The sequence below is a fragment of the Paenibacillus cymbidii genome, assembly GCF_004764705.1.
In the GTDB taxonomy this organism is placed as follows: Bacteria; Bacillota; Bacilli; order Paenibacillales; family NBRC-103111; genus Paenibacillus_AN; species Paenibacillus_AN cymbidii.
Genome location: NZ_SHLX01000010.1, coordinates 1 through 57,671 on the forward strand (window position 1 = coordinate 1; position 57,671 = coordinate 57,671).

Annotated in this window: 41 protein-coding genes (1 of these 41 running past the window's edge); 36 read left to right on the forward strand and 5 right to left on the reverse strand. The window is 60.8% G+C overall.

The features are described 5' to 3' along the window. Positions 1 to 1,074 precede the first annotated feature (1,074 nt). The 9 genes from EXY20_RS15050 (at position 1,075) to EXY20_RS15090 (ending at position 10,724) form a co-directional block, all read left to right on the forward strand. Entirely contained in the window at positions 1,075 to 2,154 is a 1,080-nt protein-coding gene (locus EXY20_RS15050; protein WP_167859246.1) for an ABC transporter substrate-binding protein, read from the forward strand. A gap of 62 nt (positions 2,155 to 2,216) precedes the next feature. Next, positions 2,217 to 3,224 carry a FecCD family ABC transporter permease gene (locus tag EXY20_RS15055; RefSeq protein ID WP_135552479.1) on the forward strand — a complete coding sequence of 336 codons (1,008 nt, stop codon included), beginning with the start codon at positions 2,217 to 2,219 and terminating at the stop codon, positions 3,222 to 3,224. After that, on the forward strand, positions 3,221 to 4,264 hold the full coding sequence (locus EXY20_RS15060; protein WP_135552481.1) for a FecCD family ABC transporter permease: 1,044 nt from the start codon (positions 3,221 to 3,223) through the stop codon (positions 4,262 to 4,264). Before EXY20_RS15055 ends, EXY20_RS15060 begins: the two co-directional genes overlap by 4 nt. Positions 4,265 to 4,283: 19 nt before the next feature. Then, the gene (locus tag EXY20_RS15065; RefSeq protein WP_135552483.1) at positions 4,284 to 5,117 is read left to right on the forward strand and encodes an ABC transporter ATP-binding protein; all 834 of its coding nucleotides are present in this window, start codon (positions 4,284 to 4,286) and stop codon (positions 5,115 to 5,117) included. Further along, positions 5,114 to 5,689, forward strand: a complete 576-nt coding sequence (locus tag EXY20_RS15070; RefSeq protein WP_135552485.1) for a nitroreductase family protein — start codon at positions 5,114 to 5,116, stop codon at positions 5,687 to 5,689. Before EXY20_RS15065 ends, EXY20_RS15070 begins: the two co-directional genes overlap by 4 nt. A 101-nt stretch (positions 5,690 to 5,790) precedes the next feature. Then, a complete protein-coding gene (locus EXY20_RS15075) occupies positions 5,791 to 7,374 on the forward strand; it encodes an AraC family transcriptional regulator (RefSeq protein WP_135552488.1) in 1,584 nt (527 codons plus the stop codon). 123 nt (positions 7,375 to 7,497) lie between these two features. Then, entirely contained in the window at positions 7,498 to 7,803 is a 306-nt protein-coding gene (locus EXY20_RS15080) for a hypothetical protein (RefSeq protein ID WP_135552490.1), read from the forward strand. Further along, entirely contained in the window at positions 7,800 to 8,591 is a 792-nt protein-coding gene (locus EXY20_RS15085; RefSeq protein WP_135552492.1) for a phytanoyl-CoA dioxygenase family protein, read from the forward strand. Before EXY20_RS15080 ends, EXY20_RS15085 begins: the two co-directional genes overlap by 4 nt. A 96-nt stretch (positions 8,592 to 8,687) precedes the next feature. Beyond that, on the forward strand, positions 8,688 to 10,724 hold the full coding sequence (locus EXY20_RS15090; RefSeq protein ID WP_235885923.1) for a GTP-binding protein: 2,037 nt from the start codon (positions 8,688 to 8,690) through the stop codon (positions 10,722 to 10,724). Between the two features lie 11 nt (positions 10,725 to 10,735). Here the strand turns inward: EXY20_RS15090 and EXY20_RS39480 are convergent, their stop codons facing one another. After that, a complete protein-coding gene (locus EXY20_RS39480; RefSeq protein ID WP_207671281.1) occupies positions 10,736 to 11,536 on the reverse strand; it encodes a Sip1-related alpha-galactosidase in 801 nt (266 codons plus the stop codon). Positions 11,537 to 12,419: 883 nt separating this feature from the next. Here EXY20_RS39480 and EXY20_RS15100 point away from each other — a divergent pair. The 3 genes from EXY20_RS15100 to EXY20_RS15110 all read left to right on the forward strand — a co-directional run bounded on the left by EXY20_RS15100 (position 12,420) and on the right by EXY20_RS15110 (position 23,023). Next, complete coding sequence (locus EXY20_RS15100) at positions 12,420 to 12,899, forward strand: GyrI-like domain-containing protein (protein ID WP_135552925.1); 480 nt, start codon at positions 12,420 to 12,422, stop codon at positions 12,897 to 12,899. Between the two features lie 50 nt (positions 12,900 to 12,949). After that, on the forward strand, positions 12,950 to 13,678 hold the full coding sequence (locus EXY20_RS15105; RefSeq protein WP_135552496.1) for a GNAT family N-acetyltransferase: 729 nt from the start codon (positions 12,950 to 12,952) through the stop codon (positions 13,676 to 13,678). A gap of 474 nt (positions 13,679 to 14,152) precedes the next feature. Further along, entirely contained in the window at positions 14,153 to 23,023 is an 8,871-nt protein-coding gene (locus EXY20_RS15110; protein WP_135552498.1) for a cadherin-like beta sandwich domain-containing protein, read from the forward strand. A 55-nt stretch (positions 23,024 to 23,078) separates the two neighbouring features. On the opposite strand, the gene EXY20_RS15115 is transcribed toward EXY20_RS15110, so the two are convergent. After that, on the reverse strand, positions 23,079 to 23,528 hold the full coding sequence (locus EXY20_RS15115; RefSeq protein WP_235885925.1) for an SRPBCC family protein: 450 nt from the start codon (positions 23,526 to 23,528) through the stop codon (positions 23,079 to 23,081). 484 nt (positions 23,529 to 24,012) lie between these two features. Between EXY20_RS15115 and EXY20_RS15120 the strand changes: the two genes are divergently transcribed. From EXY20_RS15120 to EXY20_RS15170, 11 genes are all read left to right on the forward strand, one after another. Further along, positions 24,013 to 24,438, forward strand: coding sequence for a GNAT family N-acetyltransferase (locus tag EXY20_RS15120; protein WP_407944917.1), 426 nt, complete (start codon positions 24,013 to 24,015; stop codon positions 24,436 to 24,438). Between the two features lie 104 nt (positions 24,439 to 24,542). After that, positions 24,543 to 25,616, forward strand: a complete 1,074-nt coding sequence (locus EXY20_RS15125; protein ID WP_135552500.1) for a Gfo/Idh/MocA family protein — start codon at positions 24,543 to 24,545, stop codon at positions 25,614 to 25,616. A 116-nt stretch (positions 25,617 to 25,732) separates the two neighbouring features. After that, positions 25,733 to 26,491: a DeoR/GlpR family DNA-binding transcription regulator gene (locus EXY20_RS15130; protein ID WP_135552502.1), complete on the forward strand. Its 759-nt coding sequence runs from the start codon at positions 25,733 to 25,735 to the stop codon at positions 26,489 to 26,491. A gap of 153 nt (positions 26,492 to 26,644) precedes the next feature. Beyond that, complete coding sequence (locus tag EXY20_RS15135) at positions 26,645 to 27,442, forward strand: HAD-IIA family hydrolase (RefSeq protein ID WP_135552504.1); 798 nt, start codon at positions 26,645 to 26,647, stop codon at positions 27,440 to 27,442. 71 nt (positions 27,443 to 27,513) lie between these two features. Further along, the gene (locus EXY20_RS15140) at positions 27,514 to 28,701 is read left to right on the forward strand and encodes a sn-glycerol-1-phosphate dehydrogenase (protein ID WP_235885933.1); all 1,188 of its coding nucleotides are present in this window, start codon (positions 27,514 to 27,516) and stop codon (positions 28,699 to 28,701) included. 364 nt (positions 28,702 to 29,065) lie between these two features. Beyond that, positions 29,066 to 29,794 (forward strand): cyclase family protein, encoded by a 729-nt coding sequence (locus EXY20_RS15145; protein ID WP_135552506.1) that lies wholly within the window; start codon positions 29,066 to 29,068, stop codon positions 29,792 to 29,794. Positions 29,795 to 29,830: 36 nt separating this feature from the next. After that, positions 29,831 to 30,763, forward strand: a complete 933-nt coding sequence (locus EXY20_RS15150) for a U32 family peptidase (RefSeq protein WP_135552508.1) — start codon at positions 29,831 to 29,833, stop codon at positions 30,761 to 30,763. Between the two features lie 232 nt (positions 30,764 to 30,995). Then, positions 30,996 to 31,763, forward strand: a complete 768-nt coding sequence (locus EXY20_RS15155; RefSeq protein ID WP_135552510.1) for an IclR family transcriptional regulator — start codon at positions 30,996 to 30,998, stop codon at positions 31,761 to 31,763. 158 nt (positions 31,764 to 31,921) lie between these two features. Further along, a complete protein-coding gene (locus EXY20_RS15160) occupies positions 31,922 to 32,791 on the forward strand; it encodes a fumarylacetoacetate hydrolase family protein (protein ID WP_135552512.1) in 870 nt (289 codons plus the stop codon). Positions 32,792 to 33,307: 516 nt separating this feature from the next. Further along, positions 33,308 to 34,765, forward strand: a complete 1,458-nt coding sequence (gucD, locus tag EXY20_RS15165) for an alpha-ketoglutaric semialdehyde dehydrogenase GucD (protein ID WP_135552514.1) — start codon at positions 33,308 to 33,310, stop codon at positions 34,763 to 34,765. Positions 34,766 to 34,796: 31 nt separating this feature from the next. Continuing rightward, a complete protein-coding gene (locus tag EXY20_RS15170) occupies positions 34,797 to 37,013 on the forward strand; it encodes a dihydroxy-acid dehydratase domain-containing protein (protein WP_135552516.1) in 2,217 nt (738 codons plus the stop codon). Positions 37,014 to 37,087: 74 nt separating this feature from the next. On the opposite strand, the gene EXY20_RS15175 is transcribed toward EXY20_RS15170, so the two are convergent. Continuing rightward, positions 37,088 to 38,101 (reverse strand): ABC transporter substrate-binding protein, encoded by a 1,014-nt coding sequence (locus EXY20_RS15175; protein ID WP_328592540.1) that lies wholly within the window; start codon positions 38,099 to 38,101, stop codon positions 37,088 to 37,090. 582 nt (positions 38,102 to 38,683) lie between these two features. Between EXY20_RS15175 and EXY20_RS15180 the strand changes: the two genes are divergently transcribed. From EXY20_RS15180 to EXY20_RS15230, 11 genes are all read left to right on the forward strand, one after another. Next, positions 38,684 to 40,129, forward strand: a complete 1,446-nt coding sequence (locus tag EXY20_RS15180) for a hypothetical protein (protein WP_135552518.1) — start codon at positions 38,684 to 38,686, stop codon at positions 40,127 to 40,129. A gap of 206 nt (positions 40,130 to 40,335) precedes the next feature. Continuing rightward, positions 40,336 to 42,501 carry a helix-turn-helix domain-containing protein gene (locus EXY20_RS15185; RefSeq protein ID WP_135552520.1) on the forward strand — a complete coding sequence of 722 codons (2,166 nt, stop codon included), beginning with the start codon at positions 40,336 to 40,338 and terminating at the stop codon, positions 42,499 to 42,501. 48 nt (positions 42,502 to 42,549) lie between these two features. Then, positions 42,550 to 43,662: a sialidase family protein gene (locus EXY20_RS15190; protein WP_135552522.1), complete on the forward strand. Its 1,113-nt coding sequence runs from the start codon at positions 42,550 to 42,552 to the stop codon at positions 43,660 to 43,662. 211 nt (positions 43,663 to 43,873) lie between these two features. Beyond that, positions 43,874 to 45,457: a type 2 periplasmic-binding domain-containing protein gene (locus EXY20_RS15195; RefSeq protein ID WP_135552525.1), complete on the forward strand. Its 1,584-nt coding sequence runs from the start codon at positions 43,874 to 43,876 to the stop codon at positions 45,455 to 45,457. A 90-nt stretch (positions 45,458 to 45,547) separates the two neighbouring features. After that, positions 45,548 to 46,513: an ABC transporter permease gene (locus EXY20_RS15200; protein ID WP_235885943.1), complete on the forward strand. Its 966-nt coding sequence runs from the start codon at positions 45,548 to 45,550 to the stop codon at positions 46,511 to 46,513. A gap of 1 nt (position 46,514) precedes the next feature. Continuing rightward, complete coding sequence (locus tag EXY20_RS15205; RefSeq protein WP_135552528.1) at positions 46,515 to 47,387, forward strand: carbohydrate ABC transporter permease; 873 nt, start codon at positions 46,515 to 46,517, stop codon at positions 47,385 to 47,387. Between the two features lie 22 nt (positions 47,388 to 47,409). Then, positions 47,410 to 49,053 carry an SGNH/GDSL hydrolase family protein gene (locus tag EXY20_RS15210; RefSeq protein ID WP_135552531.1) on the forward strand — a complete coding sequence of 548 codons (1,644 nt, stop codon included), beginning with the start codon at positions 47,410 to 47,412 and terminating at the stop codon, positions 49,051 to 49,053. A gap of 52 nt (positions 49,054 to 49,105) precedes the next feature. Further along, a complete protein-coding gene (locus tag EXY20_RS15215; protein ID WP_167859247.1) occupies positions 49,106 to 50,185 on the forward strand; it encodes an alcohol dehydrogenase catalytic domain-containing protein in 1,080 nt (359 codons plus the stop codon). Positions 50,186 to 50,207: 22 nt separating this feature from the next. Further along, on the forward strand, positions 50,208 to 51,200 hold the full coding sequence (locus tag EXY20_RS15220) for a zinc-binding dehydrogenase (protein ID WP_135552535.1): 993 nt from the start codon (positions 50,208 to 50,210) through the stop codon (positions 51,198 to 51,200). A gap of 22 nt (positions 51,201 to 51,222) precedes the next feature. Then, the gene (locus EXY20_RS15225) at positions 51,223 to 52,692 is read left to right on the forward strand and encodes a hypothetical protein (RefSeq protein ID WP_135552537.1); all 1,470 of its coding nucleotides are present in this window, start codon (positions 51,223 to 51,225) and stop codon (positions 52,690 to 52,692) included. A 51-nt stretch (positions 52,693 to 52,743) separates the two neighbouring features. Further along, positions 52,744 to 53,712 (forward strand): hypothetical protein, encoded by a 969-nt coding sequence (locus EXY20_RS15230; RefSeq protein WP_135552539.1) that lies wholly within the window; start codon positions 52,744 to 52,746, stop codon positions 53,710 to 53,712. A 99-nt stretch (positions 53,713 to 53,811) separates the two neighbouring features. Here EXY20_RS15230 and EXY20_RS15235 read toward each other — a convergent pair whose 3' ends face one another. Both EXY20_RS15235 and EXY20_RS15240 read right to left on the reverse strand, forming a co-directional pair. After that, on the reverse strand, positions 53,812 to 54,471 hold the full coding sequence (locus tag EXY20_RS15235; protein WP_135552542.1) for a helix-turn-helix domain-containing protein: 660 nt from the start codon (positions 54,469 to 54,471) through the stop codon (positions 53,812 to 53,814). Between the two features lie 380 nt (positions 54,472 to 54,851). Beyond that, entirely contained in the window at positions 54,852 to 55,676 is an 825-nt protein-coding gene (locus tag EXY20_RS15240) for a helix-turn-helix transcriptional regulator (RefSeq protein WP_135552544.1), read from the reverse strand. A gap of 405 nt (positions 55,677 to 56,081) precedes the next feature. Between EXY20_RS15240 and EXY20_RS15245 the strand changes: the two genes are divergently transcribed. Then, positions 56,082 to 57,176, forward strand: coding sequence for an FG-GAP repeat domain-containing protein (locus EXY20_RS15245; RefSeq protein ID WP_135552546.1), 1,095 nt, complete (start codon positions 56,082 to 56,084; stop codon positions 57,174 to 57,176). A gap of 7 nt (positions 57,177 to 57,183) precedes the next feature. Next, positions 57,184 to 57,671 carry the 5' portion of a Gfo/Idh/MocA family protein gene (locus EXY20_RS15250; RefSeq protein WP_135552548.1) on the forward strand. 574 nt of this gene lie beyond the right edge of the window, so only the first 488 of its 1,062 coding nucleotides appear in the window; it begins with the start codon at positions 57,184 to 57,186; the stop codon falls past the right edge of the window.

Below are 57,671 nucleotides of genomic sequence, written 5' to 3' on the forward strand. Positions count from 1 at the left end.
TGGTTTGGCGTTTGAACTCCTCATCAAAATGTTGGCGGATATTTCCCATGACACACCTCGACCTTTCGTTTGTTTGTATTGTATCAGGTCGCTGTTACAGTGTGTCTACTTTCTAGTCTAAATTCACGGCGGCGGTTTAGGTCGGGTTTACCAGCTTATTTGCTTCGGTCGAGGCAACGGCGGCGAATTAGGGCGGGTTTACCAGCTTATTTGTTTCGGTCGAGGCAACGGCGAAGGTTTAAGTCGGGTTTACCAGCTTATTTGCTTCGGTCGAGGCAACGGCGACGGTTTACGTCGGGTTTACCAGCTTATTTGCTTCGGTCGAGGCAACGGCGGCGAATTAGGACGGGTTTACCAGCTTATTTGTTTCGGTCGAGGCAACGGCGAAGGTTTAAGTCGGGTTTACCAGCTTATTTGTTTCGGTCGAGGTAACGGCGGCGGTTTAGGTCGGGTTTACCAGCTTATTTGCTTCGGTCGAGGCAACGGCGGCGGTTTAGGTCGGGTTTACCAGCTTATTTGCTTCGGTCGAGGCAACGGCGAAGGTTTAAGTCGGGTTTACCAGCTTATTTGTTTCGGTCGAGGTAACGGCGACGACTTAAGCCGGATTTCCCGGCTTAAATGTACGGAGAAGTCAGCAGGTTAGGCGGAGAATTGAGCAATTCCGCACCAAATTGTGCCCGGACGAATGGCTTGGACGGCTAACGGTTTGTATAGTGCTTAATCGGCCGAAAATGGTCTGTTTGCCGCGCTTACGGTTTCAGGAGTGGCTATTTCGCGAAAAACGGCCCCATTTGAAGGGAAATCGGCCAATAAGCTCACCCGGAACCGTTAGCGATGAAAAAGCGGCCGAAATGCGCCAATAAGCTCACCTGAAACCGTTAGAGCGATCAACTGAAGCCCCGGATTCGTTTTCACAATGGGGAACGGAGCATTGGACGCCACCCTGACAAAATCGGTCCACGAAACGGATATAATCCGATATGTACAATGCGGAGGCGCGATTTTATAATTGATAACAATTATCAATATCATTTGCATGTGCCGCAGTTGCTGCACGGGGAGGAAAAGAGAAATATGAAAGCAGTCCAAGTTGTACTCGTCTTGACGTTGGTTTGGCTCGTCGCCGCTTGCGGCAACGGCAAGGAATCCGGAGGCGCCGCCACCGGATCCCCGGGAGCCGCCGCAACGGCTTCGCCGAAAGCAGACGCCTCCGCATCGCCCGCAACCGCCTCGGCTTCGCCGAAAGCCAGCGCCGCCGCCTCGGCCGCGCCGCAATCGGCATCGCCGGCCGCAGCGGCGACGGGAGAGCGTACGATCCAGCACGCGATGGGCACGGTTACGCTGAAGAAGCAGCCGGAGCGCGTCGTCATCCTGTACAACGGCATGGTCGACACCGCGGTAGCGCTCGGCGTCAAGCCGGTCGGGGCCGTGGAGTCGTGGGACCAGAAGCCGTGGTACAAGTTCCTGCGCGACAAGATGGACGGCGTCAAGGACCTCGGCGAAGAAACGCAGCCGAACCTCGAGGCGATCATCGCCCTCAAGCCGGACCTGATCATCGCCAACAAATCGCGCCATGAAAAAATTTACCCGCAGCTCAGCAACATCGCGCCAACGGTGATGACGGCGGAAGTGTTCGCGTGGAAGGACAATTTGAAGCTGAGCGCCCAGGCGCTGTACAAGGACAAGGAAGCGGAGCAAATTCTTGCAAACTGGGACAAAAAAGTGGCCGACTTCAAACAGAAGGTCGGCAGCAAGCTGAGCCAGACGGAAGTGTCGCTGATGCGGTTCGAGGAAGACGGCAGCTCGCGCATTTACATCACGGGTTTTGCTGGCACGATTTTCAAGGAGCTGGGCCTGACCCGGCCGAAGGCGCAGCAAGTCGAAGGCAAAACGGTAGTCAACCTCACGTCCAAGGAACAGATGGCGCAGCTTGACGGCGATTACATTTTCGACATCACGCAGCTGAGCGCGGACGCGCCGGACAAGGAAAAAACGATGAACGACTGGACGGCGCACCCGCTGTGGAAAAACCTGAAGGGTGTCAAGGCCGGCAACTACTACAAGGTGGACGTCATTACGTGGAACCTCAGCGCAGGCCCGCTGGCCGCCCAATCGCTGCTGGACGATCTGAGCAAATATTTCAAACTCAATTGACCCGCCAAATCGGACCGGATCGAACCGACCGACCATCGGCCCAGGAATAGGAAGCCAACGATATGAGATTGCAGACGAACGGATGGAAGGCGGCGGGGCTGCTGGCCGGCTGCGTTGCGCTCCTGCTCGGCATCGCGGCAAGCATGCTGTTCGGCGCGGTCAGCTACGGCATCCCGCTCGGCTGGAAAGCGGCGTTCCATTACGATGAAACGGTCACCGAACAAATCATTATCCGCACGACACGCATCCCGCGAGCGATGATTGCGGCGGCGATCGGTGCCAGCCTGGCGATCGCCGGCGCGCTGATGCAGACGCTCACCCGCAACCCGCTCGCCTCGCCGGGCGTGCTCGGCATCAACGCGGGCGCCAGCTTCGTTGTTGTGCTGGCGGCGGTGGCGCTGCGCGTCGGCTCGATGCCGGCGCTCATGTGGCTGGCGTTCGCCGGCGCCGCCCTCAGCGCGGCGGTCGTGTACGCGCTCGGCTCGCTCGGCCGCGACGGGCTGACGCCGATGAAGCTGGTGCTGAGCGGCACCGCCATGGCCGCCTTGTTCGCCTCGTGCACGCAAGGCATTCTCGTGCTCAACAAGCAAGGGCTCGGCACCGTGCTGTACTGGCTCACGGGCACGGTGGCCGGGCGTTCGCCCGACATGCTGCGGCTCGTTCTGCCGTACATGCTCATCAGCTGGCTGGTCGCCTGGCTGGCGGCCAAAGATTTGAACGTGCTGCTGCTCGGCGAGGACACGGCCAAAGGGCTCGGCCAGCGCACCGTGCTGCTCAAAGTCGTCGTCGGCGTGCTGGTCGTCGTGCTGGCCGGCGCTGCGGTGTCCGTGGCCGGACCGATCGGCTTCGTCGGCATCGTCATCCCGCATGCCGCGCGCTTCCTCGTCGGCACCGATCTGCGCTGGGGCATTCCGTATTGCGCGGTGCTTGGCGCGATTTTGCTGCTTGCGGCCGACCTGGCCGCCCGCTTCATCATGATTCCCGAGGAGGTGCCGGTCGGCGTCATGACCGCGGTAATCGGCGCTCCGTTCTTCATGTATATTGCGCGGAAGGGGCTGCTGAAATCGTGAAAGCGTATATCCCCCTCCGTTCCCGCTCGCGCCGCTGGTCGCTGCTGGTGCACAAGCGCACGGTCGCCGTTTCGGCGGCGCTGCTGCTCGTGTGCGCCTTGGTCGGCATCGTCAGCACGGGGCTCGGCGACATGTATATTTCGCCGCTTGAGGTGGTGCGCTCCCTGTTCGGAGCCGGCGCGGAGGAGCATCAAATGGTCGTGCGCGAGCTGCGCCTCCCGCGGCTGCTCGTCGCCCTGATGGCCGGAGCGTCTTTGGCGGCGTCAGGCGCGATTCTGCAAGGCATGATCCGCAATCCGCTGGCGTCGCCCGATATGATCGGCGTCACGGGCGGCGCGTCGACGGCGGCCGTGGCGTTCCTCGCCTTCTGGTCCGGCCAGGCGAGCATCCGCCTGCTGCCGCTTGTCGCCATGACGGGCGCGCTGCAGTTCTCCGCCGTACTCTACGTGCTGGCCTGGCGCAAAGGCGTCACCCCGCTCCGGCTCGTGCTGGTCGGCGTCGGCATGGCGTCGCTGACGTCGGCGGCGACGACGATGATGATCGTGTTCCATCCGAAAAACGACGCCGGGCAGGCGTACCAATGGCTGACGGGTTCGGTATACGCGGCCAACTGGGAGAATGTGCTGTCGATTCTGCCGTGGACGGCGGTGCTGCTTCCGCTGGCGTACGGGCTGGCGCGCCATGTGAATATCGGCCAGCTCGGCGACGACGTCGCCGCCAGCGCCGGCAGCGCAGTGGAAGCCAAACGCCTGCTGCTGCTGTTCGTCAGCGTCGCGCTTGCCGGGGCCGCCGTTGCGGTCGGCGGCGGCATCGGCTTCGTCGGGCTGATCGCGCCGCACATGGCGCGCAAGCTGGTCGGCGCGAGCTTCGACGCCGTGCTGCCCGTGGCGGCGCTGCTCGGCGCCGTCATTGTGATGGCGGCCGACCTGGCCGGCCGCACCTTGTTTCTGCCGCTCGATATTCCGGTCGGCGTGTTTACGTCGGCGGTGGGCGCGCCTTATTTTATTTATTTGCTGTACACGCATCGAAACTCGCGCTAGCGCGTCAGGAGGGGCTGGCATGAACGTCCTGGAAACGACGAACCTCACGCTGTCTTACGGCGGCGCGACGGTGATCGACAAGCTGCGGCTCGCCATACCCGAAGGGCGGATCACGGTGTTCATCGGGCCGAACGGCTGCGGCAAATCGACGCTGCTCCGCTCGATGGCGCGCCTGATGAAGCCGGCGGAAGGCGGCATCGTGCTCGAAGGCAAGCTGATCGCTGAGCTGCCGACGAAGGAAATCGCCAGAAGGCTGGCGATCCTGCCGCAAGGGCCGGTTGCGCCGGAAGGGCTGACCGTGTTCCAACTGGTCAAACAAGGGAGATACCCGTACCAGCATTGGCTGCGGCAATGGTCGGGCGAAGACGAGCGCATGGTGAACGGGGCGCTTGCGGCAACGAAGCTGACGGAGCTGGCCGATCGTCCCGTCGACGCCTTGTCCGGCGGCCAGCGGCAGCGGGCATGGATTGCGATGACGCTGGCGCAGGGCACGCGCACCGTGCTGCTCGACGAGCCGACGACCTATCTCGACATGGCGCACCAGATCGACATCCTCGACCTGATGTTCGAGCTCAACCGAACCGTTGGCACTACCGTCGTGATGGTGCTGCACGATCTGAATCTGGCGTGCCGATACGCGCACCATATCGTGGCGCTTCGCGACAAAACGGTTTACGCCCAGGGCAAACCCGAAGCGATCGTCAATGCCGGCCTGGTCAAAGAAGTATTCGGGCTCGATTGCGAGATCATCGCCGACCCGTTCTTCGGCACGCCGCTCTGCATCCCGAAAGGGAAAGGACGCAAGGCCGATCCGGCGGCCGCAACGCACATGAAGGAGGCGAGTTCGTTATGACCCCAGCGACACCGGCGGCAGCCGGCACGATCGCCGAGCTGATCCGCACCCGCAGAACGGTGCGCCTGTTCAAGCCCGATCCGGTGCCGACGCCGCTCATCCTCGAGCTGCTCGATATTGCGATCTGGGCGCCGAACCATATGAACCGGCAGCCGTGGCGCTTCATCCTGTTCCGCGAGGACGGGCGGAAGACGATTGCCGACGCGATGATCGGCACGTATGCGGTCGAAGACCGGGAAACGTTCGGCGGCAAAAAGAAAGCTTATTTCGAGAACGTGCCCGCCCATCTCGTCGTCTTACTGAAGGAAGATCCGCGGCAAAAAGTGTGGGACGAAGACTACGCCGCCGTCTGCAGCCTGATCCAGAACTTCCAGCTTGCCGCCTGGGAGCGCGGGCTTGGCGTGTTCTGGCGGACGAACGGCTACAATTACGATCCCGGCTTCCGCGACGCAATCGGCGTGCTGCCCGGCGAGAAGATCGTCGGCCTGCTGCACATCGGCTACCCCGACGCGATTCCGCGCGAGCAGCCGCGCACGTCCGCAGATGAGCTCATCACGATCGTCGAAAATTAAATCGCCCGTTTCCCTTCCCAGCCGACGCAGGAATGGTTATACTTATATTGATGATAATCATTCTCAATGAAATATGTTGCGCCGGGAAGGTGAACTGATCCATGCTGCGGGACGATTCCGCCCGTTTCCCCGTTATATTCCTGTCTTCCATTCGCAAACGCCGCTTCCTGCGAAGCGGCATGTCGCCGTTTCCGCCGTTGCCTTGCGAGCTGTTGTGCATCGTTCAGTCGGGCAAAGGCTATTTGCGCATCGACCACGAGGTGTTCCCGTTCTCGGCGGGGGATGCTTTTTTTCTGACGCCGTCCATGCTGCTGCAAGGCAGGATGGAGTCCGCCCACGCGGACTGTTATTTGCTGCGGCTGCAGCGCCTGACGGTCGGCAAGCGGAGCGGAAGCTGGGCGGCGGCCGATGCGGCAAACGGCGAAACGCCAACGCTGCTGCAGCCGGGCAAGCTGCCGGTCAAATCGCCGCGCGCCTTGCTGGAGCTGGCGAACCGGCTCCACCGCGACAACGCCTCCCGGGCGAAGCCGGCCGGCTGGCTGCAGCTCGATTTTCAAAGCATGCTTCGTTCGATTCTCGACGATCTTCCCGATCGGGCGGAAACGAAGGAAGAGGCCGGCCAAGGCATCGACCTCAGCATCCAGTACATGTACAAGCATTACCGCGAAAAGCTGAAGCTAGACACGCTCGCCCGCATCGCCGGCCTGACGCAAACGTCGTATTCGCGCAGCTTCAAGAAGGCGAGAGGCGTGTCCCCGGTGGAATACCTCAACCGCATCCGGATCGATTCCTCGCGCCGGCTGCTCGACCAGCAATGCCCGATCAAGGAGACGGCCGAGTCGGTCGGCTTCGGGAACGAGTTTTATTTTAGCCGGATGTTTAAGCGCGAAATGGGCATTTCCCCGACGATGTATGTGGCGCGCAAGCAGCTGAAGGTGGCCGTGGCGACGTGTTTCCTGTACCAGGACAACCTGCAGGCGCTTGGGGTCGACGTTGTGGCGGCCATGAACCATCACGACGGACCGGACCCCGGGGAGCCCGGCGCCCGGACGTATATCGCCGAGCAGCTGCAAGCGCTGCGGCAAGCCGAACCGGACCTCATTCTGGCCGACTTCCAGCATGTGCCTTTCCAGGAGCAGCTGCGGCAGATCGCCCCGACCGTCGCGCTCGAGTACACGATGGACTGGCGCCGCAATCACCGGCGCATCGCCGAGCTGGTCGGCCGGGAGAAGGAGGCGCAGCTCAATTTTGACCAGCTGGAGATGAAGGTGGCGTACGCGCGGCGGATGCTGGCGGACACGATCGGCGGCGAAACGGTGTCGGTGCTGCGCTTGTACGAAACCAGCATCCGCATCCAGGGCGTCGTCGGCCACCCGCTCAACGAGCTGCTGTACGCCGAGCTTGGCCTGAAGCCGGGCAACGGCGCGCCGCTGCGGGTGCAGAACATGACGTATCCGCTCGCCGCCATGCCGCCGTTCGAGTCGGACCGGATGTTCCTGATCCCTTGTTACCCGGACCGGCAGGAGGCGGATGTACTGGCGCAGCTCGAGGACAGCGGCCTGCCGGCCGGCGGCATGCGCAAGCTGCGCGGAGGCCGCATCCGGTTCACCGACAACTGGGTGCGGCTCAGTTGGACGCCCGTCGGCCGGCACCGCATCGTCGACGAATTGCTGGCGTTGGAGTAACAATACGGATTCGGACAAAAAGTGGTTAGTATTGTGCAACCTTGCGCTACTATTGTCCATCCCCCAATCGGCCGCCGCCTTCTACAATGGAGAATAGAAAGCAAACAGGAGGATGGAAGGGAAATGAGCGAGTCGATCGCAACAGGCGAGACGAGGCAGCAAATTTTGATCCTGCATCTGGCGGCGCCGGAGCTGGACGCCAAGACGATAGCGTGGGCGCTGTATGACGGCAGCAAGCCGAAGGGCGAAAAACAAATGCAAACGGGCGATTCCGACGTGCCGCCATACGGCTCGGTGCTCGACGCGATGCGCGACGGCTGGAACGTGATCCAATTGGCAACGATGCCGGTATTCCGCGGCGGGCACGAATTCGAGCAAGGCCATCTGCCTTACGAATATGTACTCGAAAGAAAGGTGGCCAAACGATGAGCGGCGTGGAGAGAAAGCATCTGTTGTCGGCGCGGCAAATGGCGGAGTTTGCGGTGAACGGGTTTTTGATTTTGCCGGAAATCGTGCCGCAGGAGTACAACGAGCGGGCGGAAGCGGAAATGCGCCGCTACGACAGCGGCACCGGCCAGTATTGGTTCGAGTCGTCGGTGATTCGGGACATTTTTGAGCTGCCGGAAGTGAAAGGCGCGCTGCAAAGCTTCGTCGGCACGTCGCCGGTATACGACCATTCGCATCTGCACATCGTAAAGGCGCAACACCATCTGGGCCAAGGCTATCACGCCGATTCGGTGATCGACACGCGGCCGTTCGGGTATGACGTGCAGGCGTTTTATTTTGCCCACGATGCGCCGGACGAAATGGGCCCTACGCTTGTGCTGCCGGGTTCGCATCTGCGCAAAGTGAGCAACGGCAGCATTTCCCGGCTGAAAAATATCGTCGGCCAGAAGCGGCTCGTTTCCAAGGCCGGCACGATTGCGTTCATGCACCACGGCATCTGGCATTGCGCCCAGCCGAACTATACCGACGCGACCCGCTACGTATTCAAGCTGCGGCTGCGTCCCGGCCAGGAGCAGCGCGGGCTGTTCAATACGGACGGCTACAAGGAGCCCGAGGTGGAGCAATACATCCGCCGCTCCGGCCATCATCTGTGGGCAGGCGACGAAAGCCGCGTCAATCAAATCCAGATCGCCAAATTTTGGCGTTATTTGACCGGCGACGACCGCGTCGACGTATCGTTCGAAGGCGCGCTTACGCGTATGGGTTTATAGAGCGGCGATATTCCACAAACGTCCCGACTCCCTTAGAGGGGAGCGGGATGTTTGTTTTTCCGACGCAAATAGGCAAACGGCCGCCAAGTCTGTACAATGGAACAAAGAACGCGCGATACCTGGCGGGACGGGGGCATCAAGAAGATTATGGAACGGATGCGGAACATCGGCATATTTGCGCATGTGGATGCGGGCAAAACGACGACAACCGAACATTTGCTGTATATCAGCGGTCATATTCGCACGCTGGGCAGCGTCGACAGCGGCACAGCGCAGACGGACTGGCTCGACGTCGAACGGGAGCGCGGCATTTCGGTGCGGGCGGCGTCGACGACGTTCGGCTGGCGCGGTTATACGATCAACCTGGTCGATACGCCGGGGCACGTCGATTTCCTGTCCGAAGTCGAGCGGTCGCTGCGGGTGATGGACGGCGCGATCGTGATCGTATCGGCCGTGGAAGGCGTGCAGGCGCAGACGGAAACGATCTGGCACGCGCTGCGCAAGCAGCGGATGCCGGCGCTGCTGTACATGAACAAGCTGGACCGCATCGGCGCGCGCCCGGCCCAAGTTGCAGCGGAAATCGCCAAGCTGCTGACGGACCGCGCCGTGCCGATCCAGGCTCCGCTCGGACAAGGCGAGTCGTTCCGCGGCGTGGCGGAGCTGTGGGGCGGCGAAGAGCCGGCGATGCCGGCGGGCGAACTGGAGCAGGCGCGCCAGGCGGCGCTCGAGAAGCTGGCGGAGTGCGACGACCGCGTGCTGGAGCGCTACCTCGCGGGCGAGTCGATCGCTTCGTCGGAAGCGCGGGCCATCGCCGGCGAACTGGCGCGGCGGTCGGAGCTGCACCCGCTGCTGTACGGCGCGTCGAGCAAAGGCATCGGCGTGGCCGAACTGCTGCAGGCGGCAGTCGATTTTCTGCCGTCGCCGGCGGGGCGGGCCGACAAGCCGCTGTCCGCGGTCGTGTTCAAGCTCGAGCGGGACAAAACGATGGGCCGGCTCGCATTCGTCCGCGTCTACGACGGCTCGATCCGCAATCGCGATACGGTGCGCAATTTCACCGGCGGCACGGAAGAGAAGGTGACGCAGATCCGGTTGATCGACGGCCGCAAGCACGAGGATGCCGGTATTGTCGAAGCGGGCGGCATCGCGGCATTGTGCGGCTTGCAGCACGCGCGCGTCGGCGACGTGCTCGGCGTGCCGGACGCGGTGCCGCCGGCGCAGCATCTTGCCTTGCCGCTGCTCACGGTGCAGGTGAAAGCGGCCAGCGATGCGTTGTACCCGGCGCTGACGGCGGCGCTGCAGGAGCTGTCCGAGGAGGACCCGCATCTGGACGCACAGTGGCTGGCGGAGGAGCGGGGGCTTCATCTGAAGGTGATGGGCAACATTCAGCTGGAAATTATCGCGAACCTGCTGCAGAGCCGGTTCGGTCTGACGGCGACGTTCGGGCAGCCGTCGATCATTTACAAGGAAACGCCGAGCCGCGCGGGCTACGGGTTCATCGCATACACGATGCCGAAGCCGTGCTGGGCGATTCTGCGTTTCGCGATCGAGCCGGGCGAGCGGGGCAGCGGTTTGCGCTACCGTTCGCTCGTGCGGACGGACGATCTGCTGGCGCAGTACCAGAACGAAGTGGAGCGGCGCGTGCCGGAGGCGCTGCTGCAAGGGCTGCGCGGCTGGGAGGTCACCGACCTGGCGGTGACGCTGGTAGAAGGTCAGCATCATGTGTGGCATACGCATCCGCTCGATTTTGCCGTGGCGACGCCGATGGGCATCATGCAGGGGCTGGCGGAGACGGGTACGACGCTGCTGGAGCCGCTGCTGCATTTCCGCATTGCGGTGCCGGAGGAGTATGGAGGCAAAGTGCTGGCCGAGCTGGCGCAGATGCGCGCGACGTTCGAGCCTCCGTCCGTCGCCGGCGGGCGGCTTACGGTCGAAGGCACGATGCCGGCGGCGACGTCGCTCGAGTATCCGGTGAAGCTGAGCTCGCAGACGGGCGGCCGCGGCACGATCGCGACGTCGTTCGCCGGCTATGCTCCTGCGCCGCCGGACGTGCAGGCAGAGCGGCAGCGTCGGGGCGTCAATCCGCTCGACCAGGCGAAGTACATCCTCAGCGCTCGCAAGGCGCTGTCGGTGTAGCCTTGCGCCGCTTAGAACGACAGCTCAACCGTCGTCGGCATGACGCCGGCCGGGCAGTCGAGGCGGTACAAGCCTTGTGCGGCGTCGGCCGTTTCAATCGGCGTCTCGCTGCCGTTGACGACCGCCCGCGCCGGTCGGCGCGCGGACACGAACGAAAATATGCCGCCGTCCTTGAGGAGCACCGTTGCGCGGTCCTCGGCGAAACGGGCTTCGAGCACGGCATCTGCGGCGACCAGCTTGTCCGTCAGCCCGATCGCGGTGAATGCGCCGGTTTCCGGCACGATGACGTACAGCTCCGCCTCGAGCGGCGCTACGCGGATCCGGAGCCGTTCCTCCGCGCCCATCCGGCGAACCGTATGGCGGAACGAATCGTACGCCAGGAAACGCTCGCCGGCCAGCCCGGGAATATCGGCCGGGCCGATTTCGCCCTCCAGCACGTCCTCGTCTTCATACGCGTGGAAGGCCGCCACAATGCCTGCCGCGCCCGCCGTATTCCACATCTTCAGCGGCGCTCTCGTGCGCTGCGGGTCCTTCGTCAGCCAGTCTTTTGTCGGCCGGCCGGGCTGACTGCAGCGGATAATGCGTCCGTCGCTGTAGACGAGCGGCCGAATCATGGCGGCGTTCGTCTTCCCGGGAGCGTCGCTGAAGTAAACCGGCCCGCCGCTGACGGCGCGCAGCGTCATATGCGGCAGCGCGTCGTGGTGCCCCGTCCAGAACATGTCGTAATCGCCCCAGTAAACCGCGCCGTGGTAAAACGAATTGTACGCGTTCTGCAGCGCGTGTTCCCCGAAGCCGCGGTAAATGTTCGGCAGAAAATCGTTGCTGCTGCGGGGGCGTCAGCGGGGGCCGGCAGCTTGTCGGCCGAAAGCAAGGCGAGGGCGACTTCGCCTTCGCCTGCGATGTGCGCAAAGGCGGTTATGCCCGCGAGGGCGATCGGCGGCGCGTCTGCGCCATCGAAGCGGATGGTTGCGGATTGCGAATCAAAGCGGAACATGGGCGTCCCAGGCTTACCGGGGGTAAGTCAAGCAAAACTGACGCCCTAGGTGCGATGGAGAGAGGGCCGGCGGCTGACCGCTGCGCGCGGGAATCCTCTCTGTCATCAAGGTAGCTCGCAGCCGCGTCCGCAGCAAGGTCGAATATTCAAGATCACGGGTAAAATGGATCGGAATCCGGCGGAAGCGGGCTGCGGGTACGTGTCACTGCCAGGGTACGAAAGTGAGTGGCTTCGGTGTGTTGTCAATTAGAATAAAATTTCCAAAATCGGAGAGGGAATCGGTAAAAAAGCTAGTCAGGGATCGTGTGCGAAAATAAGGCGGAAAACCCGGCTTAAATCGCTGGCGCTGCCCGGACCAGAGCCAATAAGGAGGAAAACCCGGCTTAAATTGCTGCCGCTGCCCGGATCAGAGCCAATAAGGAGGAAAACCCGGCTTAAATCGCTGCCGCTGCCCGGATCAGAGCCAATAAGGAGGAAAACCCGGCTTAAATTGCTGCCGCTACCCGGATCAGAGCCAATATGCCGTAAATCCGGGCTTTAATCGTTAGCTATGCTGCGGCCATGATCGTTACGCCTGAGAGCACTCCCATTTGCCAACATGAAGGGATGCCGTCCGCCCTGTCGAAAGTAGTAGACAACAACGAAGAGCCGGCTGAAGGGATTGGCGGAAAATAGTAATAGGAGGGCATAACGTGAAGCAAATGGAAACGATCGTGGTGGAAAAACCGTCTTTTACCGTAATCGGAAAACTGGGCCGGGGAGCGGCAAGGGACGCTGTTGACTGGATCCCGCCGTTATGGCAAGTAGCGAACAGTCGATTTGCGGAAGCAAGCGACCTGGCGAAGCGGGATGCGGAAGGGAATTTGGTCGGGATTTGGGGCGCGATGAGCGATGTGCTGGAGCGGTTTGAACGGTGGGGGGAGGAAGGCAAATATTTGGCCGGGGTGGAGGCTGTAGATGATGCCGTCGCACCGGAAGGCTGGACCCGCTGGGTGGTGCCCGCATTCCGGTATGTTGCAGCCCCCTGTACGCTGGACAGCTATAAGGAAACGATGCAGCGAATCTTGACCGACTATTTGCCGTCCCATGGCTATGCGATCGCTGGCGCGATACAGGAATATTATCGTCCCGGGGACCGGGAGGAGCACCTGTCGTTGTATGTTCCGATCGGGCGGTTATAAGAGAAACAGCGCCGAACGGCTGCAACGTAACAATAAGGAGGAAACGGGAAATGCGACTCCTATCGCAAAAAGATGCCGGTACTGTTTCAACCAGGGAGCTGATGGAAAGCTCCTGGCCCAAGTTTATGGCTCCCGATCGGGAAACGATGCGATACTGGCGGGACATGCGTAACTTGTTTCCGGAGTATCAACTGCTGCTGTTTGACGGCGACAAGGTGGTTGGCATGGGGAACTCGCTTACTCTTGTTTGGTCCGGTAAACCGGAAGACTTGCCGCTTAATTGGCCGGATACGCTCATGCGGGGGGTCGAAAATCGGGATATTTCTTCATTAAACACTTTAGCGGGCGTCAATATCTCCATTCATGCGGATTTCCGGTCATCCGGATACAGCAGGCAGCTTTTGGAAGGGTTTAAGGCGTTGGCTCGGGAAAAAGGGTTCGAAAGGGTGATCATCCCGGCGCGCCCCAGCTTCAAAGTGCAATATCCGCTCACGCCGTTCGAAACGTATATTCATTGGAAACGCGAGGACGGAGCGCCGTTCGATCCGTGGATTCGCACGCACTGGAAGCTGGGCGCCGAAATCGTACAACCGATTCACCAGGCCTTTACCGCAAAAGGGACGGTTGCCGAGTGGGAACAATGGACAGGAATGAAATTTCCTGAAAGCGATGCTTATGTTGTGCCGGGAGCACTGATGCCGGTTCGCATTAATGTAGAGCAAGATATTGGCGTATATGACGATCCCAATGTGTGGGTGGAGTACAAACTGAAAGCCTGACGTCCCGCAAGTTGGGTTTCCCCCGGAATATGCAAGGAGCCAAGCGGATTATTCCGGGGGACCGTCGCCCACCAAAGCGCCACTGTAAGGCTGAAATCAGCCTTATTCCGCCCGCAACTCGCCCAAACGCTGCTGTAAGGCTGAAATCAGCCTTATTTCGCCCTCCGCTCGCCCAAACGCCACTGTAAGGCCGAAATCAGCCTTATTCCTCCCGTCGCTCGCCCAAACGCCACTGTAAGGCTGAAATCAGCCTTATTTCGCCGGCCGCCTGCTAAAGCACCCCAACCATCCATGGCTGTTAGCTTGCCGACAACACCCCACTCCTCTCCACTCGCCCGCTTTCTCCGATTTTGTTCAGCTTTTGTTAATGTCCCTTATGCGACAATGGTTGGAGGAATTGGGAGGGGGCCCGGTTTCGTCGCGCGAATGTGACGATGGGATCGGTCCCTGCCCTGCATAAGGAGGAAGACACAGATGAATGCACGCTGGAAGGCTGCATTAGCCAGGCTTCTTATTGTGGCATTGGTGCTGCAGCCGGGATACTTGCTGCCCGGAGGTGCCGTTTATGGCGCGGAGCCGGGCAACGATTCGACAACGACAGCGGTTTACGGCGGAGACGAATCCGCAATTCCAACCTCAACTCCAACCGAATACGGCGAAGCTGATCCGCTTGATCCGCCGGCTCAGGATGCGCCGCCGACCGGCTTGTCGCGGTTCAGTTTGTTGTCCGATGTTTCCGACGGACCGACGACTTCGCTCCAGAACTATACGTGGGAGCAGCCAACGGTCAACATCCCGCCGCCGGCCCGGGAGATGGCGGCGATGGCGTATGACGAAACGGCCAAGAAGGTTGTGATGTTCGGCGGGATGGGCAACGTGGCTCCGCTCGACGATACGTGGATATGGGACGGTGCGGCGAAGACGTGGACGGAGATGGTGGAAGGAGATCAGCACGAGCCGATTGCGCCGCATCCATCCGCGCGCAAAGCCGCGGCAGCTGCCTACGATCCGAACATCGGCAAGGTGCTGCTGTTCGGAGGCTTTGACGCGGCCGGCGCGCCGCTTGGCGATACGTGGCTGTGGGACGGGCTCGCGCAAACCTGGGAATCCCTTGGCGACATGCCCGGCGGCCCGTCGGCGCGTGGCGGCGCCCAGCTTGCTTATGACGGCGAACAGTTGGTGCTGTTCGGCGGCTACGGAGATAGCGATACGTCGCCGTTCGGCGATACCTGGCTATGGGACGGCAACTCTTGGACGGATGTGACGCCGGCCGATGCGAGCGACTCGCCGCCGCCGACCTTCTTCGGCGGAATGGCGTTCGACGGGCAATCGGCGGTTTTGTATGGCGGCAATCTGGGCAAGGTGACGAGGACGCACAAAGGTACGGTAGTCAATGGAAGCGCCCCTTCCCAGGTAATGACGTATTACGATTCGTCCGCAAAGCTGTGGAAATGGGATCGCGTCGAACATAAATGGACCGAGTTCACGTGGAGCCCTATTACGGAAGGGCCGGAAAAGCTCAAAACCTTTTCGCTGTCCGACGGCACTTACGAATACGGCCGCTGGGGTCATGCGATGGCGTATGACAGCGTCAATCGGCGCGTCGTGACCTATAGCGGTGTAGAGGAACATGCCTATTATGTTTGGGGCGGCACTCATAATTTTTCGGTTTACCACATGTATTATCCGATAAACAACTATAACCTGGTATATGGATGGACAGGGGAAGAATGGGAGCTTGCCTGGCAAGGCAAGGGCGGCTATGAGGTCGGATATGCGGAAGTTGTCCCCGAGCACGCCGGTCAATATGAGTCATGGCCTTACAGCTTTCCTTTATCGCGCATCTACGCCAGCATGGTGTTCGACGGCTATAACATGCTCCTTTTCGGCGGCAAGCGCAAGGAGTTTGAGCTTCGCCAATATTACTATCCTTGTACGACAATTACTGACACGAGATGCCACGCAATAGCTAATCTGCCCGAACAAATCGTGGACGAAACGTGGCTGTTCGGCTATGCGCCGCCGGGAGCGCCGAGCATCAAGCTTAACAGCGACCCGATTATCGCTTACGACCCGAACAAGGTGAACGACACGGTCAGCGTGGTGGTCAACGTATACGGGGCCGGCGGCGGAACGATCAGCGCGCGCGGCATTGAATATCGTATCGCCGTTCAGCCGGACGAAACGCCAAACGACTGGACCAAGTTGCCGTACAACGGCTCGGGGAGCGGAACCGGCACGTTCACTGCCGTGCTGAACAATCCCGTTTGGCAAAAAACGTACGAAGTGCGCGGCTACGCGACGAATCAAACCGGCACCAGCTATACGGAGCCTGTCACTTTCATCCTGGAAGACCACCCGAACGTGCATGAGCCCGACGTTCGCTTCGAACGGGTCGGCTCCTCGATTCTCCACGAAAAAGATAAAAAACGAATCGTCGCGGTCGGCAAAAACATGTTCGATTTGCTGCGCAAACCGACCAGCGGCATCGACTACTATTTGGAGGGAGCCGACGGCACTCCGTACAAGCTGGATTACAACGTCATCGACGAGCGCCAACTGGAATTGACATGGAAGGACGATCTTCCGCTCGGCAAATATGACGTTTACCTGAAGCACGATTATTTCGAGCCGTTTACGTTCCTTGACGCGCTGGAACTGATCAATACCAGCTTCTACAAGCCGCGCAATTTTGCCAAAATCGAGGTGCCGAGCACGCCGTTGCCAGCGTCGAACGAGGTGAGCAAGCTGACGCTGCAGGGGCCGTTTACGGAAAGTCCTTCCGCCCCCGGGGTGTATATGCTAAGCGATACGTCCGAACCGGTCGTCATCAACGATAACGTGCTGTTCAAGGGCAGCAGGCTCGAAGTGGACAAAACCGGCAGTGTCACGACGATCAGCGGCAATGGCCGACTGTACTTGAACGGCGCCGGAACGTCTAAAGTGAACGTACCGTACACGCTGCGGGACGGCGAGTGGACGATGACGTCGGACCATTTCGCCATTGATCTCGACAGCGAACCGGCAGCCGACTACTTGAATATGAATATGCCGATCAAGCTGAAGTCGGCCACGTTCGTGCCGGGAGGCTTGCGGTTCACCGGCGACATGCAGGTGGAGCTTCAGGCGGGGAAAGAACGCATCAGCGACACGGTGCCGATCGATACGCTCATGCTGCGCGGCAACCAATTCGAGCTGGCCGGCACATACGATTTGGACGCCTCGTTCAAGCTCGGACCATTCGATGTCGAGAAGCCGACGCTCATGATCAACAGCCGGACGGGTTCCGCCGTCAATCTGATGTCGACGAGCCGGCTCTCAGGCAGCGCGCTCGAATTCAAGCTGAGCATGTGGGCCGTTCAAGGCCGGATCGATTCGGCGTATTACGATTTGAGCGGGCCGACGAATTACGGGTCGACCGGTCTGAAGGTCGGTTATATGACCGGACAGGCTTGGGGACTGGCCGATCGGACGGAAATTTCGCAGCGGTTTTCGCTGCGCGGTTCCGTCTCCGATACGTTGGCTCCGCTACGGAAAGTCGGCGATACGAGCATACCGCTGCTGAGTGCGGAGCAGTCCGAAATCTCGATGGCTTCTTACGGTCTTGCCGCGTCGGGAATGCAGAAGCTGTACGGGGTGCCTCTCCCGGACACGAAGACGACGGCAGTGGCGGATCCGTTGACAGCCCAGTTGCCGGGATTCCCGCTTCCGGGCTTCACCGCGCAGGGGACGCTGAATTTGTACGGGTTGGTGCAGGGGAACGCGCAATTTTATTCGAACGCCGAGATCGGCTTCGCCGGCCAAATGAAGGCGAAGATTGAAGTGCCGGAAGGAATTCCGCATGTCGGCGGCGCAACGGTTACCAACGTCAATGTCAGGATCGACGCCAAAGGTTTGTACGGTTCGTTCACGTACAACGATGTCGGGGTTACGATGACGTATACGTTCAAGGACGAAACGATGATGTACGAACTGCTGCTGCCTCCTCCGCCGCCGCCGTTCTGGGTCACGTACCTGGAAATTATGTCGACGGTACAGGATTATGCCGGATTTTTCATTATGGGCAAACGTGCCGAGGTAGGGATTTTGTCCACGCCGACAGTGACGTTCAAGCTGACGCAAACCGCCGGTATCGCTCAGCCGGCCGACCGGCAAACGCTGCAGGGTGTCGCCGCCCGCACGGAAGCGGGCAAGCTGACTTCGCGCGCCATGGAAACCGCGCTGCAAGCGCAAGCGCACGACGCCGACGGCGGCGCATCTTACCGGTTCCCGGTGGGGCGGCCGTATACGGGCTGGATTACGCTGTCCGGCGATCAGCAGGACGTGACGATTGTCGCTCCGGCGAACGCGACAGGAGGCGCCGGCGGCACGGCGACCCCGGCGGAACGTTTTTACGACGCCGCAACCGACACGACGTTCGCGCGGGTTGCGTTCGCGCAGATCGGAACCTGGGAGCTGTCGACGAAGCGGCCGTCCGCGATGCGTCTGCATGAGCTGCTTTACGTGAACGCGGCGGAGCTCGGTATGGACGAGCTTGCGGCTGCATGGCAGCAACTGCCCGACCGGCAGGTTACGGCAGTCACTGTCGAAGAGAGCGGCGCCTATTGGCTCGAGATCGGCTCCAGCCCGGGCGAAACGCTGCTGTATAAACCGGACGGGCGCCCGTACAAGCTGCAAACGTCGACTTCCGCGCCGGATTGGAACGCTTATCGCGGCCCGAACGACACCTTGTATGTGCTGCTGGACGCCGCACAGCCGGGCACCTGGCTGATTGACGGCGGAACGTCGCCGAGCGCCGCCCTGTACAAAGTGCCGCCGCGGTCGACGATGACGGACGCGCAGGAATGGGTGGACTCCGGCTTGTACCCGACGATCGTCAAAGTCGACAATCCGGGCTTGGGCCAGGCGATTGTGGACATTTACGGTGCCGATGAAAATACGTTGTTGTACTCGCCGGGCGGCAATCCGTATCCGCTGCAGTTGGATGAGAATGAGCCGGGATGGAACGCCATCTACGATCCCGCGCTGGGAAAACTGACAGTGCTGCTGAACGGCCAGTCGATTGTCGGCGATTGGACGGTACGCGGCAGCCGGTTTGCGGAAGCGGTCGTGTACACGACCGATCGCAAGCTGAAGTCGCCCGGAGCGCTGCAAGCGGAAGGCGAACATACTTTTACGCTGGAATTGCCGCAAGCGGGCGATTATTTGCTCGAGCTGGGCGGCGCGACTGAGGATACCGTGCTGACCGGCCCGGACGGCCAAGCTTATTCGCTTGTATTTGACGAGCAGTCGCCCGGACGCAACGCCAGGCTGCAGAAAGCGGCGGAGCGCACGCCGGCAAGCCCGATCGGAAGCATTGCGCACATCGGCACGAACCGGCCGATCGCCGATCCGCGCGACACGTTGTATGTGACGCTGCCGAAAGGCGCTTCGGGCAAGTGGAAGATCCAAACGACCGAGCGGATCACGTGGGCGATCCACCAGCTTCCGCCGGCGCCGGCCATAACCGAAGCGAAAGCGGCGGTCCAGCCCGGAGCCGACAACCGGCTCGGGTTGACTTGGTCCGTTGCGAACGGCAGGCCGGGCACAACAGTGGCGGTCATGCTGACGAACGGCGAACAGACATGGCTCGGTCCGCTGATCGCGCAAGGGCTTCCGGCCGCCGGTCGGACGACGATCGATATTCCCGCGTCGATCCTGCCGGGCACTTACCGGGTAGCGTTCGTGGCAAGCAGCGACGGAGGGGCGCCGCTTTATGCGATGGCCGACCAGGCGATAACGGTCAGCTCTCCCGTGTCGTTGCCGGCGCCCGGGCAACTGGCGGTCCAATCGACCGGCAACGGCGATGTGACGCTGACGTTCAACTCGCTGTCGCAGCCGGTGACGATGTATCGCGTCTGGGTGCAGACGGACGGCGACATGCAGCCGGTAATGGATGTTGTGCCGGAACCCGGCCAGCAGCAGCAGGTCGTCGTATCCGGTTTGCCAACGGAAGCCAGCTATACGTTTGCCGTTTCGGCGTTGGCGGATGGCGGGGCGGGGCGCCCGTCGGCCAGTCCGCTGTCGGCAACGGTCCAGGCAACGCTCTCCGTGCCGCAGCCGGCCGAATTGACCCTTGCGGCGGAAACGGGCGGCGTTCCCGTCAAGGAGCGTTCGCATGCAGCGTATGACGACGGAAGCGAGAAGCTGCTCTTTACTTCGGCCGAGCAGGTTGCGCTGCGAATCGGCTCCGATCAGAACGTCAGTGTGAAAGTGAGCGTATACGGCGGGACTCCCGAGACCCGTTCCGTGGCGGCCGGCCAAAGCGCGTCGTTTTCGCTGAACGACATGCTGGGCAGCTTGCCGCTGGAGGAGCGGCAATACCGGCTGACCGTCGAGGCAACGAACGAAAGCGGCGACACCAGCCGCTTGCACCGCACGCTGATCATCGACCGCACGAAGCCGGCGCTGATCGCCACGAACGGCAACGATGCGCTCGGCAAGCCGAAGTCGCTTACAGGTACGGTTGTCACGGACAGCCGGATGTATATTGCCGGTCAGACCGAGGCGGGCGTGACGCTGACAGTGTATGGCAACATGGTGCCGCTTGACGACAAGGGCGGGTTCTCGTACTATTTGCCGCTGCTGTGGCAGGACGGAGAAGGAAGCAAGGCGGTCAAAATGACGGCCGTAGACGACGCGGGCAACGAGACCGAGTACCGGTTCGAAGTGCTCCGCGGCACGGAGGATCCAATCCCGGATCGGCTGGACGCACTGGCCGCGCTTGTGGTGGCGGGCGGTCAACTGGATCGCGTGTATGACGTTGCCGATACGACTTACAGCTATACGATCACCCCGTCATCCGGCAAAATCAAGCTTTATGCCGCCGCGTCCCATCCGGATTCGCCGATTACGGTGGACGGGGTTGATATCGCCGCTAGCGGGTACGCGGAGCTTGACGTTCCGACAGCGGGCCGGACGGTGCAGCTCGTCGTCAACTCGAGCAAAACCTATAGCTTGCAAATCGCCGGCTATCTGCCGGATTCTACGGAGCTGGAGCAACTCGAGCTGCACGACGCAACTGGCGGCGGTCAGCCGGAAGCGCTGCAAGCGCCGTACTTCTCCGGAGGCAGCGTCAACTACGCTGTATACGTGAACCATCAAGTGGCCAAGGTGACGCTGACGCCGAAGTCGCTGCAGGCCGTGTCTTCAATCAAGGTGAACGATGCCGCGACACCGGACGGGCAAGCGTCCGCGCCGATCGACTTGCAGGTGGGAAGCAATACGGTGACGGTAGAAGTGAAATCTGCCGATCTGTTGAACACCAAAACGTACCAAGTGACGATTGTTCGCGCCGGCAGCGACAATGCGCAGCTGCAGCAGCTGACGATTGGCGGCGCGGAAGTCGAATGGTCGTCGGCGTTTGACGCGAATACGAACGAGTATCGGATCGTCGTGCCGAACGACGCGACAACGCTGACCGTTCTCGCCGCCGCGGAGCATGCGCAAGCGAAGCTTCACCTGGACAATGAAATCGTGCCCGGTGGCGTGGAGCAGCAAGTGGATCTGACACAGGGCAAGACAAGCCTGTCGATCGAGGTCGAGGCGCAGGACGGCACGCGCAACGCGTACAAGATTCGCATCCAGCGGCAGCAGGAAACGCCGGGCACGCCGCCGCGACTGACTGCGCTGGAGCTGGTCGGAAGCCAGCTCGATGCCGAGTTTTCGCCGTACAAGCGCTCCTATCGAACGAATGCGACGTACGCTTCGACAGCCGCCATTGCCGCGACCGCGGACGATCCGTACGCTGTCATCAAGGTGAACGGCGCCGAGCCGGGAGCGGACGGCAAGTTTGCCGCCAACCTCGCGTACGGCGCGAACCTGCTTAAAGTGAACGTGGAGTCGAAAGACGGCAAGTCGTCGGAGACGTATTCGATCGCGATCGAGCGCAAGCGCGAAATCGTTTACGACGATCCGTCGCCAACGCCAACGCCGACGCCTTCGCCGGGGACCGCGGGTGTTGGCGGCGCGGCAAGAACGGTTTCGGTCGAAGGCGAAGACGGCGATTGGACGGTCCAGGTCCAAATCGTACGCAGTCGAACGGAGAAGGGGAGCGCTGTCGACACGCTCCGGCTGGACGGCAAAAAAGCCCGTGAAATTGTAGCCAAAGCAAACGAAACCGGCAAACGAACGGTGCGCGTGCACGTGGCCGATCTGGCGGACGATCCCGCGGACGAACGGATCGTAACCGTCGATGCCGAATCTCTGCGAATGCTTGCAGCCGATTCGCTCACATTGGAGATCGTGCTTCCGGAAGGCCGCATCGTCATTTCGGGACAATCGCTTGCGCAGCTTGGCGAGCGAGGGGAGGAGCTGTTTTTCCGGATCGTGCCGGTTCAGAGCGATGAGGAGCGCGGCGACATCGAAAGCCGTGTGCTGAGCGCCGAGCTGGTGAACGGGGAGCCCGGCGTGCAAGCCGAAATCGTCGGCAAACCGGCCCGGATCGAAACGAATTATGCCGGTACCCGCACCGTGCTCGTGTTCCCGCTGGCGCAGCTCGCCTTGCCGCAAGATCCGGCAGCGGCGCAGCGCTTGCTTGCCGAACTGGCCGTTTACATCGAACACAGCGATGGAGAAAAGGTGCTGAAGCGCGGCACAATTCAATACGACAAGTCGGGCAATGCCGAGCTTGCGATCGAAATCGATAAATTCAGCACGTTTACGATCGTGCGTCTGCGCGACGTTGCCGGCAATGGCGGCAAGGAGCCGGCGCCGTATATGGACGGCTATCCGGACGGCACGTTCCGACCGGAGCAGCCGATGACGCGGGCGGAGCTAGCCGCGGTGCTCGAACGGCTGCGGCGTCAGGCCGCCGCGGATACCGCTGCGCCGGAGCCGGACTTGGCGGCTGAGGCTTACGCCGATGTGGCGCCCGATCATTGGGCGGCGCAGGCGATTGAAGGCGCGCAGCGTCGCGGCTTGATGGTTGGCGATCCGGACGGAAGATTCCGGCCGGAATCGTTCGTCACGCGCGCGGAGCTGGCCACGATTGCGGCGAGATGGGCCGGGACGGGCGGCGAGGAAGCCGGCCAAGAGCCGCTGCCTGCGGCGTTCCGCGACGCGGAAGGCCACTGGGCGGCGCGGGCGATTGCCGCGGCCAAGGCGGCAGGCTGGCTGCTCGGTTACCCGGACGGCAGCTTCCTGCCGGACAAGGCGCTGAGCCGGGCGGAAGCGGTGAGCGCGCTTAACCGGCTGCTCGGCCGGGCTGCCGCGGCGGGCGCGGGACAACCGTCGACGTCGCGTTGGCCGGACGTGCCGAACGACCATTGGGCGCTGGCCGACATCACGTCGGCGACAGGAAACTAACACAAAACCGCCGGATCCCGAGGGTCCGGCGGTTTTTGTGTGTCGCTTGCTCCGCTCAGGCGGACATGTTCCGCAGCTCCGCTTCGAGCCGGTTCAAGTTTTGTTCGTTGGCCGGTTCGGCGATTTTTTTGACGGCGTTTAACACGGCCTCCGTTTCGAAACGCTGACGCCACGTCAGTCTCGTTTGGCCGCCCAGATCCTCCAATACCGCCGTGAGCTGAAAATAAGGCTCGCAAATATGCCGCAACACGATCCGCTCGGGGCCAACTTCGACAAATTCGCTTTTGTTCGCGTAATCGATGCCGTTCGGCCCGTGCATCACAAACTCCCACAGCCCTCCCGGCCGCCAATCGAATACGTGAAACGTGTTCGTAAACCCGTCGGGGCCCCACCACCGGGCCAAATGCTCGGGTTTGGCCCAGGCGTTGTAAACGAGCGCCCGGGGAGCGTCGATCACCCTCGTTGTCACCAGTTCGTAAGGTTCCGTTTGATTTTGCATCGTCATATTCATTCCTCCGATTCATATGGTAGCTTCTCGTAACGTCGCCGATGTCCGGCTTGTCTGCACTTCCATCATAGAACATGACGTAACGTTAGGTTCAAGTGTTTTTTCGCTGTCGCACCGGTGCCGCAGGCAGGCCCGAACGTGAAATAAGCCATAAAAAATGGCCTATTGGCGCGATTTCGCCTGTTGCAGTGGAAATAGCCAATGAAATCACTGGCTATTTTCTCCAAACGGCCGCCAAAATCGCCCATTTCGGCCGAATAACCAGCGAAATCACTGGCTATTTTGCGGGAGGCCCCTCTTTTTTGCGCAATAAGCCATAAAAAGTGGCCTATTTTCGCCGAGGCGGGCGATCCAGGTCGATCCGAGGGCGGTCCCGTCGATTTTGACGGCAAAATCGGTTGATAATCAAGGTTGCCAGCGTGCGGCCTGACAAAAGATGGTATGGTAAAGCTGGATACCCAAAGACGAGGAGCGAACAATCGTGGAATTGCACCTGACGCGCACAACGAACGAGGCGGACAGCGCTTATGTCGTAAACGGCATGATTGCGTTTAACGCGATGCACATGGCCGACGATTTGAAGGGGAGATATGAACCGGTCACGCTGGCGTTAAAGGATGACGACGGCCGGACGGTTGGCGGATTGGTGGGAGAAGTATGCTGGAACTGGCTGGAGGTAAAATATTTGTTCATCGATGAGGCGTACCGCAAGCTCCGCTACGGCACGAAGCTGCTGGAGGAAGCGGAACGGCTGGCCAGAGAGCGGAAGTGCGACTTCATCAAGCTGGATACGCTGAGCTTTCAGGCGCTTGATTTTTATAGGAAACAAGGCTACGAGGTGTACGGCACGCTCCCGGGCGCCGGAAGGCATACGCATTACTATTTGAAAAAGGAGCTGACGTCATGACAACCGCGGCAAAATCCGCTATAATGAGGCTTATGCACACGTTAACATGAAACGGGCCGGAACCGGCGGACGAGCCGGCCGGCGATCGATTGGAGGATATTCGCATGCAGAAGAGCGACGGGATGAACTATGCGCCGCAGGGCAAGCCGAATGCGGTGGTGGGGCCGGGTCAATTCGTGTTTGCGGCGGCGGCGCTGGATCACGGCCATATTTACGGCATGACGAACGGTTTGCTTGAGGCGGGAGCCGAGCTGAAGTGGGTGTACGACCGCGACCCGGCCAAGACGGCGGCATTCGCGGCGAAGTTCCCGCAGGTGCAAATCGCCGACTCGCTGGAAACGATCCTGAACGACGCGGAAGTGAAGCTTGTCGCCGCGGCGGCGATTCCGAACGAGCGCGGTCCGCTCGGCCTGCGCGTGATGGACGCGGGCAAGGACTATTTTACCGACAAAACGCCGTTTACGAGTCTGGACCAACTGGAGGCGGCGCGCCGCAAGCATGCGGAAACCGGGCGCAAATACGCGGTATACTACAGCGAACGGCTCCATGTCGAAAGCGCAGTATACGCCGGCCAACTGATCGAGCAGGGAGCGATCGGCAAGGTCGTCAGCCTGAACGGCTTCGGCCCGCACCGGTTGAACGCGCCGAGCCGGCCGGACTGGTTTTTCAGGAAGGAGCAGTACGGCGGCATTCTCGCCGACATCGGCAGCCACCAGATCGAGCAGTTCCTCTACTACACCGGCGCCAAAGACGCCACCGTGCAGGCGAGCCGCGTGGCCAACTACAACAACAAGCAGTATCCGGAGCTGGAGGATTTCGGCGACGCCACGGTGACGGCCGACAACGGAGCGACGTTCTACTTCCGCGTCGACTGGCTGACGCCGGACGGGCTCGGCACGTGGGGCGACGGGCGCACGTTCATTCTCGGCACGGAAGGCTATATCGAGCTGCGCAAATACATCGACGTCGCACGCGACAAGTCGGGCGACCACGTTTATCTCGTCAACAAGGATGGCGAGCAGCATTTTGAAGTGAGCGGCAAAATCGGTTATCCGTTCTTCGGCCAGCTCATCCTCGACTGCATCAACCGCACAGAAAACGCGATGACGCAGGAACACGCGTTCAAGGCGGCGGAGCTGTGCCTGCGCGCGCAGGAGCAAGCGGTACGGGCGGAATAACGGCCGACGCGGGGCGAAAATAAAACGGCAGCAAACGAACTGTTATTTGGTTTCGTTTGTTGTCGTTTTTTGCTATGCTTTGGGGAGACAACGAAACGACGAAGGGGGGAACGCGGATGTTTTCGCCGCAACGCAGGGAAACGATTGTGCAGCTGCTGCAGGAGAAGAAGCAAATCGTCGTCAAGGAGCTGGCGAAGCAGCTGAACGTGTCGGAAGGCACGCTGCGCACCGATCTGAAAATATTGGAGGAAGAAGGCGCGCTCGAACGAACGCACGGCGGGGCGATTCTGCCGCGGACGCATGTGGCGGATCACCGGGCGTCGTCGCGCAGCGATTTGAACCGCGAGGAGAAAAAACGAATCGGCCAGGCCGCGGCGGCGCTCGTCCGTCCCGGGCAATGCGTCATTCTCGACGCCAGCTCGACGGCGCTGGAGCTCTCGCGGCATCTTGTCGACTACGACTATTTGACCGTCGTGACCAATGGGATCGAGGCGGCGCTCGAGCTGAACCGCAACCCGCGCATCAATGTGATTATGATCGGCGGCGTGCTGCGGCCGAGCTCGCGGACGATTGAAGGGCTGCTGGGCAAAAGCATTCTGTCCGACATCCATGCGGACCTGTTTTTTACGTCGGCGGAGGGGTTCAGCCTCGAGGCGGGCATGACCGATTTCAGCGTGTACGAATCGGAGCTGAAGAAGCTGATGGCCGAAAATGCCGGACGCGTCGTCGCCATGCTCGACTATACGAAGCTGAACCGGCGCTCGATCGCCACTTCGGTCAAAGCGGCGCAGGTGCACACGCTAATCACCGACGCCAAGGCGGACGCCGCTTTTCTCCGCCGGCTGAGCGGGATCGAAGTGATCGTGGCGAAGTAGCAGATAGCGTTGACGAATGACAACAAAACGTAACGAATACGACAATCACATGAAAACAATAACAAACGACGGCAAAAGTATACAATCGTTGACAAAGCGCAGCGATTCGCCGAATAATGAAACCATCCCCACACGTGTTGGAGGCAAAACAAGATGTCGCAATCGCATTTGGCGGAAATAGACGGGTTGATTATCGATTTGGACGGCACGGTGTTCCACGGCAGCCGGTTGATCGAAGGTGCGGCGGAAACGATCGCCCGGTTGACCGCGTTTGGCAAACGGATCGTATATTTGAGCAATCGGGGCAATTTGTCGCGGCGCGAGGTTTGCGACCGGCTGAACGGGCTTGGCGTACCTGCGGTGCCGGAGCAAATCGTCATGTCGTCGACGGTAACGGCCGGCTTCATGCGGCGCACGTATCCAGGCAGCCCGGTATGGGCGCTCGGCGAACAAGGGCTGCGCGACGAACTGGAGGAAGCCGGCGTGCCGCTGGCGGACCGGCCCGAGCAGGCGGACTGGCTGATCGTGACCTTGCACGAGTCGCTGACGTACCGCGAGCTTAACGACGCGTTCCGCGCGGTGCGCGGCGGAGCCCGCATCATCGCGACGAACTCGGACAAGACGGTGCCGGACGCCAGCGGCGCGGCGGCGATCGACGTCGCCGGCATGATCGGCGCGCTTACCGGCGCCGCCGGCCGGCTGCCCGATCTTGTCGTCGGCAAGCCGTCGTGGCTGATGGCCGAAGCGGCGCTTGCGGCGCTCGGCGGCGGCGTGGAGCGCGGGCGCTGCCTTGTCATCGGCGACAGCATGGAGTCGGACATCGCGCTTGGCCGGCTGTTCGGCATGAAAACGGCGCTGGTGCTGACCGGCTCGACGACGCGCGAGATGGCAGGCGTTGGCAAACATAAGCCGGATTATGTATGGGAATCGATTGCGGACGCTGTCATGTAAGTTTGGCGAATAAGAGTGAGTGAGTCCACTATCAACGAATTTCACTATCAACCGCTTGGGAGTTGATGTTCATGAATGAATCGGCGTTGATCCGCGACATGAAGGCGCGCGCCGCCGCTTGTTCCTGCGGCCGCCATCACCCGCTCGCCATCGACGAAATCGCCGTGGAGCGCGGGGCGCTCGGCAAGCTGGCGCCGTATGCGGCGGGTCGCGGCGCGCTGCGCGTGCTGATCGTCGCCGACGGCACGACATACCGGGCGGCGGGCGAACGGGCGGAGCGGCTGCTGGCCGCGGCAGGCATCGACGTTGCGTTATGCCTCGTCAGCGCGAACGCGCAGGGCGATGTCGTCGCCGACGAAGCGACGATCGTGCAGGTGATGATGCAGGCGTCGCAGGACGCGACGGATTTGTTCGTTGCCGTCGGCGCCGGCACGATCCACGATGTCGTGCGGTTCGTCGCCTGCAAGATGAACAAACCGTTCGTGTCGGTGCCGACGGCGCCGTCGGTCGACGGCTTCACTTCGGCCGGCGCGCCGATCCTGATCCGCGGCGACAAAATCACGGTGCAGGCGGTGTCGCCTGTGGCGATTTTCGCCGATCTTGACGTGCTGACGGAAGCGCCGCCGGCGATGGTTGCCGCCGGTTTTGCCGATATGCTCGGCAAATATACGTCACTGTTTGACTGGCGCTTCTCCCATGAAGTCGGCGGCGAGCCGTATTGCGCCGCCACCGAACAGGCGACGCGGCACGCGCTGGAGGCGTGCGTGACGAACGCCGCGGCGATCGCGCGGCGCGACGCGGACGGCATCGCCATCTTGATGAACGCGCTGATCGAGTCCGGGCTGGCGATGCTGCTGTTTGGCGCTTCGCATCCGGCTTCGGCCGCCGAGCACCATCTCTCCCATTACTGGGAGATGGCGTATTTGCGGCTCGGCCGGAGGCAGCTGCTGCACGGCGCCAAAGTCGGCGTCGCCTGCGCTATCATTAGCGGGCTGTACCACGAGCTGGCGGCCGGCGACGGGTTTGCCGCGCTGTGCGAGCGGCCTGGAGGAGGCGCTGCCGACGTCGCCGGCTTGCGCGAAGCGCTGCGCGTCGGCGTGCCGCAGCCGGCGCGCATCCGCGAGCTGCTGCGCGAAGTCGGCGGGCCGGATACGCCGGAGGCGATCGGCCTGGACGCCGAGCTGCTGCAGCGCAGCTTGCGCGAGGCGCACCGCATCCGCGCGCGCTACACGCTGCTGCGGGCGCGCAACGAGCGCTAGCGGCGCGCCGGGCAGGCCCGGGATCGCGGCCCGCCTGGCAAATAGGCCATAAAAAGTGGCCTATTCGCCCATTTTTAGGCATCGCGTCCACAATAGCCAGTGTTTTCACTGGCTATTGCGGCTCAAACGCCGCAAAATCGGCCTTTTTATTGAAATAGCCAGTGATTTTACTGGCTATTTTGGTGTTGCCGCCTTCTTTTGGCGGAATAAGCAATCAAACATGGCCTATTTCCGTTACGGCTGTTTCGTGGCGGGCGTTTTTTTCAGCGGTACAAGGAATTTCTTGCGGCAGGCGCGAATCGATTATAGGGTGCGGTTGTTGTCAAGGACGAGCGCACGATTTTGCAGGAAAGGAGTGAGGAAGATGACGCGCATTCAACAGCTGGCGGCGCTGCTGACCGAGTTGGAAGCGATCGATTTGACGCATACGCTCGAGGAAGGCATGCCGGTGTATCCGGCGCATTCCCGGTTTTATCACGGGCTTTGGGATTCGCAGGCAACCGGCAGCGCGGCGCTGTCGTACCAGCTGACGATTCACGAGCATTGCGGCACGCACATGGACGCGACGGCGCATTTTATGCCGGCGGGGCATCCGGCGCACCAGTTTATGGCGGATACGCCGATCGGGCAGTTTTACGCGCGGGCGCTGACGATCGATTGCGGCGGTTTTGCCGACAACGATCTTGTCACCCGCGAGAGGATCGAACGCTGGGAGCGCGAGCATACGGCCATTCGCGCCGGGGACGCGGTGTTGTTCCGCTTCGGTTGGGACCGCCACTGGAAGCCGCGGACGGAGCGGCCCGCCTATACGGTATCGTGGCCGGGCCTGAGCGGCGAGGCGGCGCAATATTTGGCCGACAAGCGGATCAAGGCGGTCGGCTGCGACACGCTGGCGATCGACTGTTCTTATTCGCGCGACAATCCGGCGCACCATGCGCTGCTTGGCAACGGGATCAACATCATCGAAAATTTGACCCGGCTGGAACGTATTTTGGGAGAATCGGTGCTGTTCGCCATGCCGCTCAAAATCAAGGAAGGCTCCGGCTCGCCGATCCGCGCGATCGCGTTTGTGGAGAAGCCGGCGCAAGCGTAACCCACGGGAACACAATGAAGAAAGGTGTGAGTCGCGATGCAGGAGACGAGGCAATTTTTGCGTTCGCTTGGCTACCCGGGCGGCGATCTGTACGAGCTGCCGACCTCGGAGAAACGGTTTCCCGACGGCGCGCAATACCGGGTTGAGCTGCCAAGCGTCGAAGGACCGCGCGCGCTGGAGGCGACGCTGGAGGAAATCGACCGCTACGGCCTGACGGTGCACCGCATCTCGCAAGGCAGCGGCATTATGCTGCTGACCGATGAGGAGATCGGCGAAATGACCGCCATGTGCGCCGGTCGCGGCATGGAGCTGAGCTTGTTCGTCGGTCCGCGCGGGACGTGGGACATCAGTGCGCTGCCGTTTACGGCGGCGGGCAAAGCGCTCGGCGTCCGCCACGAAGGCGCCGACCAGCTCGTGTACGCGATCGAGGACTTGAAGCGCGCCGCCGCGCTCGGCGTTCGCGGGGCGCTCGTCGGCGACGAAGGGCTGCTGCTGCTGACGAAGGAAATGAAGAAGCAAGGGCTGCTTCCTGCGGATTTTGTGATCAAGTGTTCGGTGCAGATGATGGCCGCCAATCCGGTATCGGTGCGGTTGATGCAGGATTTGGGCGCGGACACGTACAACCTGCCGACGGCGCTGACGCTGCCGAAGCTGGCCGCGATCCGCCAGGCGACCGACATTCCGCTCGACTTGTACGTCGAGGTGCCGGACAATTTTGGCGGCTTCATTCGCCATTACGAAATTCCGGAGCTGATCCGCATCCTGGCGCCGGTGTACATCAAGTTCGGTTTGCGCAATCACCCGGACGTATATCCGTCGGGCAAACAGTGGGAAGCGACGAACATTTCGCTGTGCCGCGAACGGGTGCATCGCGCCGCGCTCGGCATGCAAATGGTAAGCCGCTACTGCCCGGAAGCCGTTACGTCGGCGCTGGGGGCTGCGGGTTTGGGTTTGCCGGTGGTAGGCTAGACGAACGGAGGTTGGAAGCGGGAGCCGCGTCGGTTTGGCACGTGGGTTAGCGGGTCCGGGGCTTGGCGGCAGTGGATGATTGGTGGTTGTACGAGTGATTGTTAAATGTTGGACCGTGCGAAGTGTGGATTTTGGCACAATTGGCGGTTGTCTCTTTTTGGCGGATGGACGTATAATAGAATTTGAGAACGTTGTTTTATATTATCAAACAGAAGCTGGAGCGTAACGAAGCATGCCGATCATTCAATCGCTCGACAGGGCGCTGCGCATTCTCGACCTGTTCGACGAAACGGACAACGAACTGAAAATTACCGACATCAGCAAACGGATGGGCCTGCACAAAAGCACCGTTCATTCGCTGCTGAAGACGCTTCAGGAGCACCGGTACATCGAACAGGACGAGGAGTCGGGCAAGTACCGGCTCGGCATGAAGCTGCTGGAACGGGCCCATCTTGTGCTGCAGCGGCTCGATATTCGGACGATTGCGCGCAAGCTGCTGCAGGAGTTGACGGCCAAAACCGGGCAAACGACGCATCTTGTCATTCCCGACGGGCACGAAGGCGTGTACATCGACAAGGTGGAAGGAGCTCGCGCCGCCATTCGTTACTCGCAGATCGGCCGCCGCATCCCGCTGCACAGCAGCGGCGTCGGCAAAGCGCTGGTCGCGTTCCGTTCGCCGGAAGAGACGGAGCGGCTGCTGGAGGGGTATGACTTTTTTCGGCAAACGGCGCATACGATTACCGATAAGGAGCGGTTCCTCGAGGAAATCGAGCGCATTCGCCGGCAAGGCTACGCGATCGACAACCAGGAGAACGAACCGGGCGTTCGCTGCGTGGCGATGCCGGTCCGCAATCACAAGGGAGCTGTCGTGGCGGCGGTCAGCATTTCGACGCTTGTTTCTTCGGTCGGTGACGCCGAGTTGGAGGATTTGATCGTTCAGCTTCGCCAGACGACAGACGAGCTTTCCGCCAAAATGGGATACGGGCTGATTGCGCGGTAATGGTCGGAATCAGGAACTTGGCGATTGTGCGCGGATTGGCGGCGGTCGGGGCATCGATAGTTGGCCGGGTCTTTGGACTTAGGCAGCGGAAGGGCATTTTTGTGAGCTATTTCGAAAACAGGGTTTGACATTATCAAACGAAATGGAGTTGGAGACGGATGCGCATCATCCGGTTTACACAAGGCGATCGGGCCGTACTGGCGGCGGTTGCCGATTCGGGAGCCGTCCACGTGTTGCCGCAAGCGGACCTGCTTGCGCTTGTGGAGGAAGCCAGGCAGGCGGGAGTGTCTCCACTTGCATACGCACGGCAGGAGGCGGAACGTTCGGCGCCGCTCGGCGAGTCGATGGAAACGCTGCCGCTGCTCGTGCCGGTAGTGGCGCCGGAAGTTTGGGCCGCCGGCGTTACGTACGAGCGCAGCCGCGACGCCCGCAATTACGAGGCTACCGGCGGCAAGCTGGACGCTACCACCTTTTACGATAAAGTGTACGATGCGGTACGGCCGGAAATTTTCTTCAAGTCGACGGCGGCGCGCACGGTCGGACCGGGGCAGCCGGTGTCGCTGCGGAGCGACTCCGAGTGGCAAATTCCCGAGCCGGAGCTCGGGCTCGTGCTCGATGAGCAAGGGACGATCGTCGGCTACACGATCGGCAACGACATGAGCTGTCGCGATATCGAAGGGGAGAACCCGCTCTACTTGCCCCAGGCCAAAATGTGGCGCGGCTCCTGCGCGATCGGCCCGGCTGTGCTGCTGGCCGATGCAGTCAGCGACCCGTATGCGCTGCAAATTACGTGTCGCATTTATCGCGGCGGCGAAAAGGTGGTGGAAGGCACGGCGTCGACCGGCCAGCTCAAGCGCAAGCTGGAGGAACTGGTGTCGTTCCTGCGGCGCGACAATGTTATTTTTGCCGGGACGGTGCTGCTGACCGGGACGTGCATCGTGCCGCCGAACGAGTTTACGCTGGCAAGCGGCGATCGGGTCGACATCGACATTTCCGGCATCGGCACGCTCAGCAATCCGGTGGCGTAAGTTTGCGCCGTCGGCGGGTCGCCGGCCGCATCTCATGTATATTCGCAGACAGTTAAATAAGGCTGATTTCAGCCTTGCAGCGGCGGTTTGGCGAATTGCTGGCGAAATAAGGCTGATTTCAGCCTTGCAGCGGCGGTTCGGCGAATTGTTGGCGAAATAAGGCTGATTTCAGCCTTGCAGCGGCGGTTTGGCGAATTGTTGGCGAAATAAGGCTGATTTCAGCCTTGCAGCGGCGGTTTGGCGAATGGAAACAGCTATTGCCGCTTAACCTGCAACATTGGGCCCGCCAACGGGACCTCCTTCAAAATAGGCCATCTTTTATGGCCTATTTCATCAAAAACAGGCCTCCCCCGCAAAATAGGCCATATTTCCACTGGCTATTTGGCGGGAATGGCCAATTTCGAGCCCTCCGGAGCAAAATAAGCCATGTTTTCACTGGCTATTTCCGCGGAGGCACCCCAAAACTCGAAAATAAGCCCGATTTTATGGGCCATAACGGAAGGATGGAAGCTAACCATGACAGAAGCCAAAACATATGTGAACTACATCGGAGGAGAATGGAAACCGTGCGCGTCGGGGCGCACCGAGGGGAGCGTCAATCCGGCGGACGCGCGCGAAGTCGTCGGCTACGTGCAGCTGTCGGACGCCGCCGATCTTAACGAAGCGGCCGCGGCAGCCAAAGCGGCGGCGCCCGCCTGGCGCAAGCTGGCGGCGCCGGCGCGCGGCGACGTCCTGTTCCGCATCGCAAACGCGCTGGAGCGGCGGCTGGACGAAATCGCCGAAACGATGACGCGCGAAATGGGCAAAACGCTGCCGGAAGCCAAAGGAGAAACGGCGCGCGGCGTAGCGATTCTTCGCTACTACGCGGGCGAAGGCATGCGCAAAACCGGCGACGTCATCCCGTCGACCGACAGCGAAGCGCTGATGTTCACGACGCGGGCGCCGCTCGGCGTGGTCGGCGTCATCTCGCCGTGGAACTTCCCCGTCGCGATCCCGATCTGGAAAATCGCGCCCGCCCTTATTTACGGCAACACGGTCGTGTTCAAGCCGGCGCAGGAAACGGCGGTCACCGCGGCCAAAGTGGTCGAGTGCTTCCATGAAGCCGGCCTGCCGGCAGGCGTGCTGAACCTGGTGATCGGCCGCGGCTCGGCTGTCGGGCAGGCGATCATCGATCATCCCGACATCAACGGCATCACGTTCACCGGCTCGGAGCAAACCGGCAAACACGTCGGCCAAGGGGCGCTGGCGCGCGGCGCCAAGTACCAGCTCGAGATGGGCGGCAAAAACCCGGTCGTCGTGCTCGAGGACGCCGATCTCGATCTCGCCGTCGACGCAACGATCAGCGGCGGTCTCAAGTCGACCGGCCAGAAATGTACGGCAACGAGCCGCGTCATCGTGCAAAGCGGCGTGTACGAATCGTTCCGCGCCAAGCTGGTCGACAAGGTAAAGAAGCTGCGCGTCGGCAACGGCCTGGACGCCTCGACCTGGATGGGGCCTTGCGCCAGCCAGTCGCAACTGAACACGGTGCTGGACTACATCGCCAAAGGCAAGGAAGAAGGCGCCGAGCTGCTGTGCGGCGGCGGCCGGGTGACAGAGGGCGAGCTCGGAAACGGCTTCTACGTCGAGCCGACCGTGTTCGACGGCGTCACCCGCGACATGACGATCGCGCGGGAAGAAATTTTTGGGCCGGTGCTGGCGCTGATCAAGGTCGACACCGTGGACGAAGCGATCGAAGCGGCGAACGATTCGCGTTATGGGCTTAGCGCCTCGATTTTCACCCGCAATATCGGCGGCATGCTGAACTTCGTGCAGAACATGGACGCCGGACTCGTGCGCATCAACGCGGAATCGGCGGGGGTCGAGCTGCAGGCGCCGTTCGGCGGGATGAAAATGTCGAGCTCGCATTCGCGCGAGCAGGGGCAAGCGGCGATCGAGTTCTATACCGCGATCAAAACGGTGTTCGTCAAGGCGTAGGCGCAAAAGCCGCGGGAAGGGGAATCCATCGATGGAGACGCAATCGAACGGGCCGGTCGTCCGGACGCCGGTGAATCCGTATCGCGACAACGTGCAGGCCAAAGCGAACGAGCCGATCACCGTGGCCGGCCTGCTCGACCGGGCGAAGCAGCTGCTTGGCGCGGACGGGCGCGGGCTGGCGCCGGACTGGACGCAGGCGAATATTTACGACCGGCTGGAGCGCAACGCGCCGCGGATTGCGATTATCGGCGGCTCGTCGGATCACCCGGCGCACATTCTCGATCTGGAAACCGTCGCCAAAGCGGCGGTGCGCATCTGGCATAATGGCGGGGTGCCGTTTTATTTTGCCACGCCGGTGTTGTGCGACGGTACGGCGCAAAGTACGGCCGGCATGTCGTATTCGCTGCAAAGCCGCAACGCTATCGCGGAGATTGTCGTCAATCAGATGGAGGCGCACAGCTATCACGGCGCCTTCGTCATCCAGGGCTGCGACAAGCAGCCGCTCGGCGTGCTGAGCGGGCTGGCGCATCTCGACCGGGTGCGCCGGGATCGCGGCGAAGCGCCGGTGTTTGCTACCTTTTCGCCGACGCACGTGCTGAAGGGCGGCACGATTCCGGACGACCTGCGACGGGAGCTGCTTGCCGTGGCGGAACAGGCCGAGCGGCGCGGCCTGCAGGATACGGCCGACGATATTCGCGATGCGCTGGCGTATATTTTGCAGTGCTCGTCCAACACCGCTTTCCACGGCGTATTGACGCGGGTCGTCGAGCACGGCCTGATTACGCACGAGCAGCACAAAGATTTCGAAAAAAGGCTCGCCGTCAACACGTGCGACAGCAAAGGCGGCATTTGCGCGTTTCACGGCACAGGCAACAGTTCGCGCGATTTGACCGCGGGTTTCGGCTTCGTCCATCCGGCGGTCGAATTTCTCGTCGCGCCGCCCAATCAGCAGCAGGTGAACGCTTCGGTCGACGCGTTGTTCGGGCTTGTGAACCGGCCGGAATTCGGCGTTGCGTCCGTGCTGCGGGCGAATATCGCCAACGGCGTCCGCATTCACAGCGCCGGCGGCGGGTCGACCAATCTGATGATGCACATGGTTGGCGCGATGGTGTATGCGGGGTACGATTTTTCGCTGTGGGACGTGGAGCGCATCCACTTGTCGCACCAGATTCCCGATCTGTTCGACTACAGCCTGACGGAGGGGCGCGATATTTATACGCTGGCGCAGCAATGCTGCTCCGGCGCCATCCGCGGCATGGAGACGCTGATGTACGAGCTGCTCCGCTGCGGCGTGCCGATGGACGTCGACGCGCCGACCGTCACCGGGCAAACGTGGCGCGAGCGGCTGGCCGACACGACGAACTTGAGCGCGGACGGGGTGACGGAGTCGCAAGTGATCCTGAGCAAGCCGCAGCGCAGCTTCAGCGGCGTCGACGTGCTGCGGGGCAACTTCTTCGAAAGCGCCGTGGTCAAAATCAGCGGAATGCCAACGAAGCAGCTCGACTCGTTCGATGAAAAAGCGGCGTTCGTCGTGTACTACGAAAACGAGGATACCGCCAACGAGCGGCTGCTCGACAAAGATTTGCTCGAGCAGTTGAAGAAGACGCGCGACTTCGACCGGCTGGTCATGCTGCAGATGGTGAAGCGGAATGCGCCGCAGCATGCGGGGGAAGCCGCGGGGCTGCCTTACGACCAACTGTTCGACTTCATGGTGCGCGAAGATATACTCCGGCTCGCGATCATCATCTCCGGCCAGGGGCCTGAAGCATACGGCATGCCGGAGATGTTTACGCCGATGCAGCACATCAACGCGAACCGGCAGCTGCGCCGGATCGCCACCCTGATCAGCGACGGCCGTTATTCCGGCGTTACGTACGGCGCTGCGATCGGCCATGTGACGCCGGAGGCGAAACGCGGCGGCGGCCTGCTGTATTTGCGGCAGGGCGACGTGCTGCTGCTTCGTTTCCGCGCCAAACGGATCGAGCTGCTCGACGAAACGCGGTTCGTGCGCGACGGCATCGCCGTGCCGTTCGCCGGCGATCTCGCGGCCGACCCGGTCCGCTGTGCGCTGAGCGAGGACCGGCAGGAGCGGCTCGCGAAGCGGCAGAAGCGGGTGGCGGCGTCCAACCGCTTCGCCTATTGCACCGACGCGTCGCGCGGCGTTGTGCCGCTGGCAGTCGCCGAAGAAGCGGACCTCCCGTTCGCCGGCGAAAAGCAGAACGAAGCGGCGGCAAGCGCCGAAGGCTGACTGTTGCCGCAACCAATCAAAATCGCCAATCCTCCGGCCGGGAAGCCGGGAGATTGGCGATTTTTTTGCCACCGTTACTTCGCTACATTGGCGACGACGTTGTCGACCATTTGCGAACTGGCCACCGGGCCGTAGTACAACCAGCTCGAGGAGGCCGGGTACTCGAACATCTTGCCGTTCTTGACCGCCGGGATCGACTTCCAGACCGCATCCTGCAGCGATTGGGCGCCGCTGCCGTCACTATTGATCAGCACAATAAAATCCGCGTCCAATTGCGCCAGCTTCTCCAGCGAGATCGGGTTCCAGCTCGCCTTGCCCGTTGCGGCCAACTCCGTGACGGCCGCCGGCACCTTGAAGCCGAGATCCTGATACAGCACGTTGCCGCTCGACAGCTTGTCGCTGACGACGAAAAACTGCTTCGATACGAGCCAGATCGCGGCAATCGACTTGCCCGGCGCGGCCGCCTGGATTTTCGCTTTGGCATCGGCGGCCTTTTTATTGTAATCGTCGAGCGCTTTCTTCGCTTCGTCGTTTTTGCCCAGCACTTCGCCTATTTTGGCCAGCGCCTTGCGCCAGTCGCCGTTCACTTCGTCGCCGAGCACGAAGGTGGGCGCGATCTTGTTGTATTGATCGTACTTGCCGCCTTCGACGGTGCTGTTCGGCCCGATGATCAGCAAATCCGGATTGAAGCTGGACACCGCTTCGAACGGCAAGTCGTACGCAATCGTCGGGATGCCTTTCAGCGACCCCTGCAAATAATCCTGGATGCCGTTGGCGACGCTCCATTGAGCGGCCGGTTTCACGCCAAGCGCTACCAGATAATCTTCCAGATAAGAGGCGATGATCGTTTTCGGCTGGGCGGGGATCTTCACTTGGTGGCCGAGCCCGTCCGTCAGCGTTCGCTCCTTGGCAGGCGTTGGCGAAGCGGCGGTGAATGGGGAAGCCGCGGCGGACGCGGACGGAGAAGCCGTCGGCGCGGGCGATGGAGAAGGCGACGATTGGTCGGCTGTTTTGCCGCATGCCGCAAGACTCAGCGACAAAGCGGCGATGCTTAGCATAATGGCTGCGGTTCGTTTCTTTTTGGACAACAAGGGAAATCCTCCTTAATCTTCTTCTAGCAGGCTTCCGATCGGGAACGGAAGCAAAAGTACAAGCGTCGATGTAAATGATAACAATTATCATTATCAATGTCAATTGCGCGACGGGACAATAATACGGCAACCATTTTATATAGGGGGGAGCCGTTGTGCGATTGCTGCATTGAACAACATTATGAGCAAGAACGGTCGCACAAACGGCTCAATTGATCGCAAAGACGTCACGCACGCAAAAGGCTGCCATGCGCTAAATGCCCCACGCGTGGCCCGAGACGCAGCCGCAGCGCATGAAACATGCGCTAAATGCCCCACGCGTGGCCCGTGACGCAGCCGCAGCGCATGAAACATGCGCTAAAGCTCAATTCAGCGAGCGGTGGCCAGAAAAAGGCTGATTTCAGCCCGTCATCGGCATCGCTACTATTGACCCGTGTGCTCGACAACCCTCATTTTATGCTACTCCGACCATCAAATAATGCTATTGTGCTGAGCCCGGGCATCCGGCGATAATGGAGGGGAACAGCGCTTTTTCAATAGTGGTATTACCATATTATCTATGAGAAGGGGCAAAGCCGAATGACGGAACCGATTCACATTGGCGGCAGGCGCGAGGTGCTGTGGGACGAAACGCTGCTGGACGCGGAGCGGACGACGGCCGTCCGTACGCTGCACCGTCCGCAAGCGCGGGAAGTGGTGCTGGAGCACGACGCGCCGTGGGAAGGCGACGGCTGCACGTACCACAACATCGTCAAGGACGACGGGTTGTACCGGATGTACTATTTGGGCTGGGACATGCTGAACGAGGAGCAGTCCGCGATGTCGAAGCGTCCCGTTTACGTTTGTTATGCCGAAAGCACGGACGGCATCCACTGGATCAAGCCGAATCTCGGCATTTGCGAATTCGAAGGCAGCACGAACAACAACATCATTCTCGACCACAACACCGCCAAATTTGACAACTTTGCCGTGTTTAAAGACTCGAATCCCGCTTGCCCGCCGGAGGAGCGTTACAAAGGCGTCGGCATCGACGGCTTCCGGATCAAAAGCGACGACCATTATTTGTGGTGTTTCACGAGCCCGGACGGCATTCATTTCCGCAAAGCATGGCCGATGACGAAGCACGGCAAGTTCGATTCGCTGAACATCGCTTTCTGGGACCGGCATTCGGGGCAGTATCGCTGCTATTTGCGCGATTTTCACAATGTGCCTGGCGACGATCTGAACGCCGGCGTACGGGACGTCCGCTGGATGGTGTCCGACGATTTCCGCACGTGGTCGATTCCCGTGCCGCTCGATTTCGGCGACAGCGAGGAGTATCCGCTCTACACGAGCGTCGCGCAGCCTTACTACCGGGCAGACCACATGTTCATCGGTTTTCCTTCGAGGTATGTGGAGAAGAAGGAATGGACGCCGAATTTTGACCAGTTGCCCGGAAAGGAAAGAAGGCTGAAGCGGATGGACATACATCCCCGCTACGGGCTCACGGTAACGGACTGCGTCTTCATGTCGTCCCGCGACGGCGCACGCTGGAACCGTTGGGACGAGGCGTTCCTGACGCCGGGGCCGGAGCGCGAATACAACTGGGTGTACGGCGACTGCTACCCGGCGCTCGGCTTGATCGAAACGCCGAGCGCGCTGCCGTATGCGCCGAACGAATTGTCGCTGTACGCTTTCGACAACCATTGGGGGCGGAAGCCTTCGCAGCTGCGGCGGTACACGATGCGACTTGACGGCTTCGTTTCGTATCGCGCGCCTTACAAGCCGGCACGAATCGTCACCAAACCGTTCGTGTTTGCCGGGAAGGAGCTTACGCTGAACATGGCGACTTCCGCGCTGGGCTATTTGCACGTCAAGCTGATGGCGGACGATGTCACGCTGGTGTCGACGGAGTTGTTCGGTGACAGCCCGGATCGTACGGTTGCGTTTGCCGGGGGCGACGTTGCGGCGCTGGCCGGCAAGCCGGTCACAATGGAAATCGCGATGCGCGACGCCGATCTGTATTCGTTCCGGTTTCGCGGGTAGCGGTACGGCTGCAGCTCCATAGAACCTGCACAAGAGCGGAGCCGGCAGTCGTTGCCGGGCCGCTCTTCGCGCCTTCGCGCTTCCGAAGCGGGGACTGGCGGATTTTGCTACCGTTGTTTCCAATTGTATGGTTGATCTTCGCCCGGAATGGCGGGATAATTTGGCTACAACCGTCCGACACATCCAAAAAGGGGGCCGTTGTTTGGATGAACTTTCGTGTCAGAGCCTACCATTACAAAGTGATGTTCTTGCTCCTGCTGATCGCCGTCCCTCCCTTTCTGATCGCGAACCTGTACAACATGAACGTCTTTCTTCGCCAATCGATTACGCTTGTCAATTCCAAGAACGAAAACGAAATGATCCGCACCGGCGCCTTCCTGGAGAAAACGTTGGACCAGATGATACAAGCTGTATACTCCGGCATGACGGACAGACAATATGCGAAGACGCGGTTTACGTCGGATCGGCTGGCGATATTCGACAGCTTGGGCCGTTTCGCCGGCAGAAGCCAGTATAACCAGTACTTCGATCAAATCGCATTCTACAATGAAACCGATGATTCGTTGCTGTTGTACAATTACGGCTTGCTGGACGAAACGAAGGGGACGGCGTTCGAATCGATCAAGTCCGACATTGCCGGCATGGACAATTACCAGCTGAAGGTGACGGAAACCCGGAGCGTCTTGCGCGGCGGCGCGCAGAAGCTGGTTGCCTCCGTCATCGCCAAGCTTCCGGCCTACGAGGACCAGGGCTACTTGCTGTTCACCGTCGACGTGGAGAAGGTGTACAACGAATTTCTGCAGCCTTTGAACGGAGACGGCGACGTATACCGGTACTATTTGACGGACGAGAAGGGTCGCATCGTCTACCGGCACGATGCCGGCGCGGAGCCGGCCCGCGAGTCCGAGCGGCACAAAGACCGGATCGTCCAGGACAGCTACAAGCTGGGCTCGATCGGCTGGAAGCTGGTCGGCGAGGTAAACGTTTCCAACCTGTACGCAGGAGTATACCGCACGCGCGATGCGATGATTGCGCTGCTCGTCGTCGTGACGCTGCTGATCGTCGGGATCATTCAACTGGCGGCCAAGGAGCTGTACAAGCCGGTCAAAACGATTCTGGCCTCAATCGCGGCGAGCGCCGGCCGCAAGTTTGCCGCCGCCAACGAGTTCGACTTTATCCGCACCGTATTCGAGGATGTCGTCCGCTCGAACAGCCACCTGCATCACCGGCTGAACGACAGCGAGCGGTATTTGCAGCAAACGCTGCTGCTGAGCCTGATCCGGAACCGGTTCGCCCGCAGCGCGGATATCGAGCTGTATTTGCGGGACTACCGGACGAATCTTGTCGTTGTCCTGTTGACGGATCATGCCCACGGCGCCGCTCGGCCGCCGGATGCGGACGGCCGGATGAAGCCGATCGAAGAAGCGCTGGGCCGGCATTTCGCCTTCGACCTGTTCGACGAAGACGGCCGTCAGCTCATTGCGCTCATACGGCTGCCGCAACCGCATGTCGATTCGTTCGTTTCGGCGCTCGCCGATTGTCTCGACGGAGCGGTTGCGGAACGGGTAACGGTCAGCGTCGGCGGCATTTATCCGCTGGAGCGGATTAACCATTCCTACATCGAGGCTCTGTATGCCTATAACATGAGCCGCATTTATGCGCCGGAGCAGCGCATCTGCTGCTACAGCAAGCTGCCGGCGGAGGACGAATGCGGCGGGTCGGCCAAAGACCCGACCGCCGACGAGCTGGAGCTGGCTATCCTGCATCGCAACGAAAAAGCGTACACCGACCTGCTGCATTCGATGTTTTCGGAAAATCGCAGCGTTATGGAGTTCAACGGCAATCTGTACTTGTGCATCTCGCTGCTCATTCGGCTGTGCGACCGGGAGAGCGTCGCCTTCCTCAACGAAATCAACGACGTGATTGCCGATCTCGGAATGATGAACAGCGTTTCGGTCAAGCAGTTTCTGCTTGATAAATTCCGCTCGTTGCCGATCGAGACGAGGCCGGAAGCCGGCGATGCCGCCAAAAGCGAATACGTGGAAAAGGTCGAGCGCTATTTCGCCGAGCACTACGCCAGCAATTTTTCCATGGACGAGGTTGCCGAACATGTCGGCGTGACGCGCCAGTATATCAGCCAGTTGTTCAAAAAGCGCTACAGCACGACGATGGTCGATTACCTGAGCCAGTATCGGGTCGAACAAGCCAAACGGCTGCTGGCGGAAACGCAAATGAAGGTGACCGATATCGGCAGCAGCGTCGGCTTCAACAACAAAAGCTATTTCACCAAAGTGTTCAAGCTAAGCACGGGCATAACGCCGTCCGATTACCGCGAGCTGGCGCTCAGCCGGAATCACGACGGGCCCTCGTGACCGGCCGCCCGATCGTACAATCGTTCCCATCCAAGAGGAGATGTTTCGATGACAACCATTCAACTGCTCGGCGAAGGCATTCTGCACCGCAATCCGGTTCCGCACGTGTACAGCAGGCAGGCGTATTTTCCGTCGGTGATCCGGCTGGAGAACGGGGAACTGCTGGCCTCTTTTTGCATCGGGCAGGCATTTGAAGCGGAAGATTTGCACGCGTGCCTCGCCCGCTCCGCCGATCAAGGACGCACCTGGACGTTCGAAGGCAGGCTCTATCCCGGTACGCCCGATCGGGTTACTTCCGATGTATGCCGTCTGTCGCACGGGAAGGACGGGGAGATTGTCGCTTTTGCCATCCGCCATGATCGCAAACGCACGGGCCACGGCCTTGCCAATCCGGACAATCTGGGCTTCGTCGAAGTGGAGCTGCTGCTGTTTCGTTCCCGCGACGGCGGCCGCACCTGGACGGAGCCGGAAACGATCGAACCGGCGCTGGTCGGCCCGAGCTTCGAGATGACGTCGCCCATCGTCCCGCTCCGCGACGGCAGCTGGCTGCTGCCGACATCGACGTGGCGCGGCTGGGACGGTTATTGCCCGAACGGCATGAAGGCGGTGGCGCTGCAATCGAACGATCAAGGGGCGACGTGGCCGGCTTATCTGGAGGTAATGGCGGATCCGAAGCAACAGCTTATTTACTGGGAGTCGAAAATCATCGAGCTTGCCGACGGCCGGCTGCTTGCCGCCGCCTGGGTGTACAACGAGACGGAAGCCCGCGACCTGCCGAATCATTACGCCGTGACGGGGGCGACGAACCGGACATTTGCGCCGCCGCGTTCCACCGGCTTGTCCGGGCAGACGCTGAATATGGCGCAGCTGGACGACGGCCGCATCCTGACGGTGTACCGGCGGATGGACGAACCGGGGCTGTGGGCGAACGTGTCGCGGCTGGACGGCGACGAATGGATCAACGAGGAGCGCGCGCCGCTCTGGGGCAGCCGGTTGTCCGGCTTGACGCAGACGGGCGGCGATATGGTCCATAATTTTGCCGAGCTGAAGTTCGGCGCGCCGACGTTGTGCCGGTTGACGGACGGCGCCTGGTTCGTAGCGTTCTGGGCGGTCGAAGGCGGAGTCGGCGCCATCCGCTGGGTGAAGCTGTCGGTCGTCTAAAGCGGTAAGGGAGCGGATCGGGCGAAAAGTTCCCCGGTCCGTTCGTTGTGTTACGCATCTTCCTTTTGTTGCCCCGCCAGCCGCGGTAATTGCTACGGTTTCTTACAATTGTAGGATTGAACGGCCGCTGTCGTCCGCCCATGATGGACGTGTGAGCCGAAGCGAACGGAACGTGCGGCTTGCAAGGCGACAAAAACAGGGAGGGATCGGTATGAGCAGGCAGTTGGCAAAAAGGATGGGCGGTTTGCTCGCATGCGCCGTGCTGGCGGCAACGGCGGCATGCAGCGGCGGCGGCAAGGCCGGAGACGGAGCGGCGGCGGGAAGTTCGGCGAGCCCGGGGCAATCGGCCAAGCCGGCCGAATCGGCGAAGGCGCCGGTGAAGCTGGTGTTTCTTGCGCCGTGGGCGGTATACGACCGCCAGACGGACGTGCAGAAGAAAGTGCACGACATCCTGCAGGAGAAGTCGGGAGCCGATCTGGTGCCGGTGTTCCCGGCAACGGGCGAAACCGCAACGCAGAAAGTCAATTTGATGCTGTCGTCGGGGGAACAACTGGACATTATTCCGTTCCAATCGATCGACAGGGCGCTCGAGCTGTACAAGAACGGAGCGATCGTGCCCCTAAACGACCTGCTCGACAAGTACGGATCGAATCTGAAGAAAAACTTCGACGCTGACGCTTGGGCGGAAGTGACGGTGGACGGCAAAATTCTTGGCATCCCGTCGCTTTATCCGAACCGGACGCCCAACATTTTGCAAATTCGTACCGATTGGCTGAAAAATGTGAATTTGCCGATGCCCGTAACGATCGAGGATTACGAAAAGGTGATGGACGCGTTCGTGAACGGCGATCCGGACAAGAACGGGAAAAAGGACACGTACGCGCTCAATTCGGGCAGCCAGGGGACAGTCGAGGATTTGGAGAAAGCGTTTGCGCCGTTTTTCCTGAAGCAGGCGATGAACTGGTGGCAGGACGGGCAAGGCAATCTGCTGCCGCCGGAGATGGACCCGGCCTACAAGGACATGATGGCCAAGCTGATCGAATGGAGCAAGAAGGGGTACATTTGGCCGGAAATGATTTTATCGAAAAATGACAAACGAGTCGAAGCGATCGCGCAAAATAAAATCGGTTCGGTTGGCGGCTGGTATTCGTCGACGATCTCGGGGGCGCTCGAGGTGCTGGCGAAAACGGTGCCGGAAGCGAATTACGAACCTGTCGTGCTGCAAGGCAAAGGGGTCAACAAGCTGGCGACGACGCCAAAAACGCAGTTCGTCGCGGTCATCGCCAAAAAGAGCAAAAACCCGGAAAACGCGATGAAATTTCTCGATTACACCGCCACTCGCGAAGGCTATGATTTGACCACGATCGGCATCGAAGGCCAAAGCTATACGAAGCTGTCGAACGGGCTGGTCGAATACGTCGGCGAGGACAAGACGGATTGGCAAAAGGCCAAGTATTACTATTTGCACAACATGTTCACGATGAAATGGGAAGGCACCGGTCCGTGGCCGGTTAATTCCTGGAGCGACATTACGTTCACCAAAATGCTGAATGCGTCGAGCAAGCTTCCCAGCTTCGACGCTGTCGACAAAAACGTCGTCTACGACAAGTCGACGTGGAAATCATTCGCGAAGCAAACCGATATGCAAACGTATTTGAGCGAGCAGAAAGTGAAAGTGTTCCTCGGGGAAGTGCCGCTTGCCGACTGGGATAAAATCATGCAGAAGTGGAAGGACATCGGCGGCGCCCAAATGATCGAAGACCGTACGGCGCAGTTCAAAGCGGCCAAAAAGTAATCCGCCGGCCGTTCCCCCGTCCCTGGCGCTTGAGCGGCCCTGACGGGGGACGATGCCGACAATTCCATCAGCGAATAAGGGGGTTGCACGGTGGAGAGCGAATTGGCGGCGGCGTCGGTGCGAACGATCCCGCGGAAGAAGAGCGGCTTTGTCCGCAACATGCGGAAATACAAGTTTCTTTATTTGCTGATCGCGCCGGGACTGCTGTATTTTATCGTCTTTTACTACGTTCCGATGTACGGCGTGGTCATCGCCTTTCAGGACTTCAAGCCGTTCGGCGGCCTGGAGAACATGATCGTTCGCCCCGATTGGGTAGGGCTGAAGCATTTCCGTACGTTTTTCGATTCGTATTATTTTGGCAGGCTGCTGCAAAATACGTTTCTCATCAGCGGCTACAAGCTGCTGTTCGGTTTTCCGGCGCCGATCGTCCTGGCGCTGATGCTGAATGAAGTGAAGCAAGGCAAGTTCAAAAAAACGGTGCAAACGATTTCCTATTTGCCCCACTTCCTGTCCTGGGTCATTATCGGCGGCATGGTCATGGCGCTGCTGTCGCAAACGACCGGCCCGATCAATGCGATCATCGCCGCCATGGGCGGCAAGCCGGTCGGTTTTCTCGGCGAAACGGATTACTTCCGCAGCATTCTGGTGGCAAGCGACGTATGGGCGAGCGTCGGCTGGGGCAGCATCGTTTATTTGGCGGCGCTGGCCGGCATCGACCCGGCGCTGTACGAAAGCGCGAGAATCGACGGCGCGAACCGGCTGCAGCAAATGCTGCACATCAGCTTGCCGGGCATGGCCAACATCGTGTCGATCCTGTTCGTGCTTGCCGTCGGCGGCATTCTGAATGCCGGCTTCGAGCAGGTGCTGTTGCTGTACTCGCCTTCCGTCTACAGCGTCGGCGACATTATCGACACCTACGTGTACCGGGAAGGGCTGCTCAGCAGCAACTTTTCGTACGCGGCGGCGATCGGCATGTTCAAAAACGTAGTCGGCCTGCTGTTCCTGCTGACCGCCAACGTGATCGTCAAAAAGCTCGGCAAGGAAGGGGTGTGGTAGCATGGCCAAACGCCGTCTGTTCGATTGGGTCAACGGCGCGCTGCTGGCGTTCATTTCCTTGCTGTTCGTCATTCCGTTCCTCGTGCTGATCAACCAGTCGCTGATGTCGAACGACGCGATTCTGCGGTACGGCTACACGCTGATCCCGAAGGAAGTCGTCTTCTACGCCTATCGTTATTTGCTCGCGGACAGCGTATTTATTTACAAAGGGCTGCTTGTCAGCGTGGCGGTAACCGCCGGCGGAACATTCCTGTGTCTTGTGTTTACGTGCAGCCTGGCTTACGGCCTGTCGAAAAAAAAGCTGCCGTACCGCGCGGGTCTGACGCTGCTCGTGCTGGCAACAATGTTTTTCAGCGGGGGCCTGATTCCGCACTACTTGCTTGTCGTCAATCTGGGCTTGCGCGACTCGCTATGGTCGCTGATTATTCCCGCCTTGATCAGCCCGTGGTACATGTTTCTGATGCGCAACTTCTTCATGGACATTCCCCCGGAGGTCGAAGAGTCCGCGCAGATCGACGGCGCGAACGAGTTGCGGATTCTGGCGTGGATCGTGCTGCCGATGTCGGTTCCTTCGATCGCCACGATCGGCCTGTTCTATATGGTCGGCCATTGGAACAGCTGGTTTGCCGCGTCGCTGTTTCTGAATTCGCAGGCGAAATGGCCGCTGCAGCTTGTGCTCAAGGCGATCGTCACGAATCTCGACTTCTCCAGCAACGGCGGGCAGTCGCAGGCGCTGGACCGGATGATCAAGATGCCGCGGGAAAGCGTAAAGGCGGCAGCCACTTTGATTACCGCGCTGCCGATCGTGTGCGTGTATCCGTTCATCCAGAAGTATTTTGTCAAAGGCATGCTGGTCGGTTCGATCAAAGGATAACGAATGGAGAGAAGGAGCGTAAATGAACGCGATTTGGCGGGAAGGGCTGCTGGTGACGCCAACGGAGCCGCCGGGGATGGCGGTTGCGGTTCAGCCGGGCGCCATCGAGGCGAACGGGCGGCGTATTGACATAGCGGGCGTGGAGCGGCTGCCGCTGGCGCCGCCGCCGGTGCTTCAGCTGCGCGGGCATTATTACGCGCTGGAGCGCGAGGGAGAAAAGTCGCCTTGCGGATGGGACGGGAGCGGGCGCAGAGGCTCGAACTTCAAGCCGTATCAGATGCGGGTGCCGGGCACGCTGCGGGTGACGTCGGTTGACGGACTGACGACGTACGCGGCGGATGCGGATTACGTGCAGGACGATTATTGGGGTTCGGTAAAAGCGAAACCGGGCGGTCGTCTGAAGGTAGGCGATACGGTGCTGCTGGACTACGACGCGTATACGTGCCGCTATCATACGATTTATGTGGACGAAGTAGGGCGGATCGGCGTCGCCGCCGGCTCCTGGCGCTACGGCGACGAAACGAATTTGCTGCTGCCGGAGCCGCCTCCGGCGCCGGCGGGAAGCGTCGCGCTCGCCTCGGTTTTTGTGCCGTGGGGGGCGGAGGCGGTATATGCGCGCAGCTGCCATGCGGTGTACGAGGGCGGCGAAGGGCGGCTCGATTGGGAAAGCCGGCACCTGGATTACCGGCCGCGCGTGTACGAGATCGACGCGACCGGAGCGGACATACGCGTCAGTACGCTCCGCTGCGCCTATGGCGAAGAACCGGGACGGGCGCTGGCCGCCGCCCTGGAGGAGAGCGGCGAGCTCGATTTGCCGGTGGCAAAAGCCGATGGCACCCCCGTCTATTGGGGGGTGAGGATGCCGTGGCGGGAATGGACGGCGGCTTATCCGCTGGCAAGGCGCGTGACGGTGCGGACGTATCCGGCCAACATTATGGATCTGCGCGGCGGCGCCCAGGCGGCGGACAACGTTTTGAGCCGGGTAAAATTCGAAGAGAACGGCGTCGCTTTGGCGGATTGGCGCGCCGGTTTGCTCGCGAAGCCGGAGCTGCACGTTTGTTTTCTCGGCGAAAGCACAACGTACGGCGGCGACTGGACGCTGCTGATCGTACAGCGGCTGCAGCAACTGTTGCCAGGGGTGGCCGTTCATTGGTCCAACCCGTCCGACGGCGGGCATTCCTCCGTTCGCGGTTTCGCCAGCGTGCAGCGGACGAAGTCGTTCGGACACGAGTACGACATCGTATTCGTCGAATATTTGATCAACGATACCGGCTGCGAGGACGAGGCGATCCATGCCGCGATGACGGGAATCGTGGAGTGGACGCGCGGCCGGAATCCGCATGCACTTGTCGTCCTGTTGGCCGGCAACGGAGGCAATCCGATGTTTATTCCCCGCTACAATCCGGCGCAGTTCGAACGCGTCTACCGCATTCACCGGGCGGTGGCCCGGGAGCAAGGGGCGCTGTTCGTCGGGATGTACGACTATTTTCGCGAATTGGACCGGCTGGGTACGTATTTTCTTACCGTGTTGAAAGAGAACATGATTAACCATCCGTACTCGAGCACTGCGATCGACGGCACGCCGTGGGACCGGCTGACGGCGGAGGCGTTCGTCCGTTGGTTAACGGGCAAGCTGACTGGCGGGAATTCAGCAACGCTGCGTTAAGCATGCAGACGCATCAATCGGAAAAGCGATGAGGGATCAAGGAGGGAGCGACATGGAGCTTATGAAGGTGCTGCAGATTGCAGGCCCCGGGCAGGCCGAGGTGCGGGAGGCGCCGATTCCCGAGCCGGGACCGGGCCAGTTGCTGGTGAAGGTGAAGGCGGTCAGCACTTGCCCGCAGTGGGATTTGCATATTTATGCCGGCAAGCCGATGTTTGCGCATCAGGAGAAAGTGGACTATCCTTATGCGCCCGGCCAGCCCGGCCACGAAATGACCGGCACGATCGTCCGGACGGGCGCGGACTGCACGCTGGTTGCGGGGCAAACGGTCAGCGCGTGGAAGGACCAGGGGCATCACCGGCCGGGCTGTTATGCCGAGTATGCGATTGTGGACGAACGTCATGTGCTGCCGGTGCCAAGCGGGCTGCCGTATGCGAAGGTTGTTTCGCTGGAGCTGGCGATGTGTGTGGCGGCCACCGTCATGCGTCTTGCCGCGACCGTCGGCATCGCCGGCAAACGATGCGGCGTCAACGGCCTCGGCCCGGCCGGGCTGATCGCCGTGCAGATGCTGCTGGCGGAAGGGGCGAAGGAGGTCGTCGGCATCGATCCGAACGCGCTGCGTCGCGAGCTGGCGGTTCGGCTCGGCGCAGCGGCGGCGGTAGAGCCGCAGGCGGCCGTGCGCGCGGAGCGGCCGGAACGCGATCCGCTGGATGGGGCGGCGGCGGAGGCGGCCGGGGCGGCGGAAGGTGCGGCGACGGAAGGCGGATTGCCGGACAACGGAGCGGTGGTGCTGCCGTTGCGCGGGCAAAGCGGCGCGCTGCAGCTCGCCGTCGACTGTGTCGGCTACCCGGACGCGGTGCAAAGCATTATGGACCGCACCGACGAAGCCGTCGCCTTGTTCGCCGTGCAGCGGCATCCGTACCCGCTGTACCACCCGGGTTTGACGGTCGTCGGCTACCCCGGCCATTCGCGGGAGGCGGCCGAATATGCGCTGGCGCTTATTGTTGCGGGCAAGCTGGATATGAGTCCGCTGCTTACCCGCGAGCTGCCGCTTGAAGCGTACGACGAAGCCGTGCGGTTGCTGCGCTCGCAGGAAGCGATCAAAATATGCTTCCTCCCCGGAAGCGATCAATAAGACGAGGAAGTGGAAATGGCCAATGAAAGCGAAAGCTGTCGTTTTTGAAGACCGGCAACGCGCCGTGTTCCGCGAGGTGGAAGTGCCGGAGCCGGGCCCGAATGACGTCGTGATCGACGTCGACTTCTCGTGGATCAGCATCGGCACCGAATCGTCCTATTTTCGCGGGGAACGGATTGCGGGCGAGGTGCCTTATCGGGAGGGCGGTCCATGGCCGTTCCCGATCGTGGCGGGGTATCAGAAGACGGGGACGGTCGCATGGGTCGGCGCCGCTGTCGACGGGCTGCGCGTCGGTGACCGCGTGTTCGCCACCGTCAGCAAAGTGTCGCGGATGTTCGCTCCCGCAGGCGGGCACGTCAGTCCGGCCGTCACCGACGCCGACCAGGTGTGGAAGCTGCCGAAGGGCGCCGATCCGCTCGATTATGCCGGCCTTGTGCTGACGCAGGTCGGCTTCAACTGCGGCAGCCGGCCGCCGCTTGCGCCGGGCGAACGTGCGGTCGTCATCGGCGACGGGCTCGTCGGCCAGTGGGCGGCACAAACGCTGCGGCACCGCGGAGCGGAAACCGTTGTGCTGGGACGTCACGACGAACGGCTGCGGTATTTGCCGGCCGGTATTGACGCCGTCAATACGCGGCGGATGACGGACGGGGTAGTGGCGGCGAAGCTGGCCGACGCTTCCGTGTCCGTGCTGGTCGATACCGTCGGCGATATGGAGACGGTCGAACGACTATGGCCGGCGCTGCGCCACAACGGCCATCTCGTGTCGGCCGGCTTCCTCGGCGAACGCGGAAGTATCGACATCCAGCGTATGCGCGGCAAGGAGCTGACGCTGCATACGCCGTCGGGCTGGACGAAGGAGCGGATGGATTGCACGCTCGAAGGAGTTCGCGCCGGATGGCTGCGGACGGGAGAACTGATTACGCACCGCTTTCCGGCGAGCCGGGCGGCGGAGGCGTGGGACTTGATCGCCGGCAAAAAGGAAGCGGCGTTGGGCGTTATTTTAGCGTGGCGATAACGGTTGAAGGGCGGGAAAGGACATGAACATGGACACGGACATGGCGGAAGCGGTATGGATTGGCGGAAAACGCGAATTGTTGTGGGACGACCATTTGATCGATACGGAACGAACGACGGCGCAGCTGCGGTTGCACGGTCCGACGCCTGGCGAAGTGGTGCTGCGGCACGACGCGCCGTGGGAGGGCGACGGGTGCGATTTTCACAATATCGTGAAGGAAGACGGCTTCTACCGGATGTATTACTTGGGCTGGAGCATGTTCGACGCGGACGGCGTCAGTGCGAGCAAACTCCCGATTGTCGTTTGCTATGCCGAAAGCGAGGACGGCTTGCACTGGGTCAAGCCGAACCTCGGCATTTGCGAGTTTGACGGCAGTACGGACAACAACATCATTCTCGACCAGCATACGGCCCGTTTTGACAATTTCTCGGTATTCAAGGATACGAATCCGGCTTGCCCGGCGGAAGAGCGTTATAAAGGGGTAGGTATCGACGGCTTCAAGGCGGGGTCCGACGATCATTATTTGTGGTGCTTTACGAGCGCGGACGGCATTCATTTCACGAAGGCGTGGCGGATGACGAACCGCGGCAAGTTCGATACGCTCAACGTCGCGTTCTGGGATCGCCATACCGGTCGGTACAAATGCTACTTGCGCGATTTCCACGATGTGCCGGGCGAAGATTTGAATGCCGGCATCCGCGATGTGCGGGTCATGGAGTCCGCCGATTTCAAACAGTGGACGGTGCCGGTGCGGCTCGATTTTGGCGGGGGCGACGACTATCCGCTGTACACGAACGTCGTGCAGCCGTATTACCGGGCGGACCATATGTATGTCGGGTTCCCGTCGCGGTATGTGGAGAAGCCGGCGTGGACGCCGAATTTCGAGCAGTTGGCGGGCAAAGAAAGCCGGCTCAAGCGGATGAAGCAACATCCGCGCTACGGGTTGACCGTCACGGATGGTTTGTTTATGTCTTCGCGCGACGGGGCGAGGTGGAACAGGTGGGATGAAGCGTTTCTGACACCGGGGCCGGAACGGGAGATTAACTGGGTGTACGGCGATTGTTACCCGGCGCTTGGCATGATCGAAACGCCGAGCGCGCTGCCGCATGCGCCGAACGAGCTGTCGCTGTACACATTCGACGGCCACTGGTCGAATCGGCCAAGCGAGCTGCGGCGGTATACGATTCGCATCGACGGCTTCGTTTCCTTTCGCGCCACCTATAAGCCCCAGCTGATGGCGACGAAGCCGTTCGTGTTTGCAGGCAGCCGGTTGTCGATCAACTTCGCGACGTCCGCTGCGGGCTTCGTGCGGATCAGGCTGATCGGCGTTGACGGCGGCCCCGTGCTGGAGTCGGGCGAACTGTTCGGCGACAGCCTCGCGCGCGACGTTTCGTTCGACGGCGGCGAGCTTGCGGCGCTGGCGGGGCGGCCGGTACGGATGGAAGCGACCATGAGCGACGCGGATTGGTATTCGTTTCAATTTCACGATTGATGGGGCGGCAGGAAGAGACGGCAACGATACTTGGTGAAGGAGATCGAAGTCATGACAAAATGGAAATGCGCTCTGGAGCTGAATCGCGGGCGGGAGCGGGTGTCCGGCAGCGAGGCCGCGCTTTGCGATGCGATTCGCGGCGGTGCCGATTTGCGGATTGAAACTTCTTTTCGCCATCATGAGCATATCGATACGCAGTCGGACAACCGGGAGCTGGTTCGGGAAGTATCGGAGTTCCGCACGACTTATATGATCGACGATCGTTGGGTGGCCGGATTTATGACGCTGCGCCAGCCCGTGGAAATTCCGCAGGGGTTTGCTTCCCGACCTTCGTTGTCGCTGTTCCTGTACAACCAGGACGGGCAACAGGCGATCGCGCGTCCGTATCTGGATGGCGTCGCTCCTCCTCGCGCCGAAGCAAGAGGGCTGTCGCCGCAGTTCGCGCATCTCGAGATGCCGAACTATCATCAGCTTGACAGTTGGGATGCCGAATCGAACGCGCCAAGCTCCAATTTCAACTACGATTTTGATGTGTACCGCTACTGGGTGAACGACGCCTGGCAGGAGGTGTATGCCCACCACGCCGACGGTCGTGCTGTTCGCGGAACGCTTGCGACGCTTGTTGACGCTTTTCAATCCGGCTGCGAAGTGAAAGTCGGCCTTCGCGGCGTATGCGCGGACCCGGATTTGGCTGGTGAACGGGACGTTTCGAGGTTGGCTGAAGAACGGGGTATGCCGGAGTTGGCTGACGACCGGGGTATGCCGGAGTTGGAGCATGAAGTATTTGTGCAAGTTGGGTTTACGTATTATTATACGGAGTCGAAGCTGTTTCTGGGGGAGACGCATCCGATCGTGCGGGTGCGGCCTTCCGTGCCGTTGCGTTACCGCAGCGGCAACTGGGACTACGGCTGGCTCATGCCGCGTACGGACGGCTATGCCGATATGCTGCTGCTGGACCCGTACACGCTCCGTTACCGCCGCAAAAAAGGACGTTTCGCCATGCGCTGGTTCGTGAAGTAAGCCGGTTCGGCCCTGCACGGGTTGCGGGGCCGATTGTTGTTGGGCGCGCGGGGCGGGTGTGGGCGCGTGTGACGTGCTGGTCGGCAGCCGCCGGCCGAATCATTTTAAAAAGCGATAAGCTTGTTCATCGGCTATGTAGTAATGTTGTCGCTGAGGAGAAATCCCGCAAGGATGCAGCAGCTTCATCGCAATTAGCTTCTTTGCTGCGTTTACTATCGCGATTTTGCCGATTAGCAAGTAGTCTCTCGCATCCCGCAGCCGAAACGGCCGATTCGCCCGGATGGCGAACCGGAGCAGTTCGCGTTCGTTAGCGGATAGAGCGGCCAGCCCGCCGCCAATGCCGCCGCCGAATCTCCCGATCCACTCATAAAGCGAGCGTCGACACATCTCCGGTTGTTTGTCGAGCTCGTCTTTGCTGAAAGGGAGGTAGGTGTATCCGTACAGCGCGATGGTGCGCATTCGCATGCGCTCGAACATGAACCGTTCACGCGTCATCATTTCCGCATGAGGGACAAAGCCGTCGCACTCACTTATGATTCCGAACTGCGAAATGAACGTGTCGAGATAAATTTTTACCCCCGTGATGCTAATCAGTTCGTGCTCCATCCGAATGCCGTCGAACGACTTCAAGACGGGCCACAGCACCGCTTCAAACAGTTTTTTTTCGCCGGTTTTGTCCCGTTTCAACAATTCCAACCGCTGCCCCGACGCTTCGCGCATCTGCTGCTCCAAAAACTTCGCAAACTCCTGATCGAACACAACTTTTCCTCCTCCGGCATATTGGCGCATGTTCACAAAAAAAGCCGTTTACCCCCATTCGGGGGCAAACGGCGTGTGCTTCACGCGTGTATCATTTATTGATATTCCCATTATATGGGCTGTATGGGATTCTGTCTAGCAAAATATACGAATGGTGCCGTTGTAAGGCAGAAATCAGCCTTACTTCGCGGTCCGCTCGCGGAAACACCGCTGTAAGGCAGAAATCAGCCTTACTTCGCGGTCCGCTCGCGGAAACGCGGCTGTAAGGCAGAAATCAGCCTTATTTCGCGGCCCGCTCGCGGAAAAGCCGTTGTAAGGCTGAAAACAGCCTTATTTCGCGGGCCACTTGCGGAAACGCCGCTTCTTGCCTGGCAACAGCGCTACCGCCTCTCCAACCTGGCCCGCTTCCCGCGATACTCCGTCGGCGCAAGGCCGGTAAACCGCTTGAACCATTGGCTGAAATACGCCATGGACGTAAAGCCGAGCCGCTCGGCGATTTCCTGCACGGGCGAGGCGGAGTGCGCGAGCTCGGCTGCCGCCCACTGGAACCGCTCCCGCTGCGTCACCTCGTGCGCCGACACCCCCAACTGCTCGCGGAACAGCCGCGACAGATGGCGTTCGGAAACATGCACGGCGCCCGCCACTTCCTGAACGCTCGGATTATGCAGGAAGCGGTTCTGGATGTAGGCGATCGCTTTCGCCAGCACATCGTTCGCCTTCACCATCGGCGGCTGCGGCTCTTCGCGGCCGCGTACGAGCGGAGCCGGCTCGAGATACGGCTCGATCGCCCGGCAGATGAGCTCGCCCAGCTGCAGAAACGCCGCCATCCGGCCGCTTACGCTCGATTCGCCCATCCGGCGTTGAATCGACGCCAGATCGGAGGCGAGGAAACGATGCGGTGCATAAATGCGCGGGAACGGCTCCCGCCGCTCGGGCATCTCCAACACGAACAAGGCGTAGTATAGGCCGAGTGGCATCGTTTTGTCCGAGTGCTGCTCGTGAATTTCGTGCGGTGGCGCCACATAAACGATATCGGGATAAAAATCGAGCTCGCCCCGCTCCAGCAAATTGCAGCCCCGGCCCTCGGTCACGAAATGAATTTCGTGATTCAGATGGGAATGCGGCCGGATGCTCCATTGAGGGTCCGGCTGTACCCGCCCGAACGAATTCAACCCGATCGCAAACGACTCGAAAGAAATCCGCACGCCCTATTCCTTCTTCCGCCTCTTTTGAAACCAGTATAACACGCCTGGAGAAAACGCTGCCACGCCTTTTGCCCGTTCCGCAGATTGTCTCAAGTTGCCCGTCAGTTGCTCGTCAGTTTGATCGTCAGCTGTCCGTCAGCTGCCTATCAGTTGCCCGTAAATTGCCCGTCGATTGACCGTCAGTTGCCCGTCAATTTCCCGCCAGCTGCCCGCCGCAACCTGCCTGCCAGTTGCCAGCCTCCTGCAACAACGCGCCATGTTGGCCGAAAACCGACAGCATCCGTCCGTTTTGCGGATTCATGGACCAAGCCGTCTCGTTTACGATAGAAGAAGAACGCGCTCGCTTATCCTCAAAAAGTTTCTCCAATGGAGCCACACTATTTTCAATCAAGGAGTTGAACCCGCATGAGTACGGGCATCACGTTTCGCAAGCACAAAATCGACGACACGAAGTTCGAGGCATGCTCCGTGTTCGACGTCAACAACGACGGCGTGCTCGATATCGTCAGCGGTGCGTTCTGGTACGAGGGGCCGGATTTTACCCGCAAGCACCTAATCTGCGACGTGGCGGAAATCGGCGAGTATCACGACGATTTCTCCGACTACCCGATCGACGTGGACGGCGACGGTTATCTTGACATCGTGACCGCCTCCTACTGGAGCAAGGCGCTGCACTGGCGGCGCAACCCCGGCAAGGCCGGCGGGGAATGGCAAACGTTCGCCTGCGGCGAACTGATCAACACGGAGACGCTGCGCTTCTGCGATATCGACGGCTGCGGAGTGCCCGAGGTGTTCCCTAATGAAACAACGAAGACACCAAGCTTCTTCAAGCTGGAGCGCGACCTGGACGGCACGGGCCAACCCGGCTTCCGCAAAATCGTCGTCGGCAGTGGCGAACACGGCCACGGCATGGGGCTCGTCGACATCACCGGCAACGGCAAAATGGATATCGTCATCAACTGCGGCTGGTTCGAACAGCCCGAAGACCCGTATCAGACGCCATGGCAATTTCATCCCGACTTTCAGCTTGGCTCCGCTTCGATTCCAATTCTCGGCATCGACGTAAACGGCGACGGCCTGATCGACCTGATCTACGGCATGGGCCACGACTATGGCCTGTACTGGCTGGAGCAGGGCCGGGACGAACAAGGCAACCGCACCTGGACGCGGCACGACATCGACATGTCCGGCTCGCAATTTCACGATATGCAGTTGGTCGACCTCGACGGCGACGGCGAGCTTGAGCTCGTTACCGGCAAACGCTACCGCGCGCACAACGACGGCGACCCCGGCGCTCACGACCCGATCGGCATCTACTATTATAAAATCGCCGGCGGCCGCTTCGAAAAACACGTCATCGACTTCGGTCCGGCGGGCGAGGCGTCGGGCTGCGGGATCTATTTCTGGGTGCAGGACATCACCGGCAACGGGTACCCGGACATTGTGGCGCCAGGCAAGGACGGCCTGTATTGGTTTGAAAATTTGGGGACAGAGGGGTAACCGTACGATGAAAAAGCTGAGAATCGGCTTCGCCGGCGTTGGCGGCATGGGGCAAATGGCGCATTTGAACAATTACAACGTGCTGACAGAGGAATGTGAGGTCGTGGCGCTGTCGGAGCCGCGTCCGCAGCAGGCCAAGCTGGTAGGGGCGCGTTACGGCGTGCCCAAGGTGTACGAGGATTACCGCGAGATGATCGAGCGGGAGCAGTTGGACGGCGTCATCGCTTCCCAAAGCTACCGGCTTCACGCATCGCTTTTGCCCGATTTGGTCCGGTCGGGATTGCCCTTTTTTACGGAGAAGCCGTTGTGTCTGTCGGTTGAAGAAGGGGAACGGCTGGTCGCGCTGGGCGAAGCGCACGGCTCGCTGCACATGGTCGGCTACCACAAACGCTCCGATCTGGCGATGCAGTACGCCAAACGCGTCGTTGACGAATGGAAGCTGTCCGGCGAAATGGGCGCGCTCCGCTACATCCGCGTGTCGATGCCGCCCGGCGA

Coding starts and splice junctions, on each gene's coding strand:
- EXY20_RS15050 (WP_167859246.1), top strand. CDS start 1,075: ATGAAAGCAGTCCAAGTTGTACTCGTCTTGACGTTGGTTTGGCTCGTC.
- EXY20_RS15055 (WP_135552479.1), top strand. CDS start 2,217: ATGAGATTGCAGACGAACGGATGGAAGGCGGCGGGGCTGCTGGCCGGC.
- EXY20_RS15065 (WP_135552483.1), top strand. CDS start 4,284: ATGAACGTCCTGGAAACGACGAACCTCACGCTGTCTTACGGCGGCGCG.
- EXY20_RS15070 (WP_135552485.1), top strand. CDS start 5,114: ATGACCCCAGCGACACCGGCGGCAGCCGGCACGATCGCCGAGCTGATC.
- EXY20_RS15075 (WP_135552488.1), top strand. CDS start 5,791: ATGCTGCGGGACGATTCCGCCCGTTTCCCCGTTATATTCCTGTCTTCC.
- EXY20_RS15080 (WP_135552490.1), top strand. CDS start 7,498: ATGAGCGAGTCGATCGCAACAGGCGAGACGAGGCAGCAAATTTTGATC.
- EXY20_RS15085 (WP_135552492.1), top strand. CDS start 7,800: ATGAGCGGCGTGGAGAGAAAGCATCTGTTGTCGGCGCGGCAAATGGCG.
- EXY20_RS15090 (WP_235885923.1), top strand. CDS start 8,688: ATGGAACAAAGAACGCGCGATACCTGGCGGGACGGGGGCATCAAGAAG.
- EXY20_RS15100 (WP_135552925.1), top strand. CDS start 12,420: ATGGAAACGATCGTGGTGGAAAAACCGTCTTTTACCGTAATCGGAAAA.
- EXY20_RS15105 (WP_135552496.1), top strand. CDS start 12,950: ATGCGACTCCTATCGCAAAAAGATGCCGGTACTGTTTCAACCAGGGAG.
- EXY20_RS15110 (WP_135552498.1), top strand. CDS start 14,153: ATGAATGCACGCTGGAAGGCTGCATTAGCCAGGCTTCTTATTGTGGCA.
- EXY20_RS15115 (WP_235885925.1), bottom strand. CDS start 23,528: ATGACGATGCAAAATCAAACGGAACCTTACGAACTGGTGACAACGAGG.
- EXY20_RS15125 (WP_135552500.1), top strand. CDS start 24,543: ATGCAGAAGAGCGACGGGATGAACTATGCGCCGCAGGGCAAGCCGAAT.
- EXY20_RS15130 (WP_135552502.1), top strand. CDS start 25,733: ATGTTTTCGCCGCAACGCAGGGAAACGATTGTGCAGCTGCTGCAGGAG.
- EXY20_RS15135 (WP_135552504.1), top strand. CDS start 26,645: ATGTCGCAATCGCATTTGGCGGAAATAGACGGGTTGATTATCGATTTG.
- EXY20_RS15140 (WP_235885933.1), top strand. CDS start 27,514: ATGAATGAATCGGCGTTGATCCGCGACATGAAGGCGCGCGCCGCCGCT.
- EXY20_RS15145 (WP_135552506.1), top strand. CDS start 29,066: ATGACGCGCATTCAACAGCTGGCGGCGCTGCTGACCGAGTTGGAAGCG.
- EXY20_RS15150 (WP_135552508.1), top strand. CDS start 29,831: ATGCAGGAGACGAGGCAATTTTTGCGTTCGCTTGGCTACCCGGGCGGC.
- EXY20_RS15155 (WP_135552510.1), top strand. CDS start 30,996: ATGCCGATCATTCAATCGCTCGACAGGGCGCTGCGCATTCTCGACCTG.
- EXY20_RS15160 (WP_135552512.1), top strand. CDS start 31,922: ATGCGCATCATCCGGTTTACACAAGGCGATCGGGCCGTACTGGCGGCG.
- gucD (WP_135552514.1), top strand. CDS start 33,308: ATGACAGAAGCCAAAACATATGTGAACTACATCGGAGGAGAATGGAAA.
- EXY20_RS15170 (WP_135552516.1), top strand. CDS start 34,797: ATGGAGACGCAATCGAACGGGCCGGTCGTCCGGACGCCGGTGAATCCG.
- EXY20_RS15180 (WP_135552518.1), top strand. CDS start 38,684: ATGACGGAACCGATTCACATTGGCGGCAGGCGCGAGGTGCTGTGGGAC.
- EXY20_RS15185 (WP_135552520.1), top strand. CDS start 40,336: ATGAACTTTCGTGTCAGAGCCTACCATTACAAAGTGATGTTCTTGCTC.
- EXY20_RS15190 (WP_135552522.1), top strand. CDS start 42,550: ATGACAACCATTCAACTGCTCGGCGAAGGCATTCTGCACCGCAATCCG.
- EXY20_RS15195 (WP_135552525.1), top strand. CDS start 43,874: ATGAGCAGGCAGTTGGCAAAAAGGATGGGCGGTTTGCTCGCATGCGCC.
- EXY20_RS15205 (WP_135552528.1), top strand. CDS start 46,515: ATGGCCAAACGCCGTCTGTTCGATTGGGTCAACGGCGCGCTGCTGGCG.
- EXY20_RS15210 (WP_135552531.1), top strand. CDS start 47,410: ATGAACGCGATTTGGCGGGAAGGGCTGCTGGTGACGCCAACGGAGCCG.
- EXY20_RS15215 (WP_167859247.1), top strand. CDS start 49,106: ATGGAGCTTATGAAGGTGCTGCAGATTGCAGGCCCCGGGCAGGCCGAG.
- EXY20_RS15220 (WP_135552535.1), top strand. CDS start 50,208: ATGAAAGCGAAAGCTGTCGTTTTTGAAGACCGGCAACGCGCCGTGTTC.
- EXY20_RS15225 (WP_135552537.1), top strand. CDS start 51,223: ATGAACATGGACACGGACATGGCGGAAGCGGTATGGATTGGCGGAAAA.
- EXY20_RS15230 (WP_135552539.1), top strand. CDS start 52,744: ATGACAAAATGGAAATGCGCTCTGGAGCTGAATCGCGGGCGGGAGCGG.
- EXY20_RS15245 (WP_135552546.1), top strand. CDS start 56,082: ATGAGTACGGGCATCACGTTTCGCAAGCACAAAATCGACGACACGAAG.